Origin of the sequence: Kineosporia babensis (assembly GCF_021129305.1) — a bacterium.
In the GTDB taxonomy this organism is placed as follows: domain Bacteria; phylum Actinomycetota; class Actinomycetes; order Actinomycetales; family Kineosporiaceae; genus Kineosporia; species Kineosporia babensis.
Genome location: NZ_JAJOMB010000004.1, coordinates 403700 through 461370, shown reverse-complemented (window position 1 = coordinate 461370; position 57671 = coordinate 403700). Strand labels below are relative to the sequence as shown.

Here is a 57671-nt window from a genome sequence, read left to right as displayed (position 1 = left end):
GTCGCGCTGGCCTGGGTGGTCGCCGCCCTGCTGCGGATCTGCCTGGGCTCGGCCACGGTCGCCACCACGGCCGCCACCGGCATCGTGGCCCCGCTGCTGGTCGCCGACCCCACGCTGTCACCGGAACTGCTGGTCCTGGCCACCGCCTCCGGCTCGGTGATGCTCTCGCACGTCAACGACTCCGGGTTCTGGCTGTTCAAGGAGTACTACCAGCTGACGGTGAAGCAGACCTTCCGCACCTGGACGCTGTTCCTGTGCATCCAGTCGGTGATCGGGCTGATCGGCGTGCTGGTGCTGGACGCTCTGATCTGATCAACTCTGTGCTGAGATGACCGAGGAGACCCCCCTGATCCCCGACCAGCGTCGGGAACTGCTGCTGCGGCACCTGCAGCGCGAGCGCGTGCTGTCGGTGCACCAGCTGACCGACCTGCTCGAGGTCTCGCACATGACCGTGCGGCGGGACATCGCCAGCCTGGAGCGCGAGGGCCGGGTCGTGCCGGTCCCCGGCGGTGTCCGCATCGCCGGGGCCCCGCACCGCCAGCACCTGCAGGCCGAGGCCTCCCGCCAGGACAAGGCCACCGTCGAGCCCGCGGCCAAGGCCGCGATGGCCGCCCGGGCCGCGGCCGAGGTGCTGAGCAGCGGGATGACGGTGTACCTGGACGCCGGCACGACCATCGCCCAGCTGGTTCCGCATCTGGCCCAGCTGGGCGGGACGACGGTGGTGACCAACGATTTCGCCGTGGTGGACGACCTGCTCGAGGCCGACCTCGAGGTGATCCACGTCGGGGGTGCGGTGGACAAACAGAACCGCTCCAGCGTGGGGCCGCTGGCCACCGCCGTCCTGGAACGGATCACCCTGGACGTCGCGTTCATCTCCAGCAGTTCCTGGGACCTGCGCCGCGGGGTCACCACGCCATACCCCGACAAGGTGGCGGTGAAGCAGGCAGCGATGGCCTCGGCCACCGAGTCCGTGCTGGTGGCGGGCAGTTCCAAGTACGGCAAGTACGGCATGTACCGGGTCTGCGACCTGACCGGGCTCTCGCTCGTGGTCACCGATGCGGCGCTGGCCGAGCCCGACGCCGCCGCGATCCGGGCGGCCGGGGTCGGGCTGGCCCTCGCCGAGTGAGCCGCTGCGGTCCCGGCCGCGGCTCAGGTCCTGGTTCTCAGGTCCGCATCGGGGTGTCGCGGAACCGGGCGACCACGTCCGGCTCACCCACGATCTCGATCCGGGCCTGCGCCTTGCGGCCGAACACGTACATCGCGATCTCGCCGGGCTCACCCAGCAGCGTCACGCCCGGGCCCTCCCGGCGCAGCACCTCGACCGGGGGCCCACCGGGAACCTGGAAGCTGACCCCGATCTTCGAACGGCGCACCATCAGCTTGCCGAAGGGGCCGGCGATGTTCTTCCAGAAGGCCGTCTGCCGGTCCGCGGGCAGCACGCGCGGCTCCCAGCCCTCCTGAGCCCGGCGCACGTCCTCGCAGTGGATGAAGTGCTCCAGCAGATTGATCCGCTCGTCCGCCCCGGGCAGCGTGAACAACGAGATGCGCGGCGGGCCGTTGCGGACCGTGCCGACCAGTTCGGCGTAGGGGCGGGCGGCGGTGGCCTGCTCCTGCCCGCGCGACCAGTTCTTCAGCGGCCCGACGAGCCCGGCCGCCCGGACGTGCGGGCGGCCTTCGCGCAGGATCAGGTGCACGGCGAGGTCGGTGGTGGTCCAGCCGGAACAGAGGGTGGCGGCGCCGGGGCCGGCCTCGGCGAGGGCGTCGGCCAGAGCCTGACGCTCCGCTGCGGAATGCGAGGGCATGCGCTCACCTTGACACAGGAGGCGGTCACTCCACGACGTGACCTTGTGCCCCTTTGCGTCCCTTTGGCGGAGCTCGGGGCGCGGCGGCGATTCTGTCGGTGGTGCCGCCTAGATTCCCTTCAGGGTGGACGCACGGGTCTCGGTCCGCTCTGGAACGTTGCGTGAGCGTTGACAGGAGGTACCCGCGTGGTGAAGCGGGTCGACGGGCAGCAGAGCACGTTGTGGCGTGGTCTCAAGGTGATCGGCATCGGCATTCGGCAGGAGCCGCTGATGTTCTCCGCGGCCGTGCTGGGCTCGGCGCTGTACGGGGCGGGCACGGCCGGGGGTGGCTGGCTGCTCGGCCGGATCACCGACTCGGTGCTGGCCCCGGCGTTCGCGGCGGGGCGGATCGACCGGGGCGACCTGACCACCGCCGGGCTGGTGCTGGCCGGGGTGGCGCTGGTGACCGCGGTGGGTGTGGTCGGGCGCCGGGTGGCGGCCGGGCTCACCTCCTACCGGCTGCAGGCCCGCTACCGCCGGCTGCTCACCCGGCAGTACCTGCGGCTGCCGCTGGAATGGCACCACCGCCACCCGGCCGGGATGCTCCTGTCCAACGCCAACTCCGACGTCGAGGCCACCTGGATGGTGTTCGCGCCGCTGCCGATGGCGATCGGTGTGGTGGTCATGCTGGTGGTCGCCTCGGCGGCGATGCTGGTGGCCGATCCGGTGCTCGGCGCGGTGGGCCTGCTGGTGCTGCCCTGGGTGGTCGTGCTCAACGCGGTCTACCAGCGCTACATGTCCCCGGCGGTGACCCGGGCCCAGGCCGAGCGCGGTGAGGTCTCCAGCGTGGCGCACGAGAGCCTCGAGGCCGCCGCGGTGGTCAAGAGCCTGGGCCGCGAGGAGTCCGAGACCCAGCGGTTCTCCGCCTCGGCCGACCAGCTGCGCCGGGCCAACGTCCGGGCCGGCCGGCTGCGCGCCGCGTTCGACCCGCTGATGGAGGCGATCCCCACACTGGGCACCCTGGCCGTGCTCGCGGTCGGCGCCTGGCGGGTGCAGACCGGGCACGCCGCCACCGGCGACGTGGTGCAGGTGGCCTACCTGCTCAGCCTGGTCGCGTTCCCGCTGCGCTCGATGGGCTGGGTGCTGGGCGAGATCCCGCGCACCGTGGTCGGCTGGGAACGTACCAGCGCCGTGCTGTCCGAGACCGCCTCGATGCCCTACGGCAGCACCGAGCCGGCGCCCGGCGGGGCGGTCCCGGTCGAGCTCGAGAAGGTGGCCTACGCCTACGCGGACGACGAGGGCGCGCCCCACGAGGTGCTGCACGACATCGACCTGCAGGTGAAGCCCGGGCGCACGCTGGCCCTGGTCGGCCCCACCGGGGCGGGCAAGTCCACGCTGGCCACCCTGCTGGTGCGGCTGGTGGACCCGGCCCGCGGCACGGTCCGGCTGGACGGCACCGACGTGCGCGAGCTGCGCCCGGGCGGGGTGGCCGAGCTGGCGGCCCTGGTCCCGCAGGGCACCTTCGTCTTCAACGACACGGTGCGCGACAACATCTCGCTGGGCGATCCCCGGTTCTCCGACGAGGACGTCTGGCACGCCCTCGAGGTGGCCCGGGCCGACGGCTTCGTCCGGCACCTGGCGCACGGGCTGGACACGGTGATCGGCGAGCGCGGGGCCGACCTGTCCGGCGGCCAGCGCCAGCGCCTGGCCCTGGCCCGAGCGCTGGTGCGCCGGCCGCGCCTGCTGGTGCTGGACGACGCCACCTCGGCGATCGACCCGCGGATCGAGGCCGAGATCCTGGCCGGGCTGGGCACCCTGGCCGATCGCCCGGCGGGCTCCGAGCCGGGGGTGACCGTGGTGGTGATCGCCTACCGCCGGGCCACCATCGCGCTCGCCGACGAGGTGGCCTACCTGGAGAACGGGCGGATCGCCGACCAGGGCACGCACGCCGAGCTGCTGGAACGCAGCGCCGGCTACCGGCGCCTGGTCACCGCCTACGACCACGACGACGAACCCGACGCCCCGGCCCGGGACCTGGACGAGGAAGCCGAGGAACTGGTGGTGGACGAGTTGCTGAACGAGGCGGCCGCCCCGCCCGGCGACGGTCCCGGCCCGGAGACCGGCAGCGGTGAAGACCTGACGGAGATGACGCGGCGATGAGCGCCCCAGCAGCAGAGGCCGAAGCCCCGGCCCCCGGCCTGAACGGTTCCCGGCTGAGCGCCTGGGAGGTGATCAAACGCGGCGTGGCCATCTCCCCGGAGCTGGTCCGGGGCATCTGGATCACCCTGGCCCTGGCCCTGATCGCCACCTGCGGGCGGATCCTGGTGCCGATCGCGGTGCAGCAGACCATCGACCGGGGCATCTCCGGCGGCGAGGGCGTGCGCCTGGGCCTGGTGACCGGGCTGGTCGCGGTGGTCGCCGCCGCCGTCGCGCTGACCGCGGTGGCCTCGTACATCAGCAACGTGCGGCTGTTCCAGGCCACCGAGGCCGGGCTGGCCACGCTGCGGGTCAAGGCCTTCCGGCACATCCACGACCTGTCGGTGCTCACCCAGAACAGCGAGCGCCGCGGCGCCCTGGTCGCCCGGGTCACCACCGACGTCGACACCATCTCCACCTTCGTGCAGTGGGGCGGCCTGATCCTGGTGCTCTCGGCCGGGCAGCTGCTGATCGCCACGATCGTGATGGCGGTCTACTCCTGGCAGCTCACCCTGCTGGTCTGGATCTGCTTCCTGCCGCTGTTCCTGGTCACCAAGACCCTGCAGCGCCGGGTGTCGGCGGCCTACGCGGTGGTGCGTGAACGGGTCGGCGACATGCTCGGGGCGATCTCCGAGTCGGTGGTCGGCGCCGACACCATCCGCGCCTACGCCGTGCAGAACCGCACCCAGCAGCGGATCGACACCTCGATCGAGCGGCACCGGCGCTCGGCCGCCCGGGCCCAGGTCCTGGTGGCCGCCTCGTTCACCAGCGGGGTGCTGATGTCCGGCCTGGTGGTGGCCGCCGTGGTGGTGGCCGGCGTGGCGCTGGGGGTGGACGGCGGGATCACCCTGGGCGAGCTGCTGGCCGTGCTGTTCCTGGTCCAGCTGTTCACCCAGCCGGTGCAGATGGGTACCGAGGTGCTGAACGAGCTGCAGAACGCCGCGGCCGGCTGGCGCCGGGTGATCGGCGTGCTGGACACCCCGGCCGACGTGGTGGACCCGGGCGAGGAAGGGGTCAGCCAGCCGCGCGGGCCGATCGGCGTCCGCTTCGACCACGTCACCTTCGCCTACCCCGGCGGCGAGCCGGTGCTGCGCGACGTCAGCCTCAGCATCCCCGAACGGGCCCGGGTGGCCGTCGTCGGCGAGACCGGCTCGGGCAAGACCACCCTGGCCAAACTGCTCACCCGGCTGATGGACCCGGCCGCCGGGCAGGTCCTGATCGACGGCACCGACCTGCGCCGGATCAGCTTCGCCAACCTGCGCTCGCGGATCGTGATGGTGCCGCAGGAGGGCTTCCTGTTCGACCTGAGCCTGGCCGACAACATCGCCTGGGGCCGCGAGGGCGCCACCCGCGAGCAGGTGCTCGAGGCGCTCACCCAGCTCGGCCTGCTCGAGTGGGCCGAAAGCCTGCCGCGCGGCCTGGACACCCCGGTCGGCCAGCGCGGTGAGTCGCTCTCGGCGGGGGAGCGGCAGCTGCTCGCCCTGGCCCGCGCCTACCTGGCCGATCCGGACCTGCTGGTGCTCGACGAGGCCACCTCGGCGGTCGACCCGGCCACCGAGGTCAAGCTGCAGGCGGCCCTGGACGGCGTCACCCGCGGCCGTACCTCGGTCACCATCGCCCACCGGCTCAGCACCGCCGAGGCCGCCGACCTGGTCGTGGTGGTGGACAAGGGTGAGGTGGCCGACGTGGGTCACCACCGCGAGCTGCTGCAGCGCTGCGAGCCCTACCAGCGGATGCACGCGTCCTGGCGCAGCCAGACCTCCCAGCCGGTCCAGGCCCTGGGCTGAGGCAGCCGAGATTCCGGCCGGCGTCCCGAGCGGCCGGCCGGAGATCTCAGCCCCGCACTGCTCAGCCGAAAGGAGTGTCGCTGGCCGCCGCGGAACCGCCGCGCCCCGCGTCCTCTGGTTCGAGCTCTTCGATCTTCTGCTCCGGCGTCAGCTTTCCCCGCTGGGCGATCCGCAGAAGGCGCCGCCGCTGCTTGCGGTAGCGCCAGTGAGCAGCCTTGCGGATCCGCCCGGCCAGCACCTCGCTGATCTCCCAGTTGGACAGCTCCTCCACCCGGGCGGCCTCCTTGCGGGCCGAGCCGGGCAACCCCTCCTGCTCGCCGATGCCCCGCGCCACCTCGTCCGGGAAGAACGCATTACCGCTGCTGGCGCGCGAGACCACGCCGAGGATCGCCTCCACCGCGGTGTCCACCGGCACCAGATCCGGCGCCGGACGGTCCTGCTCGGCCCCGTGGTAGGCCTCGGTGAGCAGATCGGCGTTCCCGATCACCGTCATCCCGGCCTTCTCCAGCTCACCGATCGCCTCGCGATACCCCTGGGCCAGCGAAACCGCCTTCTCCACGGCCCAGTCCGGGGTGTGCACCGCCGCCCCGGCCTCCGAGGGCATCAGCTCGACGGTCCGCAGCACCGAGCCGTAACGGATCAGGTTCGCGTACTCCTTCCACGGGAAGTCGCGGTCGCGCAGCTGCACGTTCAGCCGCCGGAACAGCTCGGTCTCGGCCGCCGACATCGACCGGTTCTGCCGGCCACCGCCCCCTCCGGTCAGCGTCCCGGCCGGCAGGTGCAGCAGCTCGTCGAAGGTCCGCATCAGCAGCCCACGGTCGGCGGGATCGAGCACCACGACGGTGATGTTCTCCGCCCCCACCGCCGCCGCCCACCGGCGCAGCACCGCACCCTGGTCGTGCCGCCGCCAGAACGAGGGCGTGACCCCCTTCTTCGGCGGGCTGGAAAGCATCGCCCGGCACCACTGCTCGTACGGCAGCTGATGCCCGCTCTTCAGGTACTGCTGCCAGGCCGAGGGCATGATCCGGGTCAGCGGCCGCAGGGTGAGTACCACCCGGACCTGGTCCTGCCCGTCCTCGCCGCGCAGATCCCCGACGATCCGCGTGGCGATCTCCTGGGAGGCCTCGCACAGGTACTCGCTGGAGACGAACCGCAGCCCCTGCGCGGCCTCGATCTGGGCCAGCAGACGTCGCCAGTGCCGTTCGCTCTTGGTCCGCTCCGTGGCCTGCCAGCCCACCCCCTGACCCAGCACACCGAGCGCGCCCCGGGCCTGCTCCAGGGGAGTGCCGGGCATGCTCAGGCCGAACGCCTCCAGGCCGCCTTCGGTCCGGGTCTTCAGATCCTCCAGGGACGCCTGGATCGCCGTGGTCCCGGTCTTCGGGGCACCGATGTGTAACAGGGTGGGCATCCGCCCATCATTCAGTGAACGGACAGCCTCGCGCACGCTAACGAAGTGTGAAAGAGCTGTGCATCCCAGGCGACGCGACCAAATCGCAACCTTGGCCCGTGGTCCGGAGCAGGAACCAGAGGACGGCGGCGGTCGGCAATCCGGCGGACCAGGGCAACCGCAGTGGTCCCGGAAACCGGGCGGAGCGGGGTGATGGCACCGGCACCGGACCGGCGGTGCCACTATTGGCCGGGTGAGTTCGCCCCGTGAATCCTCGCCCACCGGCTCCCCGCTCGAGAGCACCGGCTCGCCGCTCGAGCCCGCCCTGGCCGCCCGGCTGCACCGCAACCCCGACGGCCTGGTCTGCGCGGTGATCCAGCAGTGGGACACCCGCGAGCTGCTGATGGTCGGCTGGATGGACGACGAGGCGCTGCACCGCACCCTGACCAGCGGCCGGGTCACCTTCTGGAGCCGCAGCCGGCAGGAGTACTGGCGCAAGGGCGACACCTCCGGGCACGTGCAGTGGGTGAAGTCGGTGGCGCTGGACTGCGACGGCGACGCCCTGCTGGTCACCGTCGACCAGGTCGGCGCGGCCTGTCACACCGGCGACCGCACCTGTTTCGACGCAGACCGCATCCCGGCCGTCACCGGCCCCGTACTCAGCCAGTCCACCGCCCCGCAGAACGAGGAGCCCGTCGCGTGAGCGTCACCAGCCCGGCCGAAGACGTCCCGACCGACCTGGGTTTCGGCGGCACCTGGCCCGACCTCGACGGCTTTCGCCGGCTGGCCGCCGACCGCCGGGTGATCCCGGTGGTCCGCCGATTCCTGGCCGACGGCGAGACCCCGATCGGCGTGTACCGCAAGCTGGCCGGCAACCGTTCCGGCACGTTCCTGCTGGAGTCCGCCGAGCACGGCGGAGTCTGGTCGCGCTACAGCATCGTCGGCGCCGCCAGCCGCGCCACCCTGACCTCACGGGACGGCGTGGCCCACTGGATCGGTGACCCGCCGGCGGGCGTACCGACCGGGGGAGACCCGCTGGCCGCCCTGCGCGACACGGTCGAGGCCCTGCGCGCCCCCCGCCTGCCCGGGCTGCCGCCGCTGACCGGGGGCATGGTCGGCTACGTGGGCTGGGAGGCGGTGCGCCGCTGGGAGAAGCTGCCCAGCCCGCCGCACGACGAGCTGGAGGTCCCGGAGCTGGCGATGAGCCTGGCCACCGACCTGGCCGTGCTCGACCACTCCGACGGCACCCTGCTGCTGATCGCCAACGCGGTGAACTACGACGGCACCGACGAGCGGGTGGACGAGGCCTGGGCCGACGCGGTCGCCCGGCTCGACGCGATGACCGCCCGGCTGGCCGAGCCCGCGCCGAGCACCGTGGCCGTGCACGCCCCGGCCCCCACCGAGCTGAAGCCCCGCGAGCGCAGCCGCCGCGAGGAGTACCTCGACACGGTGCTGCAGGGTAAGCGCGGCATCGTCGACGGCGAGGTGTTCCAGGTGGTGCTCTCGCAGCGCTTCGACCTGGACTGCCCGGCCGACGCGATCGACGTCTATCGGGTGCTGCGGGCCTCCAACCCCAGTCCGTACATGTATCTGTACCGGACCGAGGACGCGGCGGGCCGTGAGCTGGCCGTAGTCGGCTCCAGCCCGGAGGCGCTGGTCAAGGTCACCGGAGGCCGGGCGATCACCCACCCGATCGCCGGAACCCGTCCCCGGGGAGCCACCGCCGGCGAGGACAACGCTTTGGCCGAGGACCTGCTGGCCGACGCCAAGGAGCGCGCCGAGCACCTGATGCTGGTCGACCTCGCCCGCAACGACCTGCAGAAGGTCTGTACGGCGGGCAGCGTGGAGGTGGTCGACTTCATGGAGGTCGAGCGCTACAGCCACGTCATGCACCTGGTCTCTACCGTGGAGGGCCGGCTCTCCGAGGGCAGCACCGCGTACGACGTACTGCGCGCCACCTTCCCTGCGGGCACCTTGTCCGGGGCGCCGAAACCTCGTGCGATGCAGCTGATCGACGAACTGGAGCCGGTGACCCGCGGCATCTACGGCGGCGTGGTGGGCTACCTGGACGTGGCCGGCGACATGGACTTCGCGATCGCCATCCGTACCGCTCTGCTGCGCGAGGGGGTCGCGCACGTGCAGGCCGGGGCGGGCATCGTGGCCGACTCGGTGCCCGAGAGCGAGGACCAGGAGTGCCGGAACAAGGCCGCCGCCGTGCTGCGAGCAGTTGCCGTGGCCGCGACGCTGCGTGAAGTAACTGGGGACGAGGTGCGCGCGTGAGTGCCCCGGGTCACCAGAGCGTCCAGGAGCCTGAGCAGCAGTCCGCTCCCGGCCGGTTCCAGACGATGACCGGTCGCCGCACCGTGGTCATGCTGGGCCTGCTCGGGGCCGGGCTGATCCTGCTCGGGGTTTCCCGGCCGTGGGGCACCGTGACGGTGGACAACCTGGCCTCGTTCGGCGACATCGAGATCTCCGGCAGCCAGGCCGCGCCGGCCGGTACCGCGGTCGCATTGGCCGTGGCCGCGGCCTCCTTGGTGCTCACCATCGCCGGGCGGGTGTTCCGGTTCGTCATCCCGGTCGGCGTGCTGATCGCCGGGGTGGCGCTCGGCTACAGCGGGGTGGCCACGCTGAACGAGCCGGCTGAGGCCGCCTCCGACGCGGTGCGCGACACCCTGAACCTGGAAGGCAACTTCATCGACGGCTTCACCGCCTCCAGCGAGCTGAACAGCTGGGGGTGGATCTACGTCGTCGGCGCGGCGGTGATCGCCCTAGCCGGTCTGCTGGGTGTGCTGGGCAGTCGCTCCTGGCCGGTCACCGGGCGCCGGTTCGAGCGGGAGGACGGCAAGAAAGCACCAAAGGACGTCTCGCGGCCCGCGGTCGGCGGATGGTCCAGTTCCGCTGACGTCTGGGACGCCCAGAACCGGGGTGAGGACCTGACGTCGGATCTGAGCGGGGCCGACCGCAGTTCCGGCGACGACGGCTCGTCCGGTGGTTCGGCGGACACCGGTTCTTCGGGTGGCTCCTCGGACAGTGGATCGTCGGACAGTGGTTCGTCGAGCAGCGGTTCCTCGGGCGGCGGAAGCGACTGACTTCGCAGGGGAGCTCCGGTCAGGGGGTATGTCGCGCCGGGCTCCCGGCGAACCGATATCGTCCGTGCTGGCCCGGCTGAATCCAGCTGACAGAATGTGGGCCATCGGAAAGGGGACGCAATGGCGGGCACGAAAGAACACCCGAAGCCTCCGGAGCAGGACTTCCACGACCCGTACGGGCACGGCCACTCGGTCGCCGCGTGGGTCTCGGTCACGGTGGTGATGTTCGGGGCTCTGCTCATGACCATCGCCGTCGCGGTCGGCTGGGACATGCTCTGGCTCTTCGTCGTCGGCACCGTGGTGGCCGTCGTGGTCGGCCCGGTCAGCGGCAAGGTGCTCGGTGCGATGGGATTCGGCGCGCAGCGCCAGCCCGGTCACTGACCTGCGGGCGGATGCGGGACCGGCCGGAGAACCGGACCGCACCGGGCACCACCGGCCGGCCTGATCCGTTGGCTGCTGAGAGGCCCGGTGAGGGACCGGACCGGACCGGCCGCTCGCAACGCTCGCCCGGGGCGGGAAGGTCGCCTGCGGGCCGGCACTCGTCGGTAATGTGCGATATCGGCGTTGTGCCCTTCAGCCCGTGACGATCAGAGGTGACCATGTCGGAGTACGGCTCCAACCCGCCGCGCGACCCGGACGGCGACAACGCCGGCCCGGACGAGAAGGGCCGGCCGGCCGGTGAGCCGCCGCAGTACGGTCCGCCGGGGCAGTACGGCCAGGGTGGTCCGAGTGACCGGAGCGGGTCCGGGCAGTCCGGTTCGCCGAGTGGGCCCGGCCAGCACGGGCAGCCGGGTCAGTACGGGCAGCCGAGCCAGCCGGGTCAGTACGGCCAGAACCCCTACGGGCAGTCGGGCCAGGCTGGGCAGCCGGGTCAGTACGGCCAGAGTCCTTACGGGCAGCCGCAGTACGGCCAGAGCCAGTACGGTCAGGGGCAGCCCTCCTACGGTCAGAACCAGCCGTCCTCCGGGCCGAACCCGGACCAGTACGGCCAAGGCCAGCCCTCCTACGGTCAGAGCCAGTTCGGCCAGAACCCGCCGCAGTACGGGCAGAAGCCGGAGTACGGCTCACCCGAGTACGACGCCCAGCAGCAGTACGGCCAGAGCCAGCCCGGGCAGGCCCAGTACGGCCAGAGCCCCAGCCAGTACGGTCAGAACCCCTACGGCCAGCCCTCGTACGGCGGCAACGCCTACGGTCAGCAGCCGGGCTACGGCGGCTACGGCAACCAGCCCTACGGCGACCCGCTGAGCAGCACCATCCCCGCGAACGTCGAGTTCGCCAGCATGGGCCGCCGCCTGGCCGCGCAGCTGATCGACGGCCTGATCATGTTCGTGGTGATCATGCTGCTGTTCGTGCTCGTGGGCGGCCTGATGGCCTCCAGCACCGACCTGAACGACCCCGAGGCGATCATGGCCTCGGGCGCCTACAGCGCCTTCTACGGCATCAGCTTCATCCTGCTGCTGGCCTTCCAGATCGGCTTCGTCGCCCTGCGCGGGGCCACCCCCGGCAAGATGATCCTGGGCATCCGGATCGTGCGCACCGAGGACGGCCAGGTGCCCGGCTGGGTCCCGGCCATCCTGCGCTGGCTGGTCCCGTTCATCGGCAGCTGGTTCTGCGGCATCGGCCAGCTGGTGGTCTACCTCTCGCCGTTCTTCGACTCCAGCGGCCGCCGCCAGGGCTGGCACGACATGGCCGCGAAGACCGTGGTGATCAAGGTCTGAGCACCAGGCCAGTGATGCCCCGACGGCCGGTGCGGGAATCCGGGCGGCGACCCGAGCGGTTGCGCCGTCTGGCTTCCCCCACGGCCGTCGCGGTCGTTCTGGCGGCGGCCACGGGCTATCTGGCGGCGGTGGACCCGGCCGAGCCCGGGCACTACCCCGGCTGCCCGATCCTGGCCGCCACCGGCTGGTACTGCCCCGGCTGCGGTGGTCTGCGGGCGGTACACGAACTGTCGCACGGCCACCTGATCACCGCGCTGTCGTCGAACGCCCTGGTCACCCTGGCGATCCCGGTGGCCGTGGCGTTCTGGGCCCGGTGGTTCCTCACCCGGCTCAGCCCGGGTCCGGCGAAATCCAGCTCACGAGCAGAGCCCGGCGGGCCTGGAGTCGGCTCAACAGAATCTGGCTGGGCGGAATCCGGCCCGGCGGAATCCGGCTTGGCAGAAACTGGCTGGGCGGAATCCGGCGGGGCGGGAACCGATCCGGTCGAAACCGGCCGGGCCGGAACGGACTGGGCGGAATCCGGGTTGGCCGAACCTGCGCCGACCGAACCCGCGCCGACCGAACCCGCACCGGTTGCCGCACCGGTTGAGGCCAGGCCGACAGATACCGGAGTGGCTGGGGCCGGACCGAGGGGAACCGGACCGAGGGGAACCGGACCGAGGGGAACCGGACCGAGGGGGACCGGACCGAGGGGGACCGGACCGAGGGGAACCGGACCAAGGGGGCCCCGACCGGCCGAAGCCCAGCCGGCCACGTCCGTCCGCCCCGTACCCAACCCGCCCGGAACCGCAGCGGATCCGCGGTACGCGCCCACCCCGTCCATGGTTGGAAACCCGGCCGCTCGAACCCCGCCCCAACCGCCCCCACGCCCCCAGAACGCCGCCCTGGTTCTCCCCAATGGGCGCTTACCTGGCGGTACCCGGGTGTGGCCGCCGATCGCGGTGGCTTTCGGCCTTATCCTCTTCGCGGTGCTGCGCAATCTTCCCGGGCTCGGGGTACTGGCTCCATAGCACACCCGCCGTGGGCGGGACCTGCGGGTCCTTGCGGACGGTAGGGGCCGGAGCACCCTCCGGGGATCGGTACCATCGACGGGTTGACACCACCGCGTGACTCACAATTGACGAGGAGCCTTGTGTGACTGTGCTCGAAGAGATCCTCGTCGGGGTCCGAGCTGACCTGGCGGAACGTCAGGCCGCCACGCCGCTGGAGAAGCTCCAGGAGCGGGCCGCCCAGCTGCCCTCGGCCAAGCCCGCCGAGTCGGTGCTGCGCCACGGCGACACCGTCAAGGTGATCGCCGAGGTGAAACGGTCCAGCCCGAGCAAGGGTTCCCTGGCCGAGATCAGCGACCCGGCCGCCCTGGCCGGGGAGTACGAGTCCGGCGGCGCCTCGGTGATCAGCGTGCTGACCGAGAAGCACCGCTTCGGCGGCAGCCTGGAGGACCTGGCCGGCGTGCGCGCCGCGGTCGACGTGCCGGTGCTGCGCAAGGACTTCGTGTTCACCAGCTACCAGGTCTGGGAGGCCCGGGCCACCGGCGCCGACGCCATCCTGCTGATCGTGGCCGCGCTCGAGCAGGAGGCCCTGGTCTCGCTGATCGAGCGGGTCGAGTCGCTCGGGATGACCCCGCTGGTCGAGGTGCACGACGAGGAAGAGGTCAAGCGCGCGGTGGACGCCGGCGCCCGGGTGATCGGGGTCAACGCCCGCAACCTGAAGACCCTCGAGGTGGACCGCAACACCTTCGCCCGGCTGGCCCCGACCATCCCCTCCGGCATCGTCCGGATCGCCGAGTCCGGCGTGCGCGGCCCGCACGACGTGCTCGACTACGCCCGCTCCGGTGCCCACGCGGTGCTGGTCGGCGAGAGCCTGGTGGTCGGCAACAACCCCCGGGGCGCCGTGGCCGACCTGGTCGCCGCCGGCTCGCACCCCGCCTTGCGGGCCGGTCGCTCGTCCTGAGCGCACCGCCCCACCTGAGATCTAGCGAGAACTGGAAGCGATGACGGACACCAGTCCTACTTCCGCGCGCCTGCGCGAGGCCGTCGGCCCCTACTTCGGCCGGTTCGGTGGCCGGTTCGTCCCGGAGGCCCTGGTGGCCGCTCTGGACGAGCTGGACGCCGCGTTCGCCGCCGCCCAGGTCGACCCGGCGTTCATCGCCGAGCTGGACGAGCTGCACCGCACCTACTCCGGCCGGCCGAGCATCCTCACCGAGGCACCCCGGTTCGCCGAGCACGCCGGCGGGGCGCGGATCCTGCTCAAGCGCGAGGACCTGAACCACACCGGCTCGCACAAGATCAACAACGTGCTCGGCCAGGCCCTGCTGACCAAGCGGATGGGCAAGCCCCGGGTGATCGCCGAGACCGGGGCCGGCCAGCACGGCGTGGCCACCGCGACCGCGGCCGCCCTGCTGGGCCTGGAGTGCGTGGTCTACATGGGCGAGGAGGACACCCGGCGACAGGCCCTCAACGTCGCCCGGATGCGCCTGCTGGGCGCCGAGGTGGTGCCGGTCACGGCCGGCTCGCGCACCCTGAAGGACGCGATCAACGAGGCGATGCGGGACTGGGTCACCAACGTCGACACCACGCACTACCTGCTCGGCACGGTGGCCGGGCCGCACCCGTTCCCGACCATGGTGCGCGAGTTCCACAAGATCATCGGCGAGGAGGCCCGCGAGCAGGTCCTGGCCCTCACCGGCCGGCTGCCCGACGTGGTCACCGCCTGTGTCGGCGGCGGTTCCAACGCGATCGGCATCTTCCACGCCTTCCTCGACGATCCGGACGTGCAGCTGCTCGGCCTGGAGGCCGGCGGCGACGGGGTCGAGACCGGCCGGCACGCCAGCTCGATCACCGGTGGGGCCGCGGGCGTGCTGCACGGCAACCGGACCTTCATCCTGCAGGACGAGGACGGCCAGACGATCGAGAGCCACTCGATCTCGGCCGGCCTGGACTACCCCGGGGTCGGCCCGGAACACGCCTGGCTGGCCGAGTCCGGCCGGGCCCGCTACGAGCCGGTCACCGACGCCGACGCGATGGAGGCCTTCCGGCTGCTGTGCCGGACCGAGGGCATCATCCCGGCGATCGAGAGCTCGCACGCCCTGGCCGGGGCGCTGCGCGAGGGCCGGCGGCTCGGCGAGGGCGGGATCGTCCTGGTCAACCTCTCCGGCCGGGGCGACAAGGACGTGGACACCGCGGCCCGCTGGTTCGGCCTGGTGTCGGCCCCCGACCTGGTGAACTCCGAAGCCGAACGAGTCGATCTGAAGGAAGCGCAGTGAGCAGCGTCGCGCCGGTCCTGGCCCAGGCCAAGGCGGAAGGCAGGGCCGCGCTGATCGGCTACCTGCCGGTGGGTTTCCCCGACCACGACACCTCGATCGCCGCGATGGTGGCGATGGTCGAGAACGGCGTGGACATCGTCGAGATCGGCGTGCCCTACAGCGATCCGCTGATGGACGGCCCGGTCATCCAGCACGCGGTGGAGGCCGCCCTGGTCGCCGGGGCCCGCCCGCGCGACACCCTGGTCGCCGCCGAGGCGGTGGCCAAGGCCGGGGCGCCGAGCCTGCTGATGTCCTACTGGAACCTGGTCGACCGCTACGGCGTGCCGAAGCTGGCCGCCGACCTGGCCGCCGCCGGGGGATCGGGCCTGATCACGCCCGACCTGATCCCGGAAGAGGCCGGCGAGTGGATCGAGGCCTCGGACGAGCACGGCCTGGACCGGGTCTTCCTGGTCGCCCCGAGCTCCACCGACGGGCGTCTGGCGATGACCGCCGCAGCCTGCCGGGGGTTCGTCTACGTCGCCTCGACGATGGGCGTCACCGGGGTGCGCTCGCAGGTGAACGACGCCGCCGAGGTGCTGGTCCGCCGCACCCGGGCGGTCACCGACCTGCCGCTGTGCGTCGGCCTGGGCGTCTCGAACGCCGAGCAGGCCGCCCAGGTGGCCGGGTTCGCCGACGGGGTGATCGTCGGCTCGGCCTTCGTCCGGGCCCTGAACGAGGCTTCCTCGCCGGCCGCCGGGGTGCGCGCCGTGGGTGAACTGGCCGCGTCGCTGGCCGCCGGCGTGCGAGCCTGACGAACATGCCGAAACGTGACCTAACCGCCGGAACGGGTTGTGAGAAGGTCACGTTGAAGGCGCAGGGCACCTGCCCAGGGAGCCACGAACTGAGGAGGTAGCGGGATGGACGCCGCACTGCTGACGGCGATTCCGAGCCCGGACCAGGGGGTCTGGCATCTCGGGCCGCTGCCGCTGCGGGGCTATGCCTTCAGCATCCTGATCGGGATCGGCCTGGCCATCTGGACCGCGCAGATCCGCTGGAAGGCCCGGGGCGGCGATCCCACCGTGGTGCTCGACATCGCCACCTGGGCGGTGCCTTTCGGGGTGATCGGGGGCCGGCTCTACCACGTCGTCACCTCCCCGCAGGCCTACTTCGGCGAGGGCGGCGACCCGGTCAAGGCCCTGTACATCTGGGAGGGCGGCCTGGGCATCTGGGGCGCCATCGCGCTGGGTGCCGTGGGGATCTGGATCGGCTGCCGCCGGAGCGGAATCGCCTTCCCGGCCTTCGTCGACGCGCTGGCTCCCGGCCTGCTGTTCGCCCAGGCCTTCGGCCGGCTGGGCAACTGGTTCAACAACGAGCTCTACGGCAAGGCGCTGGACGAGAGCAATCCGTTCGCGCTGCGGATCTACCAGTGGGACAACTCGGCCGGGCAGGCCGTCCGCGACGCCGCCGGCGATCCGCTGGTGCTGGGCTACTTCCACCCCACCTTCCTGTACGAGGCGGTCTGGAACATCCTCGCCGCGATCGTCCTGATCTGGGCCGATCGCCGCTTCCGGCTGGGTCACGGCCGGGTGGCTGCGCTCTACGTCGTCCTCTACTGCCTCGGACGCGGTTACATCGAGACCTTGCGCATCGACGAGGCGAACCACATCCTTGGTCTGAGACTGAACGTGTGGACGTCCGTGCTCCTGTTCCTCGCCGGTCTCGCCTATCTGCTGATCTCGGCCCGGCGTCGGCCCGGTCGCGAAGCCTCCCTGTACCTGCCCGGGCGTGAGCCCGCGGGAACGGCGGACGGCGACGCACCGGTCGCCGAACCGGATTCGGTCGAGAAGCCGGGCGAGAAGGCCGAAGAACAGAAGCAGAAGGACGCGGAGGACGGCAAGGGCGCCGTCGCCGAGGCCGAGGCGGTGGCGAAGAAAACCGGCGAGTAACCGGATTTCTTCATTGCCGCGAGGCATCACGCCGAACGTCTTACGGCGAAACAGCCGTGAACCACGATCGCTCGTCAGATAGTTCCCCGGGCACGGCATCTCCCCAGGTGGGTGGGGGATGCTAACCGGGAAAAATCCGCGAAGTCGCAGGTTTCACAAAGGTTTCGAAATGCCACACCGACCCGTTACAGTGTCGACAACCCGAGGGCCATAGGCGTCCCCCTGCGCGGATCATCTGGGCGTTCCTCTTCGGCCCCATCGCGGTGATCATCGACATGGCACCGGGTCGTTCACCACGCTTCGAAGAGCCCCAGCGACCACGAGGTGCAGATCATGGTCTCCCCCTATCGGCGGTTCTCCGCCCGGCCCACCCCCGTGGGCCTGTACGACGGTCAGCACGAGCACGACGCCTGTGGCGTCGCCTTCGTCGCCACCATGCGTGGCGAGCCCGGGCACGACATCGTCGAGGCTGCCCTCACGGCTCTGCGTAACCTGGACCACCGCGGCGCCGTCGGTGCCGAGGTGGACACCGGCGACGGCGCCGGCATCATCACCCAGGTCCCCGACGCGTTCTTCCGCGAGGTGCTGCGCGAGGAGCAGGGCGTTCAGCTCCCGCCGCCCGGCAGCTACGCGGTCGGTACCGGCTACCTGCCGCAGGGCGAGGCGGAGCGGGCCGAGGCCGAGGCCGCCATCGAGCGGATCGCCAAGGAAGAGGGCCTGGCCGTTCTGGCCTGGCGCGACGTCCCGGTCACCCCGGGGCTGGTCGGCGCCGCCGCGGCGTCCTGCCAGCCGGTGTTCCGGCAGATCTTCGTCGCCTCCACCCCCGGCCGGGTGGTCGGCATGGCCCTGGAGCGCCGCGCCTTCCGGCTGCGCCGCCGGGCCGAGATCGAGAGCGCGGTCTACTTCCCCTCGCTGTCCTGTCGCACCATCGTCTACAAGGGCATGCTGACCACCGGCCAGCTCGAGCCCTTCTACCCGGACCTGTCCGACCGCCGCTACGCCACCGAGCTGGCGATCGTGCACTCCCGGTTCTCCACCAACACCTTCCCGTCCTGGCCGCTGGCGCACCCGTTCCGGATGATGGCGCACAACGGCGAGATCAACACGGTGAAGGGCAACCGGAACTGGATGCGGGCCCGGGAGAGCGCGCTGGCCAGCGACGTCATCCCCGGCGACCTGGAGCAGCTGTTCCCGATCTGCGACCCGGAGGGCAGCGACACCGCCTCGTTCGACGAGGTGCTGGAACTGCTCCACCTGGGTGGCCGCTCGCTGCCGCACGCGGTGCTGATGATGATCCCCGAGGCGTGGGAGAACCACGCCGAGATGGACCCGGCCCGCCGCGCGTTCTACGAGTACCACTCGATGTTCATGGAGCCCTGGGACGGCCCGGCCAACGTCTGCTTCACCGACGGCACCCTGATCGGCGCCGTGCTGGACCGCAACGGCCTGCGCCCGGGCCGCTACTGGGTCACCGACGAGGGCCTGGTCGTGCTGGCCTCCGAGGCCGGCGTGCTCGACCTCGACCCGGCCACCGTGGTGAAGAAGGGCCGGGTCCAGCCCGGCAAGATGTTCCTGGTCGACACCGACCACGGCCGGATCATCGACGACGAGGAGATCAAGACCACCCTCGCCGGTCAGCACCCGTACGACGAGTGGCTGCACGCCGGCCGGATCCGCCTCGGCGACCTGCCGCCGCGCGAGCACATCGTGCACACCCACAAGTCGGTCACCCGGCGCCAGCAGACCTTCGGCTACACCGAGGAGGAGCTCAAGCTCATCGTCGCGCCGATGGCCAAGTCCGGCGCCGAGCCGCTCGGCTCGATGGGCACCGACACCCCGGTCGCGGTGCTCTCCAAGCGCCCGCGGCTGCTGTTCGACTACTTCACCCAGCTGTTCGCCCAGGTCACCAACCCGCCGCTGGACGCGATCCGGGAAGAACTGGTCACCGCGATGAGCGTGTCGATCGGCCCGGAGCGCAACCTGCTGGCCGCCTCCCCGGCGCACTGCCGCAAGCTGGTGCTGCCCTCCCCGGTGATCGACAACGACGCGCTGGCCAAGATCCTGCACGTCAACGACGACGGTGACCTGCCCGGCTACGCCACCGGCACGATCCGCGGCCTGTACCGGGCCGACGGCGGCGGTGAGGCGCTGGCCGAGCGGCTGGCCGAGATCTGCGCCGAGGCCTCGGCGATGGTGGCCGAGGGCGCCCGGTTCATCGTGCTGTCCGACCGGGACAGCACCGCCGACCTGGCCCCGATCCCCTCGCTGCTGCTGACCAGCGCGGTGCACCAGCACATGGTCCGGGAGAAGACCCGGACCCAGGTCGGCCTGGTGGTCGAGGCCGGCGACGTGCGCGAGGTGCACCACGTCGCGCTGCTGATCGGGTTCGGCGCCGAGCTGGTCAACCCGTACCTGGCGATGGAGAGCGCCGAGGACCTGGTCCGGCACGGTGTGGTCACCGGGGTCACCCCCGAGAAGGCCGTCCAGAACGTGATCAAGGGCCTGGGCAAGGGCGTGTTGAAGGTGATGTCCAAGATGGGCATCTCCACCGTCGCCTCCTACCGCGGCGCCCAGGTCTTCGAGGCGATCGGCCTGTCCCAGGAGCTGGTCGACGCGTACTTCACCGGCGTCACCTCGCAGCTGGGCGGCATCGGCCTGGACGTGGTGGCCGAGGAGAACGCGGCCCGCCACGCGATGGCCTACCCGCCGGACGGCCAGCGCAGCGCGCACAAGCGCCTGCCCACCGGGGGCGAGTACCAGTGGCGCCGCGACGGCGAGGAGCACCTGTTCAACCCGGACACGGTCTTCCGCCTGCAGCACGCCACCCGCAACCGGCGCTTCGACATCTTCAAGGAGTACACCTCCCGGATCGACGAGCAGTCCGAGCGGCTGATGACGCTGCGCGGCCTGTTCAAGTTCAAGGGTGACCGGAAGGCGATCCCGGTCGACGAGGTCGAGCCGGCCTCGGAGATCATCAAGCGGTTCTCCACCGGTGCGATGTCCTACGGCTCGATCTCCAAGGAAGCGCACCAGACCCTGGCGATCGCGATGAACCGGATCGGCGGCAAGTCGAACACCGGCGAGGGCGGCGAGGACGTCGAGCGCCTGCTCGACCCGACCCGGCGCAGCTCGATCAAGCAGGTCGCCTCCGGCCGGTTCGGCGTGACCAGCATGTACCTCACGCACGCCGACGACATCCAGATCAAGATGGCCCAGGGCGCCAAACCCGGTGAGGGCGGCCAGCTCCCGGGCGAGAAGGTGTACCCGTGGGTGGCCCGGACCCGGCACTCCACGCCGGGCGTCGGCCTGATCTCCCCGCCGCCGCACCACGACATCTACTCGATCGAGGATCTCGCCCAGCTGATCCACGACCTGAAGAACTCCAACCCCTCCGCCCGCGTGCACGTCAAGCTGGTGGCCGAGGTCGGGGTGGGCACGGTCGCGGCCGGGGTGAGCAAGGCGCACGCCGACGTGGTGCTGATCTCCGGGCACGACGGCGGCACCGGTGCCGCGCCGCTGACCAGCCTCAAGCACGCCGGTGGCCCGTGGGAGCTCGGCCTGGCCGAGACCCAGCAGACCCTGGTGCTCAACGGCCTGCGCGACCGGATCGTGGTGCAGGCCGACGGCCAGCTCAAGACCGGCCGGGACGTGGTGATCGCCGCGCTGCTGGGCGCCGAGGAGTACGGCTTCGCCACCGCTCCGCTGGTGGTCTCCGGCTGCATCCTGATGCGGGTCTGCCACCTGGACACCTGCCCGGTCGGCATCGCCACCCAGAACCCGGACCTGCGCAGCCGGTTCAGCGGCAAGCCGGAGTTCGTCGAGACCTTCTTCGAGTACATCGCCGAGGAGGTCCGCGAGCACCTGGCCGCGCTCGGCTTCCGCTCGCTGGACGAGGCGATCGGTGCGGTCGAGGCGCTCGACACCACCGCCGCGGTGCAGCACTGGAAGGCGGCCGGGCTGGACATCAGCCCGATGCTGGCGGTGCCCGAGGCGCCGTACAGCCCGTCCCGCCGGGCCACCACGAAGCAGGACCACGGCCTGGAGAAGGCCCTGGACCACACCCTGATCTCGCTCGCGGCCGACGCCCTGGAGCGCTCCGAGCAGGTCAGCTTCGAGGTGCCGGTACGCAACGTCAACCGCACGGTCGGCACCATGCTCGGCCACGAGGTGACCAAGCGTTTCGGTGAGCACGGCCTGCCCGACGACACCATCGACGTCACCCTGACCGGCTCGGCCGGCCAGTCGTTCGGTGCCTTCCTGCCCAAGGGGGTCACCCTGCGGCTGCTCGGCGACGGCAACGACTACGTCGGCAAGGGCCTGTCCGGCGGCCGGGTGGTGGTCCGCCCGGACAAGGCGGCCAGCTACTCCGCCGAGCAGAACATCGTGGCCGGCAACGTCATCGGTTTCGGCGCCACCAGCGGTGAGATCTTCCTGCGGGGCCAGGTCGGCGAGCGGTTCTGCGTCCGCAACTCCGGCGCCACCGTGGTCTCCGAGGGCGTGGGCGACCACGGCTGCGAGTACATGACCGGTGGTGTGGTGGTGGTCCTGGGCCGCACCGGGCGCAACTTCGCGGCCGGCATGTCCGGCGGCGAGGCGTTCGTGCTCGACCTGCGCGAGAGCCGGGTCAACACCGAACTGGTCGACCTGCTCCCGGTCGAGGGCGAGGACGCCGAGCGCCTTCGCGCCCTGGTCCAGAAGCACCGTGACGAGACCGAGTCGGCGGTGGCCTGGCGGCTGCTGCAGGACTGGGACGCCGCCCTGGCGCGGTTCACCCGGGTCCTGCCGCGGGCCTACGCCCGCGTCACCTCGGTCCGTACCCAAGCAGAGGCAGAAGGCCTGGACCTCGACTCCGACGAGGTCTGGTCGCGAATCATGGAGGCTTCCCGTGGCTGACCCGAGGGGTTTCCTCACCAACCGGCAGCGTGAGCTGCCGGCCCGCCGCCCGGTCCCGCTGCGCCTGATGGACTGGAAAGAGGTCTACGAGGCGACCGAGAAGCCGCAGCTGCAGCGCCAGGCCGGGCGCTGCATGGACTGTGGGATCCCGTTCTGCCACAACGGCTGTCCGCTCGGGAACCTGATCCCGGAGTGGAACGACCTGGTCTGGCGGGACGACTGGCGCGAGGCGATCGAGCGGCTGCACGCCACCAACAACTTCCCGGAGTTCACCGGGAAGCTGTGCCCGGCGCCCTGCGAGTCGGCCTGCGTGCTGGGGATCAACCAGCCCGCGGTGACGATCAAGCAGGTCGAGGTCACCACGATCGAGAAGGCTTTCGAGCACGGCTGGGTACAGCCGTTGCCGCCCGAGCGGCTGACCGGCAAGACGGTCGCCGTGGTCGGCTCCGGTCCCTCGGGCCTGGCCGCGGCCCAGCAGCTGACCCGGGCCGGGCACACCGTGGTGGTCTACGAGCGTGCCGACAAGATCGGTGGCCTGCTGCGCTACGGCATCCCCGAGTTCAAGATGGAGAAGCGGCACGTCGACCGCCGGCTGACCCAGATGGAGGACGAGGGCACCCGCTTCCGTCCGGGCGTGAACGTCGGCGTCGAGATCACCGGGCAGCAACTGCGCGACCGCTTCGACGCGGTGGTGCTGGCGATCGGCGCCACCGCGGCCCGTGACCTGCCCACCCCGGGTCGCGAGCTGGCCGGCATCCACCAGGCGATGGAGTACCTGCCCCAGGCCAACCGCTCGTCCCTGGGCGAGGAGGTCCCGGACCAGATCGACGCCAAGGACAAGGACGTCGTGATCATCGGTGGCGGTGACACCGGCGCCGACTGCCTGGGCACCGCGCTGCGGCAGGGGGCGAAGTCGGTCACCCAGCTGGAGATCATGCCGCGCCCCTCGGAGGAACGTCCTTCCGGTCAGCCCTGGCCCACCTACCCGATGCTCTACCGGGTCGCCTCGGCACACGAGGAGGGCGGCGAGCGGGTCTACGCGATCAGCACCCAGGAGTTCCTCGGGGACTCCGACGGCCGGGTGCGGGCGCTGAAGCTGGTCGAGGTGGAGTTCAAGGACGGCCGGTTCAACCCGGTCGAGGGCTCCGAGCGGGAGATCCCGGCCCAGCTGGTCTTCCTGGCGATGGGCTTCACCGGCCCGCAGAAGGCCGGGCTGCTCGAGCAGCTGGCCGTCGACCTGGACCAGCGCGGCAACGTCGCCCGGGACAACGCCTACATGAGCAGCGTGCCCGGCGTCTTCGTCGCCGGTGACGCCGGCCGGGGGCAGTCGCTGATCGTCTGGGCGATCGCCGAGGGCCGCTCCTGCGCCGCCTCGGTGGACACCTGGCTGTCGGGTTCCACCACGCTGCCCACGGCGATCCCGCCGACCGCGCGGCCACTCACGGTCTGAGGTCGTTCTCGTCACGTCCCCGGCCCCCTTCAGGGGGCCGGGGACTTCGGGTTTTGGCTGACCAATGGAGGACGGCCGGCGCCCGTTTGGGGCGAAGTCTCCCCGAACGTCCGTTGCTGGAAAAGGACCCAGGCACCCACGTCCCGTCCACCATCGGATGACCCCCGGATGAAGGTCTTTGCGACATCCGCAAGAGGACGACCGGTGCATGAAGCCGCCGTCGGGTACAGGGCTAAGCTCAGTGACATGCGCCGCGCCAAAATGGTTTGCACCATGGGCCCGTCTACGCAAGGCCGACTGGTTGAGTTCGTCGAGGCCGGGATGGACATCGCCCGCCTCAACCTCAGCCACGGCTCGTATGCGGACCACGAGAAGATGTACACAGAGATCAGGGCTGCCGCCGAGGCCACCGGCCGCGCGGTCGGCATCATGGTCGACCTCCAGGGCCCGAAGATCCGCCTCGGCCGCTTCGCCGAAGGCCCGGTCGAGCTGGTCAACGGAGCCACTTTCACGATCACCACGGACGACATCCAGGGTGACGTCAGCCGCTGCTCCACCACCTACAAGGGCCTGCCGGGCGACGTGAAGCCCGGCGACCCGCTGCTCATCGACGACGGCAAGCTCGCCCTGCGGGTCACCGAGGTCAAGGGCAACGACGTGGTCACCACGGTCGAGGTCGGTGGTACGGCCTCGAACAACAAGGGCATCAACCTGCCCGGCACCCTGGTCAGCGTGCCCGCCCTGTCCGACAAGGACGAGGCCGACCTGCGCTGGGCGCTGAAGCTGCGGGCCGACATGATCGCCCTGTCCTTCGTCCAGCGGGGTTCGGACATCGAGGACGTCCGCCGGATCATGGCCGACGAGGGTGTCCGGCTGCCGGTGATCGCCAAGATCGAGAAGCCGCAGGCGATCGACAACCTGGACGAGATCGTCCGGGCCGCCGACGCGATCATGGTCGCCCGGGGCGACCTGGGCGTCGAGCTGCCGCTGGAGGACGTGCCGATCGTCCAGAAGCAGGCCGTCTCGCTGGCCCGCCGCCTGGCCAAGCCGGTGATCGTCGCCACCCAGGTGCTGGAGTCGATGATCGACATGCCGCGCCCGACCCGGGCCGAGGTCTCCGACTGCGCCAACGCCGTCCTGGACGGCGCCGACGCGGTGATGCTCTCCGGCGAGACCAGCGTGGGCAACTACGCTCTCGAGGCCGTCCAGACGATGAGCCGGATCATCACCAGCACCGAGGACCACGGCCTGGAGCGGATCCCCCCGCTGGGCACCCAGCCCTCCACCACCGGTGGTGCGGTCACCCTGGCGGCCGCCACAGCCGGCCGTCTGCTGGGTGTGAAGTACCTGGTCACGTTCACCCAGTCGGGTGACAGCGCGCGCCGGATGGCCCGGCTGCGCTCGGCGATCCCGCTGCTCGCCTTCACCCCCGACGCCGACGTGCGGGCCCAGCTGACGCTGGTCTGGGGTGTGGAGACGTACCTGACCGACGTGGTCGAGCACACCGACGAGATGGTGCTGCAGGTCGACCACGAGCTGATGAAGTCCGGCAAGTGCGCCGAGGGCGACCTGGTCGTCATCGTCGCCGGGGCGCCTCCGGGCATCCCGGGCTCGCTGAACGCCATGCGGGTGCACCGGATCGGTGACGCCGTGAACGGTGTCGCCCCGGCGTACGTGCGGGCCACGAACAAGGCCTGAGCCCTACGCGCAAGGGCCCGCCTCCCCGAGGGGAGGCGGGCCCTTCGTCGTGCTGCGGTGGTGCCGGGTGCGGGATTCGAACCCGCACGCCCTCTCGGACGGAGCATTTTGAGTGCTCTGTGTCTGCCATTCCACCAACCCGGCGCAGCTTGCGCTGTCCGGGTGAGCTTATCGCCTGCGGGGGACTGCTCACGACCGGGTAACCGCCCGCACGTGACGCTGACCATGTCCGACAGCTGCAGACCTGCTTGCCCGTTCATGTCTGCGGATAGCTACCCTGAGCACATGACTGCTGGCGACTCCTCCACTGCACCCACTCCGGACGGGTCCGGCCTCCTCGAGCCCGTGCCCGACCCGTCCGACGTCCCCGCGCCGGCTGCTACCAAGGAACGCACCGTCCTCGTCGCCGAGGACGAGGCGCTGATCCGGCTGGACATCGTCGAGATGCTCCGGGAGAACGGTTTCAACGTCGTCGCCGAGGCCGGCAACGGCGAAGAGGCCGTCCAGCTCGCCCAGGAGCACAAGCCCGACCTGGTCGTGATGGACATCAAGATGCCGGTCCTGGACGGGATCTCCGCGGCCGAGCGGATCGTGAGCGCCCGGATCGCTCCGGTCGTGCTGCTGACCGCCTTCTCCCAGCGCGAGCTGGTCGAGCGGGCCCGTGACGCCGGGGCGATGGCCTACGTGGTCAAGCCGTTCACCGCGGCCGACCTGGTGCCCGCCCTGGAGATCGCCGCCAGCCGGCACTCCGAGCTGTCCGCGCTCGAGGCCGAGGTGGCCGACCTGGCCGAGCGCTTCGAGACCCGCAAGCTGGTCGACCGGGCCAAGGGCCTGCTGCAGACCAAGTACGGCCTGAGCGAGCCCGAGGCGTTCCGCTGGATCCAGAAGACCTCGATGGACAAGCGGCTGACGATGAAGGAAGTGGCCTCCGCGGTCATCGCCTCCGGCACCGACGCCTGAGCCTCCCCGGCGAGACGGCTCGGCGGCCGACGTTAAGGCGGCCGCCCGACCGTCCACCGCACGGCCGGCAAAGATTCAATCTCAGTAAAAGCGTGTCACTCCCATGAGGCGACACCTGTCGGGCAGATCATGTCCCCGGGATCTTCGGATCCCGGGGGCTTTCTGTTTTGCCTGCCCGTTAGTGCCATAGAATTCGTTGGATGAATTCCGTTTCTGCTCGTCTGATGCCCGAACGGGCATTACGACGCCATAAAACAATATGTTTCGGGTAGCTCAAAGAATGACTCAAGTCGGACACATTCCCGAAACATAAGAGCGGCCGAAACCCCTTCTGGTCGAATGTCATGCGGTCAAACCCGCCTCAATCCGGGAATCGTTGCCGAGCCTTGACCTTTCGCAAGAACAACCGCCCTACCCATGTCACATCGCAGTGGTAATTTCACCGGCCAACGCCAGTCACAGCGATCGGCTCCGGCCGTGGGGAAGAGGTTCAGACATGGGGAAACCGGTTCGCGCACTTGCCGTCGTCGCAGTAGCGGCGCTCGGCCTCGCGGCGTGCGGCGGCGGCTCGGACGACGACAGCAGCGGCTCCGGCGGTGGTAAGACCCTGGTGATCGCCAGCGAACTGCCGCTGCAGGGTTCCTCGGCCGACGCCTCGACCGACACCAACAACATGATCAAGGTGTACCTGGACTCGATCGGCAACAAGGCCGGCGACTACACCATCCAGCTCAAGGAGTACGACAACTCCACCGCCACGGCCGGTCAGTGGGACGCCGCCACCTGCACCGCCAACGCGCAGAAGCACGTTCAGGCGGCGGACGAGGTCGCGGTCATGGGCGCCTACAACTCCGGCTGCTCCAAGCTGCTGGCCCCGGTCCTGAACCAGGACCCCAAGGGCCCGATGCTCCAGGTCTCGCACGCCTCCACCAACACCGGCCTGACCAAGGCAGCCGACCCGGGCGAGCCCGAGCTGTACGCGCCGAGCGGCAAGAAGAGCTTCGCCCGCGTCACCACCACGGACGACGTGCAGGGCACGGCGGCGGCCGACTTCGCCTCGGAGACCCTCAAGGTCAAGAAGTGCTACATCCTGAACGACAACCAGACCTACGGTCAGGGCATCGCCAAGGCCTTCGAGGACCGGGCCAAGGAGGTCGGTATCGAGGTCGTCGCCAATGAGCCTTACGACGAGAAGGCCACGAACTACACGGCCATGTTCGAGAAGATCAAGGCCACCAACCCGGACTGCCTCTACGTCGGTGGCATCTACGACGTCAACGGTGGCCAGCTGCTGAAGGACAAGGTCTCGGTCCTCGGCGACAACGAGACCGTCAAGATGATGGCTCCCGACGGCTGGACCGGGTACCCGGAGCTGGACAAGCAGAAGGAGTCCGAGGGGCTCTACGCCACCTTCACCGGCCTGGCCACCGCGCAGCTGGAGGAGCAGGGCGGCGCCGCCGCCGAGCTCCTGAAGGCCTACGAGGAGGAGTACGGCTCCGCCCCGCGTACCAACTACGCGCTCTACGGTGCGGCTGCAGTCCAGGTCATCGTCGAGGCGATCGAGAAGTCGGACGGCACCAAGAAGGGCGTGCGCGACGCGGTCTTCGAGGGTGAGGGCATCACCGTCCCGGCCGAGGAGTCGGCCACCGGTAAGGAGATCGTGATCGACCCGGCCACCGGCGACACCACCGCCAAGGACGTGTCCGTGCTGATCGGCAAGGACGGCGCCCAGACCTTCGTGCAGGCCCAGGCCGTCGAGTGATCTGAGAGTTTCACCGCACTGGGTGGGTCCTCCACGGACGGAGGGCCCACCCAGTGTCCTTGCGCCAGAACCAGGTTCTCCCCGCAGCCGCCCGAAAAGAGCGATTCATGACCACATCCGCGATCGCCGCGTCCGAGGTGAAGCCACACCGGCGCCCTCAGGAAGTCGCCGCGAACTCCCTCGGACTCCTGCTGCTGGCCGCAGTCGGCGTCTGGCTGATCTACGAACTGATCGCGCATCCGCAGCAGTTCGCCTCGTTGCTCGTGATCGGCGTCGGCAACGGTGCGTTGTACGCGCTGATCGCGCTGGGCTACACGATGGTCTACGGCATCATCGAGCTGATCAACTTCTCCCACGGTGACCTGTTCATGCTGGCCACGGTGCTGTCCGGCATCGTCGCGGCGAGCTGGTTCTCGGTCGACAGCTTCACCTTCGCGGCGGTCGGTGCCGTCGCCCTCGCCCTGCTGATCGCGATCGTGGTAGCGGCCACGGTGAACGTCGCCGCCGAGCGGGTGGCCTACCGGCGGTTGCGGCGGGCGCCCAAGCTCGCCCCGCTGATCACCGCGGTCGGCCTGAGCTTCATGTACCAGTGGGTCGGGCAGCGCAACTTCATGTCCGGTTCTGCCCCCAAGCAGTGGTCGACGATGTTCGGCAACGGCAGCTTCAGCATCGGTTCGGTCCGGGTGCCCTACACCACCCTGGTCGTGCTGGCCGTGACCATCCCACTGCTGCTGGTCATGGTCTACCTGGTTCAGCGCACCCGGGCCGGCAAGGCGATGCGCGCGGTCGCCCAGGACCAGGACGCGGCCCGGCTGATGGGGATCGACGTCGACCGGACGATCGCCTTCGTCTTCGCCGTCGGTGGTGGCCTGGCCGGTGCGGCCGGTCTGCTGTACCTGCAGTCGGTCGGTACCAGCAACTACAACCTCGGCTTCCGGCTCGGCCTGATCGCCTTCACCGCGGCGGTTCTCGGTGGTATCGGCAATCTGCAGGGCGCGGTCCTCGGAGGTTTCCTGATCGGCGTCCTGCTGAGCCTCAACGACGGCTTCCTGCTGGGCCCGCACTGGTCGATGACCGTGGTCTTCACCGTGCTGATCACGCTGATGGTGTTCAAGCCCGAGGGCATCCTCGGCACGGCGACGACAGAGAAGGTGTAGCCGGTGTCGACCACCACTCCCACTGCGCCGGTGGTGCGCCCACCGGCGCCGAAGACCTCGTTCCTGGCCCGGTTCGGCTGGCCGCTCGGCTTCTTCGCCGCCGGGGTCCTGGTTTTCGTGTTCAACCAGTGGATCCTGCCGGAGACCAGCACCGAGTTCCAGAACGGGTTCGGCTCCTGGCTGCCGATGACCGCGGTCAACGAGGCGCTGATCTGGGCGATCTTCGCGCTCGGCCTGAACATCGTGGTCGGCTACTCCGGCCTGCTCGACCTGGGCTACGTGGCCTTCTGGGGCATCGGCGGCTACGTCGCCGGCTGGCTGATGGCGCCGTTCGCCAACCAGGTGCACCCGTCCTGGGCGAACCTGAGCTTCAGCGTCTGGGGCAACCCGCTGCCCGGCCAGGAACGCGGCATCCACATCAACTTCTGGCTCGTGCTGATCATCGCCGCGCTGGTCTGCGCCGTGGCCGGCGTGATCATCGGCGCGCCCACCCTGCGGCTGAAGAGCGACTACCTGGCCCTGGTCACGCTGGGCTTCGGCGAGATCCTGCCGGAGGTCTTCCGCAACGGTGAGCGGGTCGGCCCGAACGGTGAATGGAACATCACCAACGGCACCAAGGGCATCATCGGCATGGACCAGATCCCGACCGGCCCGTTCCAGTACATCCCCGGGGTGCCGGAGACGATCGGCACCTTCGACCTGAACCTCAAGTTCATCGTCTTCGGCCTGATGCTCGCTCTGGCGATGTTCGTCTCGCTGCGGATCCGCGAGGGCCGGCTCGGCCGGGCCTGGCTGGCGATCCGCGAGGACGAGCTGGCGGCCAGCATGATGGGCGTGCCGCTGATGCGGATCAAGCTCTCGGCCTACGCGGTCGGCGCGGCCTTCGGCGGTATCGGCGGCGTGCTCTACGCGACGCACATCGGCGGTGTGCTCGCGGACCGGTTCAACTTCTCGGTCTCGATCATCCTGCTGGCGATGGTCGTGCTCGGCGGTATGGGCAACGTCTGGGGCGTCACCGTCGGTGCGCTGCTGCTGGCCTGGATCAACTCCACCGGCCTGGGCCAGCTGGGCAACGTCTGGAACGACGTCACCGGCGCCGAGGTGAACTTCGCCTCGCACAACTTCCTGGTGTTCGGTGCGATCCTGGTGCTGTTCATGCTCTTCCGAAGAGAGGGCCTGATCCCCGAGGCCCGCACCCGGCAGGTGCTGCAGGAGCCCGAACGCGGCGAGATCGAGTCGCTGGGCGCCGACATGGAAGGCACCGCTGAGGACACGGCGGCCGAAGGAGGCAAGAAGTGACCACCACCGCTTCCGAGTCCGGCGCCCCCGGAGCCGCCGCCCCGGCCGTCCCGGTGGCGCTCGAGGCCGAGCACATCACCGTGAAGTTCGGCGGCCTGACCGCGGTGAACGACGTGTCGTTCACCGTTCCGGAGAAGTCCGTGGTCAGCCTGATCGGCCCGAACGGGGCCGGCAAGACCACCTTCTTCAACGTGCTCACCGGCCTGTACCGGCCGACCACCGGCAACGTGATGCTCAACGGCAGCACGGTGACCGGCCAGCCGGTGCACAAGATCGCGCACGCCGGCCTGGCCCGGACCTTCCAGAACATCCGGCTGTTCAACCTGATGACGGCCGAGGAGAACGTGATGGTGGCGATGCACAGCCACCTCAAGTCCGGGATCTTCGGCACCGTCCTGCGCACCCCCCGCCAGCGGCGGGAAGAGCGCGAGGCTCGCGAGTTCGCCCGCGAACTGCTGGATTACATGGGCATCGGCAAGACCGCCGGGGACTACGCCCGCAACCTCTCCTACGGTGACCAGCGCCGGCTGGAGGTCGCCCGGGCCCTGGCCCTGCGGCCGAAGGTGCTGCTGCTGGACGAGCCCACCGCCGGGATGAACCCGCAGGAGTCGGCCCAGTTCGTCGACTTCGTGCGACGGGTCCGCGAGGACCGGGGCGTGTCGATCCTGCTGATCGAGCACGACATGAGCGTGGTGATGAAGGTCAGCGAGCGGGTCACGGTGCTGGACCAGGGGCAGAAGATCGCCGAGGGTCTGCCCGCCGAGATCCAGTCCGACCCGCGGGTGATCGAGGCGTACCTGGGTAAGACCGGTACCGAAGAGGGTTACGGAGGCGACCTGTGAGCACTCCCACCGATGCGGCTCCGGCACAGCCGGGGGTCCGCAAGAGCGGCGAGGACCTCCTCACCATCGAGGACATCCACGTCTACTACGGCAACATCGCCGCGGTGAAAGGCGTTTCGATCTCGGTCAAGCCGGGCGAGATCGTCACCCTGATCGGCTCGAACGGCGCGGGCAAGTCCACCACTTTGCGCACCGTCTCGGGTCTGCTGCGTCCCCGCACCGGAAAGATCACCTTCCAGGGCGAGTCCCTGGTCGGGGTGCCTGGGCACAAGGTGGTGAGCAAGGGCATCTGCCAGTCGCCCGAGGGCCGGCGGATCTTCCCGAAGATGAGCGTCGAGGAGAACCTCGAGCTCGGTGCCTTCCTGCGCAACGACAAGGCCGGGATCGCGGCCGACAAGGAGCGGGTCCTGGACCTGTTCCCGCGGCTGAAGGAACGGATCGCGCAGAAGGCGGGCACGATGTCCGGCGGTGAGCAGCAGATGCTCGCGGTCGGCCGGGCCCTGATGGGCAGCCCGAAACTGCTGCTGCTGGACGAGCCCTCGATGGGCCTGGCCCCGGTGCTGGTCGACCTGATCTTCGACACCATCCGGACGATCCGCGACCAGGGCACCACGGTGCTGGTGGTGGAGCAGAACGCGCTCGCCGCGCTGCGGATCGGCGACTACGCCTACGTGCTGGAGTCGGGTCACCTCAAGCAGGAGGGTATTGCCCGGGAGATGCTGAAGGACGACAGCATCGTCAAGGCCTACCTCGGCGGCTGATCGCCGTCTGTCAGTGCGGGCCGGTTCCCTGGGGGAACCGGCCCGCACTGTGCTTTTCGGAGCGGATATCGTTGCGCGGCTGGCGCTTTGATCCGTGCGAGCCGCTGCTCGTCATCCACAAGGGAGTCTCTCATCGGTTCCGACCCGTTCGCCATGCCCAACCCGGTGGTCCTGGTCCTGATCCCGTTGCTCGCGCTGTTCGTGGTTCCCGTGCTCGGTGGCTTCGGCGTCGTTGTCCTCGTCCGAGGGCGGCGGCAGCGGCCCCGCGTCCTGCGTGGCCTTGCCATGGTGACGGCCGCGGCCACGATTGCCGCGTACACATGGGGTGCACTGCACCTGCTTCGGGACGAGTCGGATACCAACAACAGATGCCAGGCGGTGGTCGGCCCCAAGTACGCCGGCGACATCGAGGCCTACGAGCACTCACTCGTCCCGTTGCGGTTCGCCTGTCGAGTGGACGGGGTCGGCACGTGGGAGATCTTCGTGCCGGGGTACGCCAACCTCCTGGTCTTGGCCCTGGCTCTCGCGACTGTCCTGCTCGCCGCGCTCAGTTACAGCAGGCTTCCGCTGAGTAGGTGATCTTTGCCGTTACGTAAGGGTTTTCGTGCACCGGTCAGTGCACTTGATCTCGCAGGCTGAGATTCTCGCGGATTGATCCGCCGGATTCGGCAGGGTTCGCCATGATGTGCGTCGAGCGTGGTGATGCCGGATCCCGATTGAGGACGATGCGGCTCACCGACCACGGTCCGGTGCCAGGAAGCGGTGCCGCGGGGAAACCGGGACCAGGTCCCGGCAGTCGGCCAGGAGGCCACCGGTGTCTCGACGTCCACCTCGGCGTCAGCTGGAGATCGCAAGAGCCGAACCCGAAGACGCCGACGAGGTGTTCGCACTTTGGGAGCAGAGCCTGGGGCAGTCCTCGTCCGGGGCGGTTGCGCTTCAGCGGGCGCGTGAGCGACTGGGTGCGGCGTTACGGACCGGGGATGCGCCGGCGGTGGGGGAGCCCGAGGTTCTGGTGGCGCGGATGGCCGATCGGGCAGTGGCTTTCGTGGTGCTGCGCCAGGCACCGCTGAACCTGCTCACGGGTGCGACCGCCCTGTGCCTGGACGAGTTCTACGTCGCGGCGGCCCATCGTCGGCACGGCGTGGGGCGGGCTCTGCTGGTGCACGTGGCGGGGCAGGCGGAGCGGCTGGGGGTGGAGCAGATCGTCGCCGAAGTGCCGCTGGGGTCCAAGGATGCCCAGCGTTACTTCGCCAAGCTGGGATTCGCCCCGGTCCTGGTGCGCCGGGCCTGCACCCCTGCGGTGCTGCGGCGTCGGCTCTCCGGTGCGGACGCCCGGCGCGGCACCCTTGAGCACCTGCTCTCGCGGCGCCGTTCGCTGCGGGCCCGGGCCCGGCGACTCCCGCCGTCCGACGACGCGCCCCTCGCCGGCTGATCACTGCTGCGGTTTCTTCCCGCGCTGCTTCCCGCGCTGCTTCCCGCGCTGCGGCCTCCGTCCTCGCTCCCTTCTGCCACCACCACCTCCGCCTCGTCGGGGCCAAGCCCACTCCAGTCGTCCCTCCCCAGCCGCCGCAGCTTCCCCCACCTCTCGCCTCGGCGATAACAGGCTTTAGCGAGATCGCTCTCTCGTTACTGCGTGAGAAAGGGTTGCCCAGGAGCATCTTTCTCACGCAATACCGAGTCAGGTGCGCTGGGCCGGGTCCGGCAGGAACATGCAGGTGAGCCGGGAGGTGCAGACCCGCCGGCCGCCCTCGTCCACGATCTCGATCTGGTAGGTGGCGGTGCTGCGGCCGCGGTGCACCGCCTCGGCCGTGCCGGTGACCAGGCCGGAGCGCACCCCGCGGTGATGGGTGGCGCTGATCTCCAGACCCACCGCGACCATGCCCATCGTCTGGGCGTGCGTGTTGGCGGCCACCGAGCCGATCGTCTCGGCCAGCACCGCCGACGCCCCGCCGTGCAGCAGGCCGAAGGGCTGGGTGTTGCCCTCGACCGGCATCGTCGCGACCGTGCGCTGCGCGCTGATCTCGGTCAGCACGATGCCCATCTTGTCGGTCAAGGCCGAGGAGAAGTCCGGCGCGCCTGCGCCGTCGGCCGTCGGGAGACCAAGACTGTCGGACATGGGTCATAGGGTGTCAGACGTGAGCCCGACAACCACCTCGGGGGCTGCCGATCAGGCCTCCCGCCCGCGCCTCCTGCTGATCGATGGTCACTCCCTGGCCTACCGCGCCTTCTACGCGCTGCCGGTGGAGAACTTCGCCACCGCCACCGGCCAGTTCACCAACGCGGTGTACGGCTTCACCTCGATGCTGATCAACGTCCTGCGCGACGAGTCGCCCGACCACGTCGCGGTCGCCTTCGACGTGTCCCGGCAGTCCTTCCGCACCGAGGCGTACGCGGAGTACAAGGGCAACCGGTCCAAGTCGCCGGACGAGTTCGGCCCGCAGGTCTCGCTGATCAAAGAGGTGCTGGCCGCGCTGCGGGTGCCGGTGCTGGAGAAGCCCGGCTTCGAGGCCGACGACATCATCGCCACCCTGGCCACCCAGGCCGGCGCGGCCGGGTACGAGGTGCTGATCTGCTCCGGCGACCGCGACACGTTCCAGCTGGTGCGCGACAACGTCACGGTGCTCTACCCCACCCGCGGGGTCTCCGAGCTGTCCCGGATGACGCCGGCGGCGGTCGAGGCCAAGTACGGCCTGCTGCCCGAGCGCTACCCCGACCTGGCCGCCCTGGTCGGCGAGACCAGTGACAACCTGCCCGGCATCCCGGGGGTCGGGCCGAAGACGGCGGCCAAGTGGATCGGGCTGTACGGCGACCTGGACGGGGTGGTGGCCAACGCCGACTCGATCAAGGGCAAGGCCGGGCAGAGCCTGCGCGACCACCTGGCCCAGGTCATCCTCAACCGCCAGATCAACGGCCTGGTGAAGGATGTCGAGCTGCCGCTGACCCCGGCCGAGCTGCGGCTGCCCGGCTGGGACCGGGAAGAGGTGCACCAGGTCTTCGACGGCCTGGAGTTCCGGGTGCTGCGCGAGCGACTGTTCGCCACCCTGGCGTCCCCGGAGCCCGAGGCCGAGGGCGGGTTCGACCTGGCTGCCGAGAAGCTCACCGGCGCGGCCGTGGGCGCCTGGCTGAGCGAGAACGCGGCCGTGGCGGTCGGGATCACCGTGCTGGGCACCTGGAAGGCGGGGCACGGCGACGCGTCCGGCATCGCGATCGCGGCCCCCGAGCCGTCGCCCGGCAAGCCCGGCCCGGCCGCCTTCGTCGATCTGGTCGAGGCCGACGCCGAGGCGCTCGCCGCGGTCACCGCCTGGCTGTCCGACCGGTCCCGGCCCAAGGTGCTGCACGACGCCAAGGGCCCGCTCACCGCGCTGTCCGACCGCGGCCTGGCGGTCGAGGGGATCATCGGTGACACCGCTCTGGCCGCCTACCTGTGCCTGCCCGACCAGCGCAGCTACGACCTGGCCGACCTCACGGTGCGGCACCTGGGCCGGCAGCTGAAGGCCGAGGAGGTCCCGGCCAACCAGCAGCTCACCCTCGACATGGACGACTCCGGCCCGGACGAGGCGGACCTGGCCATGGTCCGGGCCCGCGCCGTCATCGACCTGTGGGGCGCCCTGCAGTCCGACCTGGCCGAGCGCAACGCGGCCGGTCTGCTCACCGACGTGGAGCTGCCGCTGCTCGGGGTGCTGCGCACGATGGAGCACCACGGCATCGCGATCGACCAGGACGCGCTGGGCGACCTGGACAGCTACTTCGCCGCCGCGGTGGCGGACGCGGGCAAGCAGGCGTTCGAGGCGATCGGCAAGGAGATCAACCTCGGCTCGCCCAAGCAGCTGCAGGTGGTGCTGTTCGACGAGCTGGACATGCCCAAGACCAAGCGCACCAAGACCGGGTACACCACCGACGCCGAGGCCCTGGCCGACCTCTTCGCCAAGACCGAGCACCCGTTCCTGGCTCACCTGCTGCGCCACCGGGACGCCACCAAGCTGCGCCAGACGGTGGAGGGCCTGCTCAAGGCGATCGGCGACGACGGCCGCATCCACACCACCTACCTGCAGACGATCGCGGCCACCGGGCGGCTGTCCAGCACCGAGCCGAACCTGCAGAACATCCCGGTCCGGACCGAGGAGGGCCGCCGGATCCGCGAGACCTTCGTGGTCGGGCCGGGCTTCGAGTGCCTGCTGACCGCGGACTACTCGCAGATCGAGATGCGGATCATGGCCCACCTCTCCCAGGACGAGGGCCTGATCGAGGCCTTCCGCTCCGGCGAGGACCTGCACCGTTTCGTCGGCAGCCGGGTGTTCTCGGTGGAGCCGGCCGACGTCACCGCCGAGATGCGCTCGAAGATCAAGGCGATGAGCTACGGCCTGGCGTACGGTCTTTCGGCGTTCGGCCTGTCCCGTCAGCTGAACATCCCGGTCGACGAGGCGAAGACCCTGATGGACGACTACTTCGACCGGTTCGGCGGGGTGCGCGACTACCTGCACGGCGTGGTCGACGAGGCCCGCCGGACCGGCTACACCGAGACCATCCTGGGCCGCCGCCGGTACCTGCCCGACCTGGTCAGCGACAACCGCCAGCGCCGCGAGATGGCCGAGCGGATGGCCCTGAACGCCCCGATCCAGGGCTCGGCGGCCGACATCGTCAAGGTGGCCATGCTCGCGGTGGAGGAGAAGCTGCGCGAGCAGGGGCTGCGCTCGCGGATGCTGCTGCAGGTGCACGACGAACTGGTGCTGGAGGTCTGGCCCGGCGAGCGCGAGCAGGTCGAGGCCCTGGTCCGCGAGGGCATGGCCGGCGCGGCCGAGCTCAACGTGCCGCTGGACGTCTCGGTGGGCGTGGGGCAGTCGTGGCACGAGGCCGCCCACTAACGGTACGCCCACAGAACGGTAGGAGCAGGCGGTCCCGGCCGGACCAGGCGATCCGGTCGACAGACTGGAAGGCGGCCGGCCGGGACACCATGCCGGCCGGGACACCATGCCGGCCGGGACACCATGCCGGCCGGGACACCATGCCGGCCGGGACACCATGCCGGCCGGGACCTCCAGGCTGGCCGGGACCTCCAGGCTGGCCGGGACCTCCAGGCTGGCCGGGACCTCCAGGCTGGCCGGGGCCTCCAGGCTGGCCGGGGCCTCCGAGATGAAGGACGTCGGTGTTGGCTGACGGTGTCCGGGTGGCCCGGTGGTCCGGGCAGCCAGATCACTCGGCCCGGTCGAAGCCGGGCCCTAGTTCTCCGGCGGCGCGTACAGTTCGCCCGGTGAAACCATGTCCGGTCGCCCGTTGAAACCACGTCCGGCTGCGGTAGCGATCCTGCCTGCCGAACCCGGTGTGTACCGCTTCCGCGACGCCACCGGCAAGGCCCTCTACATCGGCCGGGCCGGCAATCTCCGGCGGCGGGTCGGCTCCTACTGGGGTGCCCTGGCCGACCGTCCTCGCCTGCGCCGGATGGTGCCGCAGGTCGCCGCGATCGAGGCCCTGGTCTGCGAGTCCGAGCACGAGGCGGCCTGGCTCGAGCGAAACCTGTTGCAGCGCAGCAAACCGCGCTGGAACCGGGCTCGGGGCGGGCAGGAACTACCGGTGTACCTCCGGCTCGACGACTCGGCCGCGGCCCCACGTCTCGATCTGGTCTTCGGCGTCGAAGCCCGGCCCGGCGTCAGGTATTTCGGGCCCTACCTGGGCTCGGGCAAGGTGCGGGCCGCGCTGGCCGGGCTCCGGCGTTGCTACCCGCTGGCCTACACCGGCTCCCGGCTCACCGCGGCCGAACGGGACATGGCGGCCACTCGTGGGGTGAACTCCGCCGACCGGGCCACGCTGGTCGCCGCCGTGGTCGCCGCGCTGGAACGGGCCGACGACGACGCAGCGCTGAAGCTCCTGAGCGAAAGACGCGACCGGGCCTCGGCCGATCTGCTCTTCGAGATCGCGGCCGCGGTGCAGGACGAGATCGAGGGCCTGACCTGGGTGGTCGCCCCGCAGCGGATGACCGTCGACGGCAGGCCGGACCAGGTGCTGGCCGGCGAGAGCGACGGGTTCGGCCTGCGGCTCCTCGTCCGGGACGGCCGGGTGTGCGAGTGGAAACAGGGCAGTGGCCTGCGGCTCGGCCCGAAGAGCACAGCAGCCGGCGACTGGGACGTCTTCCTCAAGCGCAACGCAGCCCTGGCCGCTGAACTGGCCACGCTGCCGGTGATCAGAGCTGCCGGTGATCAGAGTTTCTGACTGACGAAGATCGCGGTGCCAGGGATCAGCCGACCGCGCAGGGGACTCCAGGAGCCCCACGCCCGGCTGACTTCGGCAGGCCATTCCGGCTCGACCAGATCCACCAGCCGGAACCCGGCGGCGGCGAGCTCGCGCACCCGGTCACCGACCGTCCGGTGGTGCTCGGAGTAGCTGACCGTGCCGCGTTCGTCCGTCTCCACGTAAGGGGTTCGGTCGAAGTAAGACCGGCGCACAGTCAGTCCGCCCTCACCGGCGTCGTCCGGGAAGGCCCAGCGCACCGGGTGGGTCACGGAGAACACCCAACGGCCGCCGGGGCGCAGTACCCGGGCGACTTCGGCATGGACGCGTTCGGGATCGGCGACGAAGGGGAGCGCTCCGTAAGCCGTAAACACAATGTCGAAGGACGCGTCGGCGAAAGGAAGCACGCGGGCGTCACAGGCGAGGCGAGGAGGCAAGGACGCGGCCGAGGGGGAGCCCGACTCGCACGTCGCGCCTTCGGTTCCGCGCGGCTGGTGGACGACGGTGGCCCGTTGCAGCATTCCGATGGACAGGTCTGTGGCCAGGGCCCTCGCTCCCTGTCCGTGGAGCCAGATCGAACTGTCCGCCGTCCCGGCGCCGATCTCGAGGACGTCCTTGCCCGCTACCGGCCCGAGCAGTCCCGCTGCGGCCTCGTCCAGCAGTTCCGGTCCCCAGACCAGCCGGCCGGCCAGGTCGGCGCCGTGCTCGTGGTGGTACTCGGCCGCGTTGGCGTCCCACCACTCGCGGCCCGCACGTACGCTCTCCTGCGCCCCGGCGTCGCGGTAGCCGGCGGATCGCAGATCGGCGGAAGAAGTCACGGCGCCATCCAAGCGCACTCCGCTCATCAGGTGCGTACCGCTCGAGGGGGCGCCGAGGACGTCGGTGACCACCTCGTCCTCTGCTCGGAACGGGTGGTCCGGGCGCTACCCGCCGGGATCCGTCCCGCGAAGGTCAGAGTGCGTCCCGAGCCCGGGCGTGTCGCAGCCGGGGCGGCTTTGCCCTGCCTTCGCGCGGGGGATAGGCTATGGGAGGCGCAGCTGGGCTTGCCTACCGTCTGAGATCGGCCGAAGCATCACGGACCGGTTCCGGAGCAGCGAGTTCTCCCGCACCCAGAGCACTGAACGTGTCCTGTCCCGTCTACCAACAGTCCGCATCGGAGCCCCTACTTTATGACCACCAGCACGGCCGAAAAGGCGCGCACCCCGCAGATCGCGATCAACGACATCGGCACCGAGGCCGATTTCCTTGCGGCCATCGACGAGACGATCAAGTACTTCAACGACGGGGACATCGTCTCCGGCACGATCGTCAAGGTCGACCGCGACGAGGTGCTCCTCGACATCGGCTACAAGACCGAGGGCGTCATCCCCTCGCGTGAACTCTCGATCAAGCACGACGTCGACCCCAACGAGGTCGTCACCGTCGGCGACGAGGTCGAGGCTCTTGTTCTCCAGAAGGAGGACAAGGAGGGGCGCCTGATCCTCTCGAAGAAGCGTGCCCAGTACGAACGTGCGTGGGGCACCATCGAGAAGATCAAGGAAGAGGACGGCATCGTCACCGGTACGGTGATCGAGGTCGTCAAGGGTGGTCTGATCCTCGACATCGGCCTGCGCGGCTTCCTCCCGGCCTCGCTGGTTGAGATGCGCCGCGTCCGTGACCTGCAGCCCTACGTGGGCAAGCAGATCGAGGCCAAGATCATCGAGCTGGACAAGAACCGCAACAACGTGGTCCTGTCCCGCCGCGCCTGGCTCGAGCAGACCCAGTCGGAGGTGCGCCAGACCTTCCTGCAGACCCTGCAGAAGGGCCAGGTCCGCTCCGGTGTGGTCTCCTCCATCGTCAACTTCGGCGCCTTCGTCGACCTCGGTGGGGTCGACGGTCTGGTGCACGTCTCCGAGCTGTCCTGGAAGCACATCGACCACCCGGGTGAGGTTGTCGAGGTCGGCCAGGAGGTCACGGTCGAGGTCCTCGACGTCGACATGGACCGCGAGCGCGTGTCCCTGTCGCTGAAGGCGACCCAGGAAGACCCGTGGCAGCAGTTCGCCCGGACCCACGCGATCGGTCAGGTCGTGCCGGGTAAGGTCACCAAGCTGGTGCCGTTCGGTGCGTTCGTCCGCGTCGACGAGGGCATCGAGGGCCTGGTCCACATCTCCGAGCTGGCCGAGCGCCACGTGGAGATCCCGGAGCAGGTCGTCCAGGTCAACGACCCGATCTTCGTCAAGGTCATCGACATCGACCTGGAGCGTCGCCGGATCTCGCTGTCGCTGAAGCAGGCCAACGAGGCCGGCTCCGGTGCGGGCGCCGAGACGTTCGACCCGGCCCTGTACGGCATGGCGGCCGAGTACGACGAGGCCGGCAACTACAAGTACCCCGAGGGCTTCGACCCCGAGACCAACGACTGGCTCGAAGGTTTCGAGAAGCAGCGCGAGGAGTGGGAAGCGCAGTACGCCGCGGCCCACGAGCGCTGGGAAGCCCACCGCAAGCAGATCGAGGAGGCGAGCGCGGCCGAGGCCGAGGCCCGCGCCGCCGGTGTCGACGAGGCCGCGGCCTCGTCGTCCTCCAGCGGTTCCTCCTCGAGCTCGAGCTACTCCAGCGAGCAGCCGGCGGCCGAGGGCACCCTCGCCACCGACGAGGCGCTGGCCGCTCTGCGGGAGAAGCTGACCGGCGGCGCCTGATCGCCCGCTGACCAGCTGTAGGTCGTAGTGCCGGAAGGTCCGGTCCCCTGGTGGGGCCGGGCCTTCCGGTGTTTGCGGGCAGAGCAGAACTGTGGACGTCGGTCGCGCCGGCGGGCGTCCCTCACCTTCTGGTCCGGTCGGGAACCAGGGACTACATCGGCGATGCCGAGGGCCGCCGTCGGCACGCCGCCCGGCTGACCGGTGGGTAGCCCGGAGCGCCCTAGACTGCTCGCCATGGTCCGCACAGCGCTCACCGGCGGCATCGGCGCCGGTAAGTCCACGGTTTCCCGGCGGCTTTCCGACCTGGGGGCGCTGATCCTCGACGCGGACGTGATCGCCCGGGAAGTGGTCGAACCGGGCACCGGCGGGCTCGCCGAGATCGTCCAGGTCTTCGGCAAGAAGGTGCTCACCGAGGACGCCCGGCTGAACCGCCCGGCCCTGGGCCAGATCGTCTTCGCCGACGACGAGAAACTGGCCAAGCTGAACCAGATCGTGCACCCGCGGGTGGCCTCACGGATGGAAGAGATCGTCGCGGCCGCCCCGCCGGACGCAGTGCTGGTGCACGACGTCCCCCTGCTCGCGGAGAACCCCAACCGGGCGGAGTACGACCTGGTGATGGTTGTGTTCACCCCGGAGGAGGAGCGGATCCGGCGGCTGATCGCCGACCGCGGGATGACCAAGAAGGACGCCAAGGCCCGCATCCGTGCCCAGGCCTCGGACGAGGAACGGGCCGCGATCGCCGACGTGGTGCTGGACAACTCGGGTTCGCTCGCGGCCACCCTGGCGCAGGTGGACGCCTGCTGGCGCAATCGGATCGAGCCGCTGCGCCATCAGGACGGCTGAACCGGCTCGATAACAGGCCGTGGAGCAGGCTGTTGCCCGGCCCGGCCGCGCTGGGGAACAAGACTGTCGGTGGCTGCGCTTACCGTAGTCGTCATGAGGCCAGTCACCGATCTCAAGCGCACGGTCGCACCCTTCACCGTGGTCTCGGAATACCAGCCCAGCGGCGACCAGCCGGCCGCCATCGCCGAGCTGGCCAAGCGGGTCAAGGCGGGGGACGAGCACACCGTCCTGCTGGGGGCCACCGGTACCGGTAAGTCCGCCACCACCGCCTGGCTGATCGAGCAGGTGCAGCGGCCCACGCTGATCATGGCGCCGAACAAGACCCTGGCCGCCCAGCTGGCCAACGAGTTCCGCGAGCTGCTGCCGAACAACGCGGTCGAGTACTTCGTCTCGTACTACGACTACTACCAGCCCGAGGCGTACGTCCCGCAGACCGACACCTACATCGAGAAGGACTCCTCGATCAACGAGGAGGTCGAGCGGCTGCGGCACTCGGCCACCAACTCGCTGCTCACCCGGCGCGACGTGGTGGTGGTCGCCACCGTCTCCTGCATCTACGGCCTGGGTACCCCGCAGGAGTACATCGACCAGATGCAGACGGTGAAGGTCGGCCAGCAGATCGACCGGGACGACATGCTGCGCCAGTTCGTGCAGATGCAGTACTCCCGCAACGACCTGGCCTTCACCCGCGGCACCTTCCGGGTCCGGGGCGACACGGTCGAGATCATCCCGGTCTACGAGGAACTGGCCATCCGGATCGAGTTCTTCGGCGACGAGATCGACCGGATCTACACGCTGCACCCGCTCACCGGCGAGATCGTGCGCGAGGAGAAGGAGATGTACATCTTCCCGGCCTCGCACTACGTCGCCGGGCCGGAGCGGATGCACCGGGCGATCGAGGCGATCGAGGTCGAGCTGGCCGAGCGGCTGGAGGAGCTGGAGCGCCAGGGCAAGCTGCTGGAGGCCCAGCGGCTGCGGATGCGCACCACCTACGACATCGAGATGATGCGCCAGGTCGGGTCCTGCTCGGGCATCGAGAACTACTCCTTCCACATGGACGACCGGCCCAAGGGCAGCGCCCCGAACTGCCTGCTCGACTACTTCCCCGAAGACTTCCTGCTGGTGCTGGACGAGTCGCACAGCACGGTGCCGCAGATCGGCGCGATGTACGAGGGCGACGCCTCGCGCAAGCGCACCCTGGTCGACCACGGCTTCCGGCTGCCCAGCGCGATGGACAACCGCCCGCTGAAGTGGGAGGAGTTCGCCGACCGGATCGGCCAGGCGGTGTACCTGTCGGCCACCCCCGGGCAGTACGAGCTGGGCCGGGCCGACGGGGTGGTCGAGCAGATCATCCGCCCCACCGGCCTGATCGACCCGCAGATCGTGGTCAAGCCGACCAAGGGCCAGATCGACGACCTGCTGGGCGAGATCCGCGAGCGCGCCGAGAAGGACGAGCGGGTGCTGGTCACCACGCTCACCAAGAAGATGTCCGAGGACCTCACCGACTACCTGCTCGAGCAGGGTGTGCGGGTGCGCTACCTGCACTCCGAGGTGGACACGCTGCGCCGGGTGGAGCTGCTGCGCGAGCTGCGCAAGGGCGAGTTCGACGTGCTGGTCGGGATCAACCTGCTGCGGGAGGGCCTCGACCTGCCCGAGGTGTCGCTGGTCAGCATCCTGGACGCGGACAAGGAGGGCTTCCTGCGCTCGTCCACCTCGCTGATCCAGACCATCGGCCGGGCCGCCCGTAACGTCAGCGGTGCGGTGCACATGTACGCCGACAAGATCACGCCCTCGATGGAGTACGCGATCGGCGAGACCAACCGCCGCCGCGAGAAGCAGGTCGCGTACAACACCGAGCACGGCATCGACCCGCAGCCGCTGCGCAAGAAGATCCAGGACATCACCGACATGCTCGCCCGTGAGGACGAGGACACCGAGGAGCTGATCGGTGGCGGTGGCCGGCAGCGCAGCCGGGGCAAGGCCCCGGTGCCGGGCATGAGCAGCGCCGCCCGCGCCGCCGGGGTGGAGAACGTGCCCGCCACCGACCTGGCCGACCTGATCCAGCAGCTGACCGACCAGATGCACACCGCGGCCACCGAGCTGCAGTTCGAGCTGGCGGCCCGGCTGCGCGACGAGATCCGCGAGCTGAAGAAGGAGCTGAGGGGGATGAAGGCCGCCAACGCCTGAGCCCGGACGGGCCGGGGGATGGGCCCGCCGGGAGGAGCCTGGGCTCGGGAGCTGGCTCGGAACGTGGTCCGGACCTGCGGATCATGCCGCCATCCGTATGTCCTTGCTGCCGTGGGAGGTCTCGGCTTGAGAACATGGCCGGGATGAAACCCTCGCCCATCCTCCTGCGCACAGAGAGCACGTTCTGTCCGCTGCTGCGCCCGGCCGACGAGCGCTCCCACGCCCTGGCCCAGCGGGGCTGGTCGGGGGCCGGGCTGGCGGTGCGGACCGTGCGCGGTCGCAAATGCCGCACCCAGCAGGGTCTGTTCGACGAGTTCGCGGCCGCGCTGCAGTTCCCCTGGTACTTCACCGAGAACTGGGACGGGTTCGGCGACTGTCTGGCCGATCTGGACTGGATTCCCCAGCAGGCCGGCTATGTGCTGATCGTCAAGGAGCCCGAGCTGGTGCTGGCCGACGACGACCCGGCCCAGTTCGAGGTGCTGCTCGACGTGCTGCGGATGGTGTCGGCGGAATGGGGCACCGCGGTCGAGTTCGGCGAATGGCGCGACCGGCCGCCGGTCCCGTTCCACATCGTGCTGGCCTGCCTGCCGCGGCACACCGACGAGACCCGCAACCGCTGGGAACCGCACGCCGAGGTCATCCTGCTGCCGGACCTGCCCGACACCGCTGGCTGAAAACCCCCGATGGGGAACGTTCGCTACCCAACCGGTGGCGAACGTCCCCCATCAAGTACTAAACCGGCGCAGCTGCACTCCAGTCGCCCATCACGTCCTGCGCCGAAGTGTCGGCCAGGGTGCCCAGCACCGGGTGCAGGTCGAGCACGGGGGAGTAGCGGCTGGCCGGGGTCTGCCGGCCCAGCGCCTCCGCCATCGCCCGGACGTGGTGCGGCGCGCCACCGCAGCAGATCCCCACGAACGAGACCCCGAGATCGGCCGCCTGCTGCGCCCACTCGGCCATCTCGAACCGGGTGTGCGCAAAAGGCTCCAGCGCGATCGGGAACGCCCGCCCGCCGGCCGGCAGTTCCAGCGACTCAAAAGCCGGGGTAGCGGCATTCGTCCGATAGGGCACCGGCTGGGCCGCAATGGGGATGTCCACCGCAGCACGGAGCTTTTCGAGCATTGGCTGCATGGTCTCCGGCCCCCGCGAGCAGTTGAACCCGACCACGGCAGCACCGGCGTCGGCCAGGCGCTTGCAGGCCTCGATGTAGTCGTAACCGTCGTAGGTCTGTTCCGGTTGCACGCTGGCGAAGGTGACCACGGCCGGCAGATTCAGCTCCTGGCACACCTCCAGCCCGATCAGCGCCTCCCCGACGAAGTCGTTGGTCTCGGCGATGACGAAGTCCACGCCCTCCTCGACCGCCCAGCCGAGCTGCTCCCGGTACTGCTCCCGCACCACGGCGCCCGACTCCACCGGCCGCGAAGGGTCGTACGACCAGGTGTTGCAGATGTTCCCGGCCACCAGCGCGCCACCCTCGGCAGCAACCTCGTTGGCGATCCGGACGGCCTGCCGGTTCAGCTCCTCCAGCTGCCCGTCGCGGCCGACGGCTTTCAGTTTCTCCCGGTGCGCGTAATACGTCAGTGCCACCATCACATCGGCGCCCGCGCGCAGGAACTCGCGGTGCAACTGCCGCAGCGCCTCCGGCTCGTCGAGGATGACCTCGGGCACGTACGGGCCGGCCTTGATGTAGCCGCGGCGCTCGAGCTCGAAGACGTAGCCCTCGGCGCCGATCATCACGCCGTCTGCCAACCGCTCGGTGAAGCTGCGGGAGCTGGGTCGGGTCATGCTCTGGTTCCTTGTCTGGAAGAGGGATTCAGGTGGTGACGAAGCGACCGGGGTTGAATCGGGCGACGTCGTAGACGGTGCCTTCCTGGCAGGACAGTTCGGCCAGCACCCGGCCGACCCAGGGGGCGTACTTGTAACCGGTGCCGCGCCAGCCGACTCCGACGAACACGTTGCCGAAGCCCGGTACCGCCCCGAGAACGAAGTCGTCGTCGGCGACCAGGTCGTAGTCGCAGCCGTCGACGTCGGTCACCGGGGTGGACTCGGCCCCGAGCAGATCGGGCATGCACTGCTCGACGAAGTCCCCGACGCTGTTGATGCTGGTGGTGCCGCGCGGCATGTCCGGCGGGTTGTAGAAGCCGATCTTCACCGCGTCCACCACTCCCTCGACGATCGGGTGCAGGTAGATTCCGGTGTCCAGGTAGGCGATCACCGGCATCCGGTCCGAGGTGTACAGGTGCCGGGTCTCGGCCGGAGGGGTGTAGTACCGCGCCTCGCTGGGCCGGTCCTTGGTGATCGGTACCCGAAGCTGGTTGCCCGGCAGCAGATCGAGGACGTCGTTGGTCCCGTGCCCGGCGGTGATCACCAGGGAGCGAGTGGTGAAGGTGCCGGCCGAAGTGGTGACCCGTACGTAACCGTCGCTTTCGGCGATCGTGCTGGTGGACGTCCGTTGATGGACCGCAACCCCCGCCTCGGCGAGCGACTTCTGCAGCGTGGCGGTGACCGTGCGCAGATCGACCAGGCCGCCGATCGGGTCCAGATCGGCCAGATCCGCCTTCAGGTTGGGGTATTGCGCGGCGATGCCGTCGGTGTCCAACGAGGTCACCGGAATGCCCAGGCGCCGCAGCACGTCGCTGCTCAACGTGGCGTAGGTGTTCTCGAGGTCCGGGGTGATCTGCTTGCTGGCGACGTTCATGCACCCGCATCGCACCAGAACGTCGGCGCCGGTGGCGGATTCGAACTCGCTCCAGAGCCGGATCGCCTCGTCGGCGAAGCGGGTGTACCCGGCCTCCAGGTAGTCCCGGCGGTAGGAACGGGTGCGGCCGAACGACGCGGTCGCCGGATCTCCGATCTCGCCCACCTCGATCACCGCCACCCGGGACCGGTTGCGGCTCGCCTGGTACGCGGTGAACAGGCCCATCACCCCGCCGCCGATGACCAGCAGGTCAAGGACGTCGTCCGGCTCGTTCGTCATGAACTGTTTCCCTTTCTTTCACAGCTGTAGCCGAAGACTAGGGCTCGTGGGGACGCTGGGGGAGGGGTGTCGGTGAAGCGCTTCACCGATTTAACAATCGCCCCCTTAATGGTGACTGGCAGTCAACTCTGGTGAAGGGGTTGCATGGGTGAAGCTGCGGCCCGTGCTCCCGCGCCACCGGTCCGGCGGCCCGTATCCGATTCGGGTCCGTAACGGCGTCCGCGCTGCTCACCTGCCTTCGGATCGAACAACGGACGTTGTGGCCGGCCGGGGTGCGCAAGGTCCCGTCCGGGGGTCGGTCCTCAGGCGTTCGGACCATCCGGTTAGACCAAGAGTGTCTCTACGTTCACTCTGTGTCAGACTCGCGCCGTGGGGTGGCGTACGAACGATGAAGCCGGGGCGGACCGCGGACCACGGATCCGGATCAGGAGACCGTGGTTGCTGACCGCCGCAGTCGCCATGCTCGCGGTGGTGGGTGCGGGGGCCTGGCTGGCGGTGCGGGCCAAGCAGGTGCAGGGCGCGGTGCAGGTGCTGCAGGCCGACGGCCTGGTGCTGCAGGGGAACCTGGAAAGTTATGACCTGGTCGCCACGGGGGAGTCGCTGGCCAAGGTGCGCGCAAGTGCCGAGCGGGTGGACTCCCTGACCTCTGACCCGGTCTGGGCGGTGGCCAGCTATGTACCTGTCCTCGGCCGTGATCTGTACGCCGCACGCCAGGTCGGCCGGTCGATGAACGACATCACCAAGAGCGCGGCCCCGCTGGAGGCGGCCCTGCCGCGGCTGAAGCCGACCGGGGCGTCCGGTACCCAGGGGCAACTGGACACCGCGGCGATCCAGGACATTGCCGATGCGATGCCTGGTCTTTCGGCGGCGATCTCAGCCGGTGCGGTCCGGGTCGGCGAACTCGACACCAGCAAGCTCCGGCCCGAGGTGGCCCGTGGTGTCACTCTGCTGAACCAGGGGCTGAACTCGGCTCGGGGCCCGTTCGCCGACTCGGTGCCGATCCTGCAGCAACTGCCCGGCATGCTCGGCTCCGACGGTCGCAAGACCTGGCTGGTGCTGCTGCAGCAGGATGCCGAGGCCCGGGGAACCGGAGGCCTGGTAGGTGCTTTCGCAGAGCTGCACACCGAGCAGGGCCGGATGGAGCTGGCCGACGCCGAGTCTCGCTCCAAGCTGGACGCCGGCCCGGCCATCCCGGCCACGGTCGCGCCGGACAGCCTGCGCAAGCACTACGGCCGGGACCTCACCGAATGGGCGGGATTCAACGCCAGCCCGCACTTCCCGCACACCGGTGTGCTCGCGGCCTCCGGCTGGAAGGCCCGGACCCGGGAGCAGATCGACTTCGTGGCCGGGGTGGACCAGAACGTGGTCGCGGCCATGCTCGCGGCCACCGGGCCGGTGAAAGTTCGTAACGTGCAGGTTGATTCGTCCAACGCCGTGCAGTTCCTGAGCCGGGGCGTCTACTCGCGCTGGTCGGATCCGGCGGAGGTGGATGCGGTGACCACCGAACTCGTCGAAGCGGTTTTCGGTAAGTTCTCCAGTGGCGAGTTCAGCCTGCCGACGCTGATCAAGTCGCTGCGCGACCCGGTCCGGGAGCGTCGGCTGCTGCTGTGGGCCGGTGACAATGATGTCCAGGACCAGCTGGAGCAGCTCAGCGTCTCCGGCACTCTGCCCGGTGATCCGGGACCGTTCGCCATGGCCGTGATCAACAACGGTGGTGGCAACAAGATGGACGCCTACCTGCAGCTGGACACCAAGTACAGTCCAGGCTCCTGCACCAACAGTGCCAGGACCGGCCAGATTTCGGTCACCCTGGACAACATGGCTCCCAAGGATGGGAAAGGGCTGCCGTCCTACGTCAATGTCCGCAGCGACCTCCTGCAGAAGGGCATCAGGGGGAAACAGACGCGGGACGGCAGTAATCGGATCGTGCTGGACATCTACGGGCCGGTGGGGAGCACCGCCGTCCTTGCTCAGATCGACGGGACGACGGTCGCGCCCATCATCGGGAGCGACACCAATCATCCGGTCTGGCGGGTGATCGTGCCGATCCAGGCCGGTCAGCAGCGGACGGTGAACGTCGTGATGTCCACTCCGGTCGTCGAGGACGACGCCGGGCTGACCCCGGTCGTGCTGAACCAGCCCATGGTGAGGCCGGCCACCAGCAGCTCCGAACCGCTGACCGCCTGCAAGACCTCATCCGTCGTCGGGGGCTGACCACCGTTCCCGATCGCTCTTCCCGAAGGGACCAGCGAGTCATGGCCTTAAGATCGAGATCCGGAAAACTAGCAATCGCCGGGGCGCTGACCCTGGTCGGGGTCGGCGGTGGCATCGCTTACGCCTACCCGCCCGGGACCCCGATGGAGGTGTCCGCCAGCGCCGCCCCGAACGGGGACGGGACGGCGGACGTCACGGTGACCGTGACCCAGGTGAATCCGACGTGCTCCACCCGCATCATCATCGACGGGGTCGAGTACGCCGTTCTGCCCCCTGGTCAGACGTCGATCGAGGTCCCCAACGTCCCGGCCGAGGAGGGGCGCCAACGGGTGCGGGCCCGGAACGTGAACTGCGCAGAGGGCGACAAAGAGCACGCTCGTGCGGATTTCACGGTCCTGAACGGTGCGATCAGCACCGACAGCGATCTGGTGACGGGTAAGAACGTGCGGTTCGAACTGACCGGGATGGCGCCGGTGGGCGCCGAGGTCTCGGTGACGGCCACCCGGCTGGGCGGGGGCAGTTCCCCGGAACCGCAGAGCGACCGGGTCGACCGGCGGGGCAAGGCCAAGGTGAAGTTCAAGTTCACCCAGTCCGGCACCTACGCGATCAGCGCCACGATCGACGGCCAGAGCGTGGCCAGCACCAGCGTGACAATTTCCTGAGACCGGCCCGGCGCCGCCGGTTTCCACCTGGAGACCGGCGGCACCGAATCCGACGACCGGTGATGGTCCCTTCCGTCACCGGTCAACAGCCCGGCCGGCCGTCCCGACCTCACCCCCGGGGCGGTCGGCCGGGCTGATTCGGCGTGTCCACATTCCCTTCCAGTACCGAGCTCGACACAGAACCACAGGGGATCTCACCGTGATGTCCGCAGGACCCAGCGACACCGAAATGCCCTCCGGCGAGACGGACGACGAGCCGGACCACGGACCCGCCGGAGCCCCGCGAGCCCTGATCGCCCTGGGCTCGCTCGTGGTGCTCGGCGCCATCGTCTGGGGAGCCAGTGCCGTGATCGACAACGGCCCGGCCGAGGACAGCGAACCGCTGGCCCGGAACACCGGCGGGCCGCTGCCGTGGCGGATGGAAGGTTCCCCGGCTCCCGACGAGAACCCGGCTGCGATCGAGCGCCCGGTGGTGCTGTTCGACGATCCGGTGACGATCGAGAGCGGCCTGGGCGTGGACCTCGACCGGATCGACGCGGACAAGCCCGGTGCCCAGGACGTGTTCTGGTCGCAGCGCAGCGGCCTTTCGGTGAAGACCGGCAGCCTCTACCTCGACCAGGGTCTGCCCGCCGACGCCGCCCAACGCTGCGCGACGGCAGTGGCGGAGGTGGCGGACGACACCGAGGGCTACCCTTCGCTCGACGTCTTTCCCGGAGACCAGTTCTGCCTGAGCACTTCCGAAGGCCGGATCGCCTGGCTGCGGATCGGCGAGGGCTCCGCCAAGGCCGACGAACTGGCCGTTCAGGTCACGGTCTGGGACGGCATCCCGAGCTGAGTCCTCAGACCTGGCAGGCCCCCGCGTCGCCCAGATCCGGGGTGCGCAGCGACAGTTCGAAGACATACCTTTCCTCGGCCGGCTTGGCATCCCGCTCATCGCCTTCGGGTTCGAGAGCGACTCGATAGACGTTCCCGGAACCACCCGGCGCGGCGATCTCGAGCAACTCCGGAACCTTCGACTTCACCGGTCCGGCCTCTGGGTAGATCGCGACCACGTCACCATACGTGTCGCCGATGTTCAGCCCCTGAGGAGTTTCGGCCAGCGCATCCACATCGATCTGGACGATCACCCCACGGTCGGCGAAAACTCTTTCCACCGAACCGAATCCCTGGTACTGCAGGCAGGCATTGGCTCGCTCGGTCTCCGGCGGGATCTCGTCCCCGACCACGCCCGCGGCCTGCGCATCGGTGATCGGTATCCCGAGTTGCACCTCGCCGAGACCGGTGTCGCTGAGGACGTCGTACTTGGGCGCGACCGGATCGTCGTCGGAATACTGCCCCGCGATCGCCATTCCAGCGGCGATGGCCACAACGGTCAGCGCCGCCGGAGCCATCGTCTGTACTGCGCGCCGCCGCCTGCGGGCCCGGCGCACCCGCCCCTCGACCATGCCGGTGGCGCCGGAGCGCGGGGTCAGGTCAAGCTGACGCTCGTGCAGCAGGGCCTGCAGTCGGTGCTCCAGTTCGTCGTGACTCATCGGCCACCTTCCTCGACCACCAGGTTGCTGCGCAGCGTGGCCATCGCCCGGGAGGTGTGGCTCTTCACCGTTCCCGTGGAAATACCCAGCGCCGCGGCAATCTCGGCCTCGTTCAGTCCCTCGTAGTAACGCAGCACCAGCACCGCGCGTTGCTTGGCCGGCAGGACGGCCAGGGCCTGCCACAGCGGCTCGTCGTCGAAACGATCCGGTTGGGCGAAACCGCTGTCCGGGGTCACCGCCACCAAAGTCTCGCGGCGCCGGCGGCGCCAGCGGCTGGTCCGGGTGTTCACCATCGCCCGGCGCACGTACGCGTCCAGGTTTGCGCCCTGCCGCTGCAGCGTGTTCCAGCGCACCCCCACCTTCTCCAGCACGTCCTGCACCAGATCACTGGCGTCGTGCGGGTTCCCGGTCAGGGCGTGCCCCATCCGCAGCAGGTCCGGCAGGCGGGCGCGGACGTAGTCGCCGAACTCCACGAACCCGGAGTCGCCGGCCGCGCCGGAACCCTGCAGTTCATCCTGGCCGAAGGTGTGTGCGGAACGATCCGCCTCGCTGCGCACCAGCCCCACTCCGGCCAGTGCTACTCGTAGCATCCGTGATCCTTGGCCTCCAGTGCGATCCGCTCGATCCGCGAGTCCCGGAAGGCACGTTCGCTGTCGATCTCGATCCGGTAGTCGGTGTCGAAGGGAGCCTGCGGCGCCGTCACGTAGACCCGGGCGAACCCCTCGCTCGGCTGCACCCGATCGCCGTACGCCCCCTGCAACTGCTCGTACGTGTCCCCGACCCCGATCCCGGTGTCCAGCCGGACCGGCGGCTCCGGGTAGATGATGAGCAGTTGGTCGTCCACGAAAAAGAGCTGGTCCAGGCCCTGCTCGCCCTCGTACAGCTGACATCCGGGCGCCGATTCGGTCGCCGCGGCCGGGTTCTTCACCAGACCCAGCGCGGTGGCCTGCTTCAGGCTCATCCCGAGCTTCAGTTCCCCGAAGCCGGTGTCGGACAACGTCGGCGATCCCTCGTCCGGTGCCCTCTGGTCCGGTGCCGTCTCGCCCTGGATCGGGTCGCTGGTGGGAGTGTCCCCTCCACACCCCACCAGCCCCCCGACCAGCAGCGCTGCCAGCAGCGCCGCCCCGACCGTCCTGGTCATCCCCGCTCCCTGATTTCCTGCTGCCCCGGGTCCTTCCCCCTCAATACGCAGGGGCGCGCCCTATGGTTGTCATGAGCCACCAGAAATTTTCCCGGCCCGATGAAGCCGCCGAAGGAGACTGCCATGGCGAACCCGGTCCTCGAGCCCATCGACCCGGCCACCACCGCGATCGTGCTGATCGAGTACCAGAACGACTTCACCAGCGAGGGCGGCGTGCTGCACGCCGCAGTCGCCCCGGTGATGGAGAGCACCGGCATGCTGGCCAAGACCCAGTCCGTGGTGCAGGCGGCGCGGGCGGCCGGGGTCACGGTGATGCACGCGCCGATCACCTTTGCCGAGGGGTACAACGAGATCAGCGCACACCCCTACGGCATCCTGAAGGGCGTGGTCGACGGCAAGGCCTTCGTCAAGGGCTCGTGGGGCGCGGCGATCACCGACGACCTGGCCCCGCAACCCGGTGACATCGTGGTCGAGGGCAAGCGCGGACTGGACACCTTCGCCAGCACCAACCTCGACTTCATCCTGCGCAGCAAGGGAATTCGCACGGTGATCCTGGGCGGCTTCCTCACCAACTGCTGCGTCGAGTCGACCATGCGCAGCGGGTACGAGAACGGCTACCGGGTGATCACGCTGTCCGACTGCACGGCCGCCACCTCGGCCGAAGAGCACGAGAACGCCCTGCGTTTCGACTTCCCGATGTTCTCGGTACCGGTCACCGCGGACGAACTGCTCGGCGCTCTGACCTGACAGCAAACCAATGGGGGACGTGCGTGCGCACCTCGCGCACGCACGTCCCCTGTTGGTTCTTTCCTCACCACCAATGAAGGACGTTGTGCGCACCGGGCGCACACACGTCCCCCATTGGTTCGTGGTTCAGACCGCGTCGGCGAGTGCCTGGAACTCCTCGTCGGTCAGCTGGATGTCGGCGCCGCCGAGGTTCTCCTCCAGGTGCTTCACCGAGGACGTCCCCGGGATCGGCACCATGACGGGGGAGCGGCGCAGCAGCCAGGCCAGCGCCAGCTGGGACGTGGTGGCGCCCGGGTGATTAGCGGCCACCTTCTCCAGCGGACCGCCGGGCCGGGCCAGCGTGCCGGCGTTCACCGGCGCCCACGGGATGAACGCGATGCCCTGCTGCTCGCAGTACTCCAGCACGTCCTCGGCGCTGCGGTCGCCCAGGTTGTAGCGGTTCTGCACCGAGGCGATCGGCAGGCCGGCGGCCTGCGCGGCCTTGATCTCCTCGACGTCGACCTGCGACAGGCCGACCTGCAGGGCCAGCCCTTCGTCGATGAACTTCTTCATCTCGCCGAAGATGTCCTCGCGCGGCGTCTTGGCGTCGATCCGGTGCAGCTGCCACAGCGGGATCTGCTCCAGGCCGAGGCGCCGCATCGACATCAGGATGCACTGACGCAGGTATTCCGGACGGCCCAGCTGCGGCCAGACATCCGGGCCGCTGCGGGTCAGGCCGCCCTTGGTGGCGATGACCACGTCGCCGTAGCCGCTGCCGTCGTGCAGCGCCTCCTTGATCAGGTCCTCGGAGACGTAGGGGCCGTAACTGTCGGCGGTATCAATGAAAGTGACACCGAGCTCGACGGACCGGCGCAGCACCCGCAGCGCCTCGTCGTGGTCCTTCGGTGGCCCCCAGATCCCGTCGCCGGTGATCCGCATGGCGCCGAACCCGAGCCGGGCGACCTTCTGGCCGCCGAGGTCGATCGTGCCGCTGTCAGCTACTGACATGAGGTGCTTGCCTCCGGTGAATCAGGCGGTGTCTCGGATCGTTCCCGTCCCCGAGCTTCCTCGCGTAGGGGAACGTCGTGGCCAACTCGCCGGCCCCCGGATCACTTCCCGCTGCGCGGTACGTCCTTGACGATGCGTTCCAGCCAGCGCACCAGCAGCGAGGTCTCCTCGGACTCCAGCGCCCCGCTGCCGTTCAGCGCCAGCTGGGAGTGCAGCTGACGGGCGGCGTCGGAGATCGGGTGCTCCAGGACGCTGGTGGCCGGCTCGGTGAGCACGGCCCCGAACACGGCGTCGCGGGCCTGGTGGGACAGGCTTTCGGGGAACAGGCCGGGCTGGGCGATCCGGTTGAACGCGACCCCGACGTTGGCCGAGAGGATCAGCTGGGCGGCCTGGTCCACCTCGACCTTGAGCGCGCCCACCGCGGAGCAGCGCAGCAGCGCGGCCCCGAGGAGTTCGAGGATGCGGGTCCGGGCCTGGCTGTGCGAGCGCGGCCGGGGCGTGAACATCAGCTGGTACAGCGCCGGATTGGCCATCGCGAAGGCCATGTGGTCGTCCCAGCCGACGTACAGGTCGGCCACCGGGTCGGCGGTCTGCTCCAGCTGGGCCTTGTGCCGGGCGTAGCGCTCGAAGCCCGCGTCGGCCACCGCGTCGAGCAGGCCGCGCTTGTCGCCGAAGAGCCGGTACAGCCGCGGCTGGGTGGCCCCCACCGCCTCGCACACCGCGCGGGTGGCGATGTCGTTGTCGGTGGACTCGGCCAGCAGTCGTTCCGCGGCCTGGAGCATCGCCGTCCGGAGCGCGGAGTCGTCGTCGGCGCGAGGGGAGCGAGGGGCTGTCTTCTCCGCGGGCGTCATGGATCGATGATACGGCATTTGCGTAGCGTTTTTTGCCGGAGGTGGACAGGCATGCGAGGATCCCGGCATGGGGGAGATCCGGGATTACGTGTCCTGGCACGACGAATACGAGCGGTCCGGGTCGGCTCTGGCCTGGCGGCTGTCCCGGGTCCGGCACCACATCGGGCTCGCCCTCGACCTGGCGTTCGACGTGGCGGACCTGGCGCTCGATGCGGTGGACCTGGCGCTCGATGCGGCGGCCGGGCGTGAGCTGACGGCCCTGAGCCTGTGCGCGGGCGACGGGCGCGATCTGATCGGCGTGCTCTCGGCCCGGCCGGATGCGGACCGGGTCCGGGCCACGCTCGTCGAGATCGATCCGGTGCTCGGCGGCCGGGCCCGGGCGGCGGCCGCCGAGCACGGGCTGCGGCTGCGGGTTCTCCAGGCCGATGCCGGTGACGCCGCGCTGTACCAGGGGTTGATCCCGGCCGATCTGGTGCTCATGGTGGGGATCTTCGGCAACATCAGCACCGAGGATCTCGAGCGCACCATCCGGTCGGCCGGAGCCTTCTGTCGTCCGGGGGCCCGGCTGATCTGGTCGCGCGGGCGGGACGAGGACATCCACGACCTGAACGACAGCGTGCGGGGCTGGTTCGCCGCTGCGGGTTTCCGCGAGATCGCCTACGAGGCGCTGGAGCGCGACGAGCGCCCGGCCCTGGGGGTCATGGAGTACGCCGGCGAGGCGGTGCCGCTCGATACGGCGCGGAGGTTGTTCGCGTTCATCCGCTGAGCGCCCGGAAGGCATCGCAAAAAGCCTGCGGCCGTGTCACGATCCGGGCATGCGGGACGAAACGCCCACAAGGCTCGCGCGCGGCAGTCATGTCGTGCCGGTCGCGGGCACGGGCTGGTGGCTGGCTGCGGCCTTCAGCGCCATCGCGTCCTTCACGTTCTGGCTGGCCGACCTGACCGGCGGGATCCTGATCGTGCTCGGCGGTGTCGTTCTGCCCGGCCGGGTCCCGGTCGAGGTCTTCGCCTTCGCCGCGGTGGCCCTGGGTTCGCTCGGGGTCGCCCGGCGGCGCTGGCCCGGTGCCCGCCGGGTGGTCGCCACGGGCAAACCGGTTCTCACCCGGCTGGACAAACTCCTCCCGGCCACCGCCCGGAAGTTGCTGGTCCTGACCGCGCTGCTGCTGAGTACCGTGGTCGAGGGCGCCCACCTGCTGTACTCGTCCAACACCACCGTGCTGAACCCGCCGGCCCCCAGGGGATGCCTGGTGATCGCGGGGGAGAACAGCTTCCTGCGGGCGGGCGGCGGTTCGCTGTACCAGTCCGACGGTTCCTGGGGCCTGGCCCACAAGGTCACCACCTTCGCCACGATCGACGGCTCGCAGCCCTTCCAGGCGGGCGACTACCGGCTCACCTGGAGCGGCGACCTGGGCGCGCTGACCGAGATCGAAAGGGTGGTGCTGCCACCGGAGGTACTGCCCGGGCCCGAAGACAGTTCGCCGGAGTCGGGCCCGTTCTACGTGCTGCGGCTGAACTGCCCCTGATCGGCCCGAGACCTCAGAATTCCCGTTTTCACCACCCTTTTCACCATGGACCGGGATGATGAGTCGGTGGCTCGCTACCGGCGTCTTAACCATTCGGCTCCCCGTCGTCCGCCGCAACCACGGCAGACCGATCTGGCCGTGACTCTGCCGGAGACCCGGGCCTTCATCGGACGGATGCGGCTGGCCGACAAGAAGGCCTACGCATGGCAGCTGTTGCACGCGATGGAGGAGGGCCGCGCTCTTCCTGATCCCGCGACCAAGCAGCAGTCGGCCGCGTACAAGGACATCCTTGAACTGCTGAACTGGCCCACCAGTCGTTGCGGTACCTGTCAGGGTCTGGCTCCGGTAGCGGTGCAGGATTCTCCCGCCGTCCTGTGCCGCCGGTGCCTGACCTTGGACTGGGTCAAGCGCGCCCGCGAGAAGGCCGAAGCCCTCGCACCCTGCACGCACACCCGGAACCGGCCCTGGTGGTTGCAGCCCGACCGGCAGCAGACCCGTGAGCTGAGCGTCGTGCCTCGCCAGACCTGTGCGGTCTGCCTGCTCGCGGGCCCCGCCCGGATGTCAGCGTTACGGCTGCGTCTGCTCGGTGCCATCAAGTTCGCCGTCCCACGGGCGGGTGCCGCGGTGGTGGCGGCGTCCCTGCTCTTCGGCCTGGTCCACCTGCTCACTCCGACCGCCGAAGGTGACTTCCCCGTCGCCGCGTCCAGCCCCGAACACGACTTAGGCGTTCAGGACGAGGCCGCCGAACCGTACCTGGGCGCAAGTAGTTCGGCCCGACACCCGGGTGCGGGCGGTGGTTCGGGTCAGGACTACGGTCCCGGCGATACGCCGAGTTTCATCTGCGCGGACGGGGCGATCAGCTACGCCCAGCACGCTCAGGGGGCCTGTTCCCACCATGGTGGGATCGCCGGATCAGCCAGCATCGACGTCCATAGTTCTTCGACGCCCGCACCCACTCCCGAATCGACCCCCGAACCGACCCGGGCGCGCTCCGGTCTCGAACCCCAGTCGCCGGAGGGCGACACCGAACGCGAGAAGCTGGTGCGGGCGCGGATGAGGTCCTACTACCGGTCGTTGTCCCAGGGTTCCTACCGCGACGCCTTCCGGAACCTCAGTCCCGGCCAGCGGCAATCGGCCGCAGCGGTGCAG

At 69.9% G+C, this 57671-nt stretch carries 49 protein-coding genes and 1 tRNA gene (2 of these 50 running past the window's edge); 38 read left to right on the top strand and 12 right to left on the bottom strand.

What is annotated here, in order from left to right:
* Nucleotides 1-312 carry the end of a GntT/GntP/DsdX family permease gene (locus tag LR394_RS10915; RefSeq protein ID WP_231440584.1) on the top strand. The gene continues 1041 nt to the left of window position 1, outside the view, so 312 of the gene's 1353 nt are visible here — the last part of the coding sequence; the start codon falls outside the window, past its left edge; the stop codon is at nt 310-312.
* 16 nt (nt 313-328) lie between these two features.
* Nucleotides 329-1126, top strand: coding sequence for a DeoR/GlpR family DNA-binding transcription regulator (locus tag LR394_RS10910; protein ID WP_231440583.1), 798 nt, complete (start codon nt 329-331; stop codon nt 1124-1126).
* A 37-nt stretch (nt 1127-1163) separates the two neighbouring features.
* Here the strand turns inward: LR394_RS10910 and LR394_RS10905 are convergent, their stop codons facing one another.
* On the bottom strand, nt 1164-1802 hold the full coding sequence (locus tag LR394_RS10905) for a TIGR03085 family metal-binding protein (protein WP_231440582.1): 639 nt from the start codon (nt 1800-1802) through the stop codon (nt 1164-1166).
* 186 nt (nt 1803-1988) lie between these two features.
* Here LR394_RS10905 and LR394_RS10900 point away from each other — a divergent pair, with 186 nt between their 5' ends.
* Nucleotides 1989-3941 carry an ABC transporter ATP-binding protein gene (locus LR394_RS10900; RefSeq protein WP_231440581.1) on the top strand — a complete coding sequence of 651 codons (1953 nt, stop codon included), beginning with the start codon at nt 1989-1991 and terminating at the stop codon, nt 3939-3941.
* Entirely contained in the window at nt 3938-5764 is a 1827-nt protein-coding gene (locus LR394_RS10895) for an ABC transporter ATP-binding protein (protein WP_231440580.1), read from the top strand. The genes LR394_RS10900 and LR394_RS10895 overlap by 4 nt, the downstream gene beginning before the upstream one ends.
* Before the next feature lie 61 nt (nt 5765-5825).
* On the opposite strand, the gene LR394_RS10890 is transcribed toward LR394_RS10895, so the two are convergent.
* Entirely contained in the window at nt 5826-7172 is a 1347-nt protein-coding gene (locus tag LR394_RS10890) for a hypothetical protein (protein WP_231440579.1), read from the bottom strand.
* A gap of 232 nt (nt 7173-7404) precedes the next feature.
* Between LR394_RS10890 and hisI the strand changes: the two genes are divergently transcribed.
* The 13 genes from hisI to pyk all read left to right on the top strand — a co-directional run bounded on the left by hisI (nt 7405) and on the right by pyk (nt 25186).
* Nucleotides 7405-7854 carry a phosphoribosyl-AMP cyclohydrolase gene (gene hisI / locus LR394_RS10885; RefSeq protein ID WP_231440578.1) on the top strand — a complete coding sequence of 150 codons (450 nt, stop codon included), beginning with the start codon at nt 7405-7407 and terminating at the stop codon, nt 7852-7854.
* Nucleotides 7851-9431 carry an anthranilate synthase component I gene (locus LR394_RS10880; protein WP_231440577.1) on the top strand — a complete coding sequence of 527 codons (1581 nt, stop codon included), beginning with the start codon at nt 7851-7853 and terminating at the stop codon, nt 9429-9431. Before hisI ends, LR394_RS10880 begins: the two co-directional genes overlap by 4 nt.
* Nucleotides 9428-10240 carry a Trp biosynthesis-associated membrane protein gene (locus LR394_RS10875; RefSeq protein WP_231440576.1) on the top strand — a complete coding sequence of 271 codons (813 nt, stop codon included), beginning with the start codon at nt 9428-9430 and terminating at the stop codon, nt 10238-10240. The genes LR394_RS10880 and LR394_RS10875 overlap by 4 nt, the downstream gene beginning before the upstream one ends.
* Nucleotides 10241-10360: 120 nt before the next feature.
* Nucleotides 10361-10621, top strand: a complete 261-nt coding sequence (locus tag LR394_RS10870; RefSeq protein WP_231440575.1) for a hypothetical protein — start codon at nt 10361-10363, stop codon at nt 10619-10621.
* A 218-nt stretch (nt 10622-10839) separates the two neighbouring features.
* Entirely contained in the window at nt 10840-11958 is a 1119-nt protein-coding gene (locus tag LR394_RS10865; protein WP_231440613.1) for an RDD family protein, read from the top strand.
* Nucleotides 11959-11972: 14 nt separating this feature from the next.
* Nucleotides 11973-12968: a DUF2752 domain-containing protein gene (locus LR394_RS43595; RefSeq protein ID WP_407937013.1), complete on the top strand. Its 996-nt coding sequence runs from the start codon at nt 11973-11975 to the stop codon at nt 12966-12968.
* A gap of 124 nt (nt 12969-13092) precedes the next feature.
* Nucleotides 13093-13908: an indole-3-glycerol phosphate synthase TrpC gene (trpC, locus tag LR394_RS10860; RefSeq protein WP_231440574.1), complete on the top strand. Its 816-nt coding sequence runs from the start codon at nt 13093-13095 to the stop codon at nt 13906-13908.
* Between the two features lie 40 nt (nt 13909-13948).
* A complete protein-coding gene (trpB, locus tag LR394_RS10855; protein ID WP_231440573.1) occupies nt 13949-15220 on the top strand; it encodes a tryptophan synthase subunit beta in 1272 nt (423 codons plus the stop codon).
* Nucleotides 15217-16011: a tryptophan synthase subunit alpha gene (gene trpA, locus LR394_RS10850; RefSeq protein ID WP_231440572.1), complete on the top strand. Its 795-nt coding sequence runs from the start codon at nt 15217-15219 to the stop codon at nt 16009-16011. The genes trpB and trpA overlap by 4 nt, the downstream gene beginning before the upstream one ends.
* A 105-nt stretch (nt 16012-16116) precedes the next feature.
* On the top strand, nt 16117-17145 hold the full coding sequence (gene lgt, locus LR394_RS10845; RefSeq protein WP_231440571.1) for a prolipoprotein diacylglyceryl transferase: 1029 nt from the start codon (nt 16117-16119) through the stop codon (nt 17143-17145).
* Nucleotides 17146-17478: 333 nt separating this feature from the next.
* Nucleotides 17479-22038, top strand: coding sequence for a glutamate synthase large subunit (gltB, locus tag LR394_RS10840; protein WP_231440570.1), 4560 nt, complete (start codon nt 17479-17481; stop codon nt 22036-22038).
* Nucleotides 22031-23488: a glutamate synthase subunit beta gene (locus LR394_RS10835; RefSeq protein WP_231440569.1), complete on the top strand. Its 1458-nt coding sequence runs from the start codon at nt 22031-22033 to the stop codon at nt 23486-23488. Before gltB ends, LR394_RS10835 begins: the two co-directional genes overlap by 8 nt.
* A 246-nt stretch (nt 23489-23734) precedes the next feature.
* Nucleotides 23735-25186 carry a pyruvate kinase gene (gene pyk / locus LR394_RS10830; protein ID WP_231440568.1) on the top strand — a complete coding sequence of 484 codons (1452 nt, stop codon included), beginning with the start codon at nt 23735-23737 and terminating at the stop codon, nt 25184-25186.
* Nucleotides 25187-25244: 58 nt separating this feature from the next.
* Here the strand turns inward: pyk and LR394_RS10825 are convergent.
* Nucleotides 25245-25330: transfer RNA gene (locus LR394_RS10825), tRNA-Leu, on the bottom strand.
* 141 nt (nt 25331-25471) lie between these two features.
* On the opposite strand from LR394_RS10825, the gene LR394_RS10820 reads away from it, so the two are divergent.
* From LR394_RS10820 to LR394_RS10785, 8 genes are all read left to right on the top strand, one after another.
* Nucleotides 25472-26146, top strand: a complete 675-nt coding sequence (locus LR394_RS10820; protein WP_231440567.1) for an ANTAR domain-containing response regulator — start codon at nt 25472-25474, stop codon at nt 26144-26146.
* A 496-nt stretch (nt 26147-26642) separates the two neighbouring features.
* Nucleotides 26643-27908, top strand: a complete 1266-nt coding sequence (locus tag LR394_RS10815; protein WP_231440566.1) for a branched-chain amino acid ABC transporter substrate-binding protein — start codon at nt 26643-26645, stop codon at nt 27906-27908.
* A gap of 107 nt (nt 27909-28015) precedes the next feature.
* Nucleotides 28016-29065 carry a branched-chain amino acid ABC transporter permease gene (locus LR394_RS10810; RefSeq protein ID WP_231440565.1) on the top strand — a complete coding sequence of 350 codons (1050 nt, stop codon included), beginning with the start codon at nt 28016-28018 and terminating at the stop codon, nt 29063-29065.
* A gap of 3 nt (nt 29066-29068) precedes the next feature.
* Nucleotides 29069-30364, top strand: a complete 1296-nt coding sequence (locus tag LR394_RS10805; RefSeq protein WP_231440564.1) for a branched-chain amino acid ABC transporter permease — start codon at nt 29069-29071, stop codon at nt 30362-30364.
* Between the two features lie 53 nt (nt 30365-30417).
* Nucleotides 30418-31206, top strand: a complete 789-nt coding sequence (locus LR394_RS10800; RefSeq protein WP_407937021.1) for an ABC transporter ATP-binding protein — start codon at nt 30418-30420, stop codon at nt 31204-31206.
* Nucleotides 31203-31967: an ABC transporter ATP-binding protein gene (locus tag LR394_RS10795; protein WP_231440562.1), complete on the top strand. Its 765-nt coding sequence runs from the start codon at nt 31203-31205 to the stop codon at nt 31965-31967. Before LR394_RS10800 ends, LR394_RS10795 begins: the two co-directional genes overlap by 4 nt.
* 153 nt (nt 31968-32120) lie before the next feature.
* Nucleotides 32121-32546, top strand: coding sequence for a hypothetical protein (locus tag LR394_RS10790; protein ID WP_231440561.1), 426 nt, complete (start codon nt 32121-32123; stop codon nt 32544-32546).
* Nucleotides 32547-32781: 235 nt separating this feature from the next.
* The gene (locus LR394_RS10785) at nt 32782-33399 is read left to right on the top strand and encodes a GNAT family N-acetyltransferase (protein WP_231440560.1); all 618 of its coding nucleotides are present in this window, start codon (nt 32782-32784) and stop codon (nt 33397-33399) included.
* 246 nt (nt 33400-33645) lie between these two features.
* Here LR394_RS10785 and LR394_RS10780 read toward each other — a convergent pair whose 3' ends face one another.
* Nucleotides 33646-34083 carry a hotdog fold thioesterase gene (locus tag LR394_RS10780; RefSeq protein WP_231440559.1) on the bottom strand — a complete coding sequence of 146 codons (438 nt, stop codon included), beginning with the start codon at nt 34081-34083 and terminating at the stop codon, nt 33646-33648.
* On the opposite strand from LR394_RS10780, the gene polA reads away from it, so the two are divergent.
* Both polA and LR394_RS10770 read left to right on the top strand, forming a co-directional pair.
* On the top strand, nt 34082-36829 hold the full coding sequence (gene polA, locus LR394_RS10775) for a DNA polymerase I (protein ID WP_407937012.1): 2748 nt from the start codon (nt 34082-34084) through the stop codon (nt 36827-36829). The genes LR394_RS10780 and polA overlap by 2 nt on opposite strands.
* A gap of 394 nt (nt 36830-37223) precedes the next feature.
* Nucleotides 37224-38171, top strand: coding sequence for a GIY-YIG nuclease family protein (locus LR394_RS10770; RefSeq protein ID WP_231440557.1), 948 nt, complete (start codon nt 37224-37226; stop codon nt 38169-38171).
* On the opposite strand, the gene LR394_RS10765 is transcribed toward LR394_RS10770, so the two are convergent.
* Complete coding sequence (locus tag LR394_RS10765; RefSeq protein ID WP_231440556.1) at nt 38159-39079, bottom strand: class I SAM-dependent methyltransferase; 921 nt, start codon at nt 39077-39079, stop codon at nt 38159-38161. The two genes, LR394_RS10770 and LR394_RS10765, sit on opposite strands and share 13 nt — an antisense overlap.
* A 279-nt stretch (nt 39080-39358) precedes the next feature.
* Between LR394_RS10765 and rpsA the strand changes: the two genes are divergently transcribed.
* From rpsA to LR394_RS10745, 4 genes are all read left to right on the top strand, one after another.
* Nucleotides 39359-40861 carry a 30S ribosomal protein S1 gene (rpsA, locus tag LR394_RS10760; protein ID WP_231440555.1) on the top strand — a complete coding sequence of 501 codons (1503 nt, stop codon included), beginning with the start codon at nt 39359-39361 and terminating at the stop codon, nt 40859-40861.
* Nucleotides 40862-41095: 234 nt separating this feature from the next.
* Nucleotides 41096-41704, top strand: a complete 609-nt coding sequence (coaE, locus tag LR394_RS10755) for a dephospho-CoA kinase (RefSeq protein WP_231440554.1) — start codon at nt 41096-41098, stop codon at nt 41702-41704.
* A gap of 93 nt (nt 41705-41797) precedes the next feature.
* The gene (uvrB, locus tag LR394_RS10750; protein ID WP_231440553.1) at nt 41798-43891 is read left to right on the top strand and encodes an excinuclease ABC subunit UvrB; all 2094 of its coding nucleotides are present in this window, start codon (nt 41798-41800) and stop codon (nt 43889-43891) included.
* Nucleotides 43892-44034: 143 nt separating this feature from the next.
* Nucleotides 44035-44565, top strand: a complete 531-nt coding sequence (locus LR394_RS10745) for a barstar family protein (RefSeq protein ID WP_231440552.1) — start codon at nt 44035-44037, stop codon at nt 44563-44565.
* Nucleotides 44566-44623: 58 nt separating this feature from the next.
* Here the strand turns inward: LR394_RS10745 and LR394_RS10740 are convergent, their stop codons facing one another.
* Nucleotides 44624-45673, bottom strand: coding sequence for a homocysteine S-methyltransferase family protein (locus LR394_RS10740; RefSeq protein ID WP_231440551.1), 1050 nt, complete (start codon nt 45671-45673; stop codon nt 44624-44626).
* A gap of 28 nt (nt 45674-45701) precedes the next feature.
* Entirely contained in the window at nt 45702-46865 is a 1164-nt protein-coding gene (locus LR394_RS10735) for an NAD(P)/FAD-dependent oxidoreductase (RefSeq protein WP_231440550.1), read from the bottom strand.
* 438 nt (nt 46866-47303) lie between these two features.
* Here LR394_RS10735 and LR394_RS10730 point away from each other — a divergent pair, with 438 nt between their 5' ends.
* From LR394_RS10730 to LR394_RS10720, 3 genes are all read left to right on the top strand, one after another.
* Nucleotides 47304-49079 carry a DUF4012 domain-containing protein gene (locus tag LR394_RS10730; RefSeq protein ID WP_231440549.1) on the top strand — a complete coding sequence of 592 codons (1776 nt, stop codon included), beginning with the start codon at nt 47304-47306 and terminating at the stop codon, nt 49077-49079.
* A 41-nt stretch (nt 49080-49120) separates the two neighbouring features.
* The gene (locus LR394_RS10725; RefSeq protein WP_231440548.1) at nt 49121-49741 is read left to right on the top strand and encodes a hypothetical protein; all 621 of its coding nucleotides are present in this window, start codon (nt 49121-49123) and stop codon (nt 49739-49741) included.
* 202 nt (nt 49742-49943) lie between these two features.
* A complete protein-coding gene (locus LR394_RS10720) occupies nt 49944-50576 on the top strand; it encodes a hypothetical protein (RefSeq protein WP_231440547.1) in 633 nt (210 codons plus the stop codon).
* 4 nt (nt 50577-50580) lie between these two features.
* On the opposite strand, the gene LR394_RS10715 is transcribed toward LR394_RS10720, so the two are convergent.
* From LR394_RS10715 to LR394_RS10705, 3 genes are read right to left on the bottom strand one after another with little or no spacing between them, the layout of a single operon-like run.
* The gene (locus tag LR394_RS10715) at nt 50581-51273 is read right to left on the bottom strand and encodes a hypothetical protein (RefSeq protein ID WP_231440546.1); all 693 of its coding nucleotides are present in this window, start codon (nt 51271-51273) and stop codon (nt 50581-50583) included.
* Entirely contained in the window at nt 51270-51863 is a 594-nt protein-coding gene (locus LR394_RS10710; protein ID WP_231440545.1) for a SigE family RNA polymerase sigma factor, read from the bottom strand. Before LR394_RS10710 ends, LR394_RS10715 begins: the two co-directional genes overlap by 4 nt.
* A complete protein-coding gene (locus tag LR394_RS10705) occupies nt 51851-52414 on the bottom strand; it encodes a hypothetical protein (protein ID WP_231440544.1) in 564 nt (187 codons plus the stop codon). The genes LR394_RS10710 and LR394_RS10705 overlap by 13 nt, the downstream gene beginning before the upstream one ends.
* Before the next feature lie 123 nt (nt 52415-52537).
* Here LR394_RS10705 and LR394_RS10700 point away from each other — a divergent pair, with 123 nt between their 5' ends.
* Nucleotides 52538-53161, top strand: a complete 624-nt coding sequence (locus LR394_RS10700; protein ID WP_231440543.1) for a cysteine hydrolase family protein — start codon at nt 52538-52540, stop codon at nt 53159-53161.
* 126 nt (nt 53162-53287) lie between these two features.
* Here LR394_RS10700 and LR394_RS10695 read toward each other — a convergent pair whose 3' ends face one another.
* Nucleotides 53288-54148, bottom strand: a complete 861-nt coding sequence (locus LR394_RS10695) for an aldo/keto reductase (protein ID WP_231440542.1) — start codon at nt 54146-54148, stop codon at nt 53288-53290.
* Nucleotides 54149-54249: 101 nt separating this feature from the next.
* Nucleotides 54250-54999, bottom strand: a complete 750-nt coding sequence (locus LR394_RS10690) for a TetR/AcrR family transcriptional regulator (RefSeq protein ID WP_231440541.1) — start codon at nt 54997-54999, stop codon at nt 54250-54252.
* Between the two features lie 67 nt (nt 55000-55066).
* Between LR394_RS10690 and LR394_RS10685 the strand changes: the two genes are divergently transcribed.
* The 3 genes in view from LR394_RS10685 to LR394_RS10675 are tightly spaced (at most 49 nt apart) and all read left to right on the top strand, a layout consistent with a single transcriptional unit that may run on beyond the window.
* A complete protein-coding gene (locus tag LR394_RS10685) occupies nt 55067-55765 on the top strand; it encodes a class I SAM-dependent methyltransferase (protein WP_231440540.1) in 699 nt (232 codons plus the stop codon).
* Nucleotides 55766-55814: 49 nt separating this feature from the next.
* Complete coding sequence (locus LR394_RS10680) at nt 55815-56522, top strand: hypothetical protein (RefSeq protein WP_231440539.1); 708 nt, start codon at nt 55815-55817, stop codon at nt 56520-56522.
* 45 nt (nt 56523-56567) lie between these two features.
* On the top strand, nt 56568-57671 hold the 5' portion of the coding sequence (locus LR394_RS10675) for a DUF3761 domain-containing protein (protein WP_231440538.1). 243 nt of this gene lie beyond the right edge of the window; only the first 1104 of its 1347 coding nucleotides appear in the window; it begins with the start codon at nt 56568-56570; the stop codon falls past the right edge of the window.

Bases quoted from the DNA above. Each gene is read 5' to 3' on its own strand.
- LR394_RS10890 (WP_231440579.1), bottom strand. From the start codon at position 7,172: ATGCCCACCCTGTTACACATCGGTGCCCCGAAGACCGGGACCACGGCG.
- LR394_RS10740 (WP_231440551.1), bottom strand. From the start codon at position 45,673: ATGACCCGACCCAGCTCCCGCAGCTTCACCGAGCGGTTGGCAGACGGC.
- LR394_RS10865 (WP_231440613.1), top strand. From the start codon at position 10,840: ATGTCGGAGTACGGCTCCAACCCGCCGCGCGACCCGGACGGCGACAAC.
- LR394_RS10905 (WP_231440582.1), bottom strand. From the start codon at position 1,802: ATGCCCTCGCATTCCGCAGCGGAGCGTCAGGCTCTGGCCGACGCCCTC.
- uvrB (WP_231440553.1), top strand. From the start codon at position 41,798: ATGAGGCCAGTCACCGATCTCAAGCGCACGGTCGCACCCTTCACCGTG.
- LR394_RS10695 (WP_231440542.1), bottom strand. From the start codon at position 54,148: ATGTCAGTAGCTGACAGCGGCACGATCGACCTCGGCGGCCAGAAGGTC.
- gltB (WP_231440570.1), top strand. From the start codon at position 17,479: ATGGTCTCCCCCTATCGGCGGTTCTCCGCCCGGCCCACCCCCGTGGGC.
- LR394_RS10910 (WP_231440583.1), top strand. From the start codon at position 329: ATGACCGAGGAGACCCCCCTGATCCCCGACCAGCGTCGGGAACTGCTG.
- LR394_RS10735 (WP_231440550.1), bottom strand. From the start codon at position 46,865: ATGACGAACGAGCCGGACGACGTCCTTGACCTGCTGGTCATCGGCGGC.
- LR394_RS10815 (WP_231440566.1), top strand. From the start codon at position 26,643: ATGGGGAAACCGGTTCGCGCACTTGCCGTCGTCGCAGTAGCGGCGCTC.
- LR394_RS10725 (WP_231440548.1), top strand. From the start codon at position 49,121: ATGGCCTTAAGATCGAGATCCGGAAAACTAGCAATCGCCGGGGCGCTG.
- coaE (WP_231440554.1), top strand. From the start codon at position 41,096: ATGGTCCGCACAGCGCTCACCGGCGGCATCGGCGCCGGTAAGTCCACG.
- LR394_RS43595 (WP_407937013.1), top strand. From the start codon at position 11,973: ATGCCCCGACGGCCGGTGCGGGAATCCGGGCGGCGACCCGAGCGGTTG.
- pyk (WP_231440568.1), top strand. From the start codon at position 23,735: ATGCGCCGCGCCAAAATGGTTTGCACCATGGGCCCGTCTACGCAAGGC.
- LR394_RS10870 (WP_231440575.1), top strand. From the start codon at position 10,361: ATGGCGGGCACGAAAGAACACCCGAAGCCTCCGGAGCAGGACTTCCAC.
- LR394_RS10710 (WP_231440545.1), bottom strand. From the start codon at position 51,863: ATGCTACGAGTAGCACTGGCCGGAGTGGGGCTGGTGCGCAGCGAGGCG.
- LR394_RS10745 (WP_231440552.1), top strand. From the start codon at position 44,035: ATGAAACCCTCGCCCATCCTCCTGCGCACAGAGAGCACGTTCTGTCCG.
- LR394_RS10705 (WP_231440544.1), bottom strand. From the start codon at position 52,414: ATGACCAGGACGGTCGGGGCGGCGCTGCTGGCAGCGCTGCTGGTCGGG.
- LR394_RS10685 (WP_231440540.1), top strand. From the start codon at position 55,067: ATGGGGGAGATCCGGGATTACGTGTCCTGGCACGACGAATACGAGCGG.
- LR394_RS10700 (WP_231440543.1), top strand. From the start codon at position 52,538: ATGGCGAACCCGGTCCTCGAGCCCATCGACCCGGCCACCACCGCGATC.
- trpB (WP_231440573.1), top strand. From the start codon at position 13,949: ATGACGGACACCAGTCCTACTTCCGCGCGCCTGCGCGAGGCCGTCGGC.
- polA (WP_407937012.1), top strand. From the start codon at position 34,082: ATGGGTCATAGGGTGTCAGACGTGAGCCCGACAACCACCTCGGGGGCT.
- LR394_RS10780 (WP_231440559.1), bottom strand. From the start codon at position 34,083: ATGTCCGACAGTCTTGGTCTCCCGACGGCCGACGGCGCAGGCGCGCCG.
- rpsA (WP_231440555.1), top strand. From the start codon at position 39,359: ATGACCACCAGCACGGCCGAAAAGGCGCGCACCCCGCAGATCGCGATC.
- LR394_RS10770 (WP_231440557.1), top strand. From the start codon at position 37,224: ATGTCCGGTCGCCCGTTGAAACCACGTCCGGCTGCGGTAGCGATCCTG.
- LR394_RS10895 (WP_231440580.1), top strand. From the start codon at position 3,938: ATGAGCGCCCCAGCAGCAGAGGCCGAAGCCCCGGCCCCCGGCCTGAAC.
- LR394_RS10720 (WP_231440547.1), top strand. From the start codon at position 49,944: ATGTCCGCAGGACCCAGCGACACCGAAATGCCCTCCGGCGAGACGGAC.
- lgt (WP_231440571.1), top strand. From the start codon at position 16,117: ATGGACGCCGCACTGCTGACGGCGATTCCGAGCCCGGACCAGGGGGTC.
- LR394_RS10690 (WP_231440541.1), bottom strand. From the start codon at position 54,999: ATGACGCCCGCGGAGAAGACAGCCCCTCGCTCCCCTCGCGCCGACGAC.
- LR394_RS10790 (WP_231440561.1), top strand. From the start codon at position 32,121: ATGCCCAACCCGGTGGTCCTGGTCCTGATCCCGTTGCTCGCGCTGTTC.
- LR394_RS10810 (WP_231440565.1), top strand. From the start codon at position 28,016: ATGACCACATCCGCGATCGCCGCGTCCGAGGTGAAGCCACACCGGCGC.
- LR394_RS10820 (WP_231440567.1), top strand. From the start codon at position 25,472: ATGACTGCTGGCGACTCCTCCACTGCACCCACTCCGGACGGGTCCGGC.
- LR394_RS10715 (WP_231440546.1), bottom strand. From the start codon at position 51,273: ATGAGTCACGACGAACTGGAGCACCGACTGCAGGCCCTGCTGCACGAG.
- LR394_RS10680 (WP_231440539.1), top strand. From the start codon at position 55,815: ATGCGGGACGAAACGCCCACAAGGCTCGCGCGCGGCAGTCATGTCGTG.